The 54,760-nt window shown below is 63.4% G+C and carries 62 protein-coding genes (1 of these 62 cut by a window edge); 27 read left to right on the forward strand and 35 right to left on the reverse strand.

Translation table 11 applies throughout. The features are described from left to right. The first annotated feature begins 136 nt into the window (after positions 1-136). Positions 137-733 (forward strand): hypothetical protein, encoded by a 597-nt coding sequence (locus LB536_RS00005; protein ID WP_224589631.1) that lies wholly within the window; start codon positions 137-139, stop codon positions 731-733. Between the two features lie 35 nt (positions 734-768). On the opposite strand, the gene LB536_RS00010 is transcribed toward LB536_RS00005, so the two are convergent. Then, positions 769-1,590 (reverse strand): phytanoyl-CoA dioxygenase family protein, encoded by an 822-nt coding sequence (locus tag LB536_RS00010; protein ID WP_224589632.1) that lies wholly within the window; start codon positions 1,588-1,590, stop codon positions 769-771. Positions 1,591-1,679: 89 nt separating this feature from the next. Between LB536_RS00010 and LB536_RS00015 the strand changes: the two genes are divergently transcribed. Together LB536_RS00015 and ubiA are read left to right on the forward strand one after the other, a co-directional pair. After that, positions 1,680-2,591, forward strand: a complete 912-nt coding sequence (locus LB536_RS00015; protein ID WP_224589633.1) for a LysR family transcriptional regulator — start codon at positions 1,680-1,682, stop codon at positions 2,589-2,591. Between the two features lie 68 nt (positions 2,592-2,659). Then, positions 2,660-3,643 (forward strand): 4-hydroxybenzoate octaprenyltransferase, encoded by a 984-nt coding sequence (gene ubiA / locus LB536_RS00020; protein WP_181182958.1) that lies wholly within the window; start codon positions 2,660-2,662, stop codon positions 3,641-3,643. 80 nt (positions 3,644-3,723) lie between these two features. Here the strand turns inward: ubiA and LB536_RS00025 are convergent, their stop codons facing one another. The 3 genes from LB536_RS00025 to LB536_RS00035 all read right to left on the reverse strand — a co-directional run bounded on the left by LB536_RS00025 (position 3,724) and on the right by LB536_RS00035 (position 6,889). Continuing rightward, positions 3,724-4,290, reverse strand: coding sequence for a DUF6101 family protein (locus LB536_RS00025; protein ID WP_140760005.1), 567 nt, complete (start codon positions 4,288-4,290; stop codon positions 3,724-3,726). 184 nt (positions 4,291-4,474) lie between these two features. Continuing rightward, a complete protein-coding gene (locus tag LB536_RS00030; protein WP_224589634.1) occupies positions 4,475-5,905 on the reverse strand; it encodes an FAD-binding oxidoreductase in 1,431 nt (476 codons plus the stop codon). 9 nt (positions 5,906-5,914) lie between these two features. Continuing rightward, entirely contained in the window at positions 5,915-6,889 is a 975-nt protein-coding gene (locus LB536_RS00035; RefSeq protein WP_224589635.1) for an L-threonylcarbamoyladenylate synthase, read from the reverse strand. 167 nt (positions 6,890-7,056) lie between these two features. Here LB536_RS00035 and LB536_RS00040 point away from each other — a divergent pair, with 167 nt between their 5' ends. Beyond that, a complete protein-coding gene (locus LB536_RS00040) occupies positions 7,057-7,521 on the forward strand; it encodes a hypothetical protein (RefSeq protein WP_224590062.1) in 465 nt (154 codons plus the stop codon). 175 nt (positions 7,522-7,696) lie between these two features. Further along, positions 7,697-8,083, forward strand: coding sequence for a hypothetical protein (locus LB536_RS00045; protein ID WP_224589636.1), 387 nt, complete (start codon positions 7,697-7,699; stop codon positions 8,081-8,083). 78 nt (positions 8,084-8,161) lie between these two features. Here LB536_RS00045 and LB536_RS00050 read toward each other — a convergent pair whose 3' ends face one another. Continuing rightward, positions 8,162-8,452 (reverse strand): ATPase, encoded by a 291-nt coding sequence (locus tag LB536_RS00050; RefSeq protein ID WP_224589637.1) that lies wholly within the window; start codon positions 8,450-8,452, stop codon positions 8,162-8,164. A gap of 110 nt (positions 8,453-8,562) precedes the next feature. Beyond that, positions 8,563-10,941: a glycine--tRNA ligase subunit beta gene (gene glyS, locus LB536_RS00055; protein WP_224589638.1), complete on the reverse strand. Its 2,379-nt coding sequence runs from the start codon at positions 10,939-10,941 to the stop codon at positions 8,563-8,565. 313 nt (positions 10,942-11,254) lie between these two features. On the opposite strand from glyS, the gene LB536_RS00060 reads away from it, so the two are divergent. Then, positions 11,255-11,431 (forward strand): hypothetical protein, encoded by a 177-nt coding sequence (locus LB536_RS00060; protein ID WP_224589639.1) that lies wholly within the window; start codon positions 11,255-11,257, stop codon positions 11,429-11,431. Between the two features lie 3 nt (positions 11,432-11,434). Here the strand turns inward: LB536_RS00060 and LB536_RS00065 are convergent, their stop codons facing one another. Beyond that, the gene (locus LB536_RS00065) at positions 11,435-12,355 is read right to left on the reverse strand and encodes a glycine--tRNA ligase subunit alpha (protein WP_181182959.1); all 921 of its coding nucleotides are present in this window, start codon (positions 12,353-12,355) and stop codon (positions 11,435-11,437) included. A 227-nt stretch (positions 12,356-12,582) separates the two neighbouring features. Between LB536_RS00065 and LB536_RS00070 the strand changes: the two genes are divergently transcribed. After that, positions 12,583-13,044: a GNAT family N-acetyltransferase gene (locus LB536_RS00070; protein ID WP_224589640.1), complete on the forward strand. Its 462-nt coding sequence runs from the start codon at positions 12,583-12,585 to the stop codon at positions 13,042-13,044. Between the two features lie 96 nt (positions 13,045-13,140). Here the strand turns inward: LB536_RS00070 and LB536_RS00075 are convergent, their stop codons facing one another. The 5 genes from LB536_RS00075 to LB536_RS00095 all read right to left on the reverse strand — a co-directional run bounded on the left by LB536_RS00075 (position 13,141) and on the right by LB536_RS00095 (position 17,991). Then, positions 13,141-14,916 (reverse strand): tetratricopeptide repeat protein, encoded by a 1,776-nt coding sequence (locus LB536_RS00075; protein WP_224589641.1) that lies wholly within the window; start codon positions 14,914-14,916, stop codon positions 13,141-13,143. Positions 14,917-15,059: 143 nt separating this feature from the next. Further along, a complete protein-coding gene (locus LB536_RS00080; protein WP_224589642.1) occupies positions 15,060-15,509 on the reverse strand; it encodes a DUF1284 domain-containing protein in 450 nt (149 codons plus the stop codon). Beyond that, on the reverse strand, positions 15,506-16,099 hold the full coding sequence (locus tag LB536_RS00085) for a biotin transporter BioY (protein ID WP_224589643.1): 594 nt from the start codon (positions 16,097-16,099) through the stop codon (positions 15,506-15,508). Before LB536_RS00085 ends, LB536_RS00080 begins: the two co-directional genes overlap by 4 nt. A 105-nt stretch (positions 16,100-16,204) precedes the next feature. Then, positions 16,205-16,873 carry a GntR family transcriptional regulator gene (locus tag LB536_RS00090; protein ID WP_224589644.1) on the reverse strand — a complete coding sequence of 223 codons (669 nt, stop codon included), beginning with the start codon at positions 16,871-16,873 and terminating at the stop codon, positions 16,205-16,207. A 101-nt stretch (positions 16,874-16,974) separates the two neighbouring features. Further along, a complete protein-coding gene (locus LB536_RS00095) occupies positions 16,975-17,991 on the reverse strand; it encodes a polyprenyl synthetase family protein (RefSeq protein WP_224589645.1) in 1,017 nt (338 codons plus the stop codon). A 190-nt stretch (positions 17,992-18,181) separates the two neighbouring features. Between LB536_RS00095 and LB536_RS00100 the strand changes: the two genes are divergently transcribed. The 6 genes from LB536_RS00100 to moaB all read left to right on the forward strand — a co-directional run bounded on the left by LB536_RS00100 (position 18,182) and on the right by moaB (position 21,886). Then, complete coding sequence (locus tag LB536_RS00100; protein WP_140759977.1) at positions 18,182-18,406, forward strand: DUF2007 domain-containing protein; 225 nt, start codon at positions 18,182-18,184, stop codon at positions 18,404-18,406. Continuing rightward, complete coding sequence (locus LB536_RS00105; RefSeq protein WP_224589646.1) at positions 18,406-19,206, forward strand: tRNA1(Val) (adenine(37)-N6)-methyltransferase; 801 nt, start codon at positions 18,406-18,408, stop codon at positions 19,204-19,206. The genes LB536_RS00100 and LB536_RS00105 overlap by 1 nt, the downstream gene beginning before the upstream one ends. Positions 19,207-19,283: 77 nt before the next feature. Continuing rightward, positions 19,284-20,147 carry a S49 family peptidase gene (locus LB536_RS00110; RefSeq protein ID WP_224590063.1) on the forward strand — a complete coding sequence of 288 codons (864 nt, stop codon included), beginning with the start codon at positions 19,284-19,286 and terminating at the stop codon, positions 20,145-20,147. An 83-nt stretch (positions 20,148-20,230) separates the two neighbouring features. Next, the gene (locus LB536_RS00115; protein WP_140759972.1) at positions 20,231-20,416 is read left to right on the forward strand and encodes a hypothetical protein; all 186 of its coding nucleotides are present in this window, start codon (positions 20,231-20,233) and stop codon (positions 20,414-20,416) included. Positions 20,417-20,442: 26 nt separating this feature from the next. Then, positions 20,443-21,330: a 4-(cytidine 5'-diphospho)-2-C-methyl-D-erythritol kinase gene (locus tag LB536_RS00120; protein WP_224589647.1), complete on the forward strand. Its 888-nt coding sequence runs from the start codon at positions 20,443-20,445 to the stop codon at positions 21,328-21,330. A 1-nt stretch (position 21,331) separates the two neighbouring features. Continuing rightward, positions 21,332-21,886, forward strand: coding sequence for a molybdenum cofactor biosynthesis protein B (gene moaB, locus LB536_RS00125; protein WP_140759968.1), 555 nt, complete (start codon positions 21,332-21,334; stop codon positions 21,884-21,886). A 146-nt stretch (positions 21,887-22,032) separates the two neighbouring features. Here the strand turns inward: moaB and LB536_RS00130 are convergent, their stop codons facing one another. Further along, positions 22,033-23,007 (reverse strand): hypothetical protein, encoded by a 975-nt coding sequence (locus LB536_RS00130; RefSeq protein ID WP_224589648.1) that lies wholly within the window; start codon positions 23,005-23,007, stop codon positions 22,033-22,035. Between the two features lie 143 nt (positions 23,008-23,150). Further along, positions 23,151-23,678 (reverse strand): glycosyltransferase family 2 protein, encoded by a 528-nt coding sequence (locus tag LB536_RS00135; protein ID WP_224589649.1) that lies wholly within the window; start codon positions 23,676-23,678, stop codon positions 23,151-23,153. 150 nt (positions 23,679-23,828) lie between these two features. Here LB536_RS00135 and LB536_RS00140 point away from each other — a divergent pair, with 150 nt between their 5' ends. Further along, positions 23,829-24,983, forward strand: coding sequence for a PA0069 family radical SAM protein (locus LB536_RS00140; RefSeq protein ID WP_023771004.1), 1,155 nt, complete (start codon positions 23,829-23,831; stop codon positions 24,981-24,983). A gap of 152 nt (positions 24,984-25,135) precedes the next feature. After that, positions 25,136-25,834: a ribonuclease HII gene (locus tag LB536_RS00145; protein ID WP_224589650.1), complete on the forward strand. Its 699-nt coding sequence runs from the start codon at positions 25,136-25,138 to the stop codon at positions 25,832-25,834. 317 nt (positions 25,835-26,151) lie between these two features. Here the strand turns inward: LB536_RS00145 and LB536_RS00150 are convergent, their stop codons facing one another. From LB536_RS00150 to LB536_RS00185, 8 genes are all read right to left on the reverse strand, one after another. Continuing rightward, positions 26,152-26,643, reverse strand: a complete 492-nt coding sequence (locus LB536_RS00150; RefSeq protein WP_224589651.1) for a F0F1 ATP synthase subunit B — start codon at positions 26,641-26,643, stop codon at positions 26,152-26,154. 10 nt (positions 26,644-26,653) lie between these two features. Further along, positions 26,654-27,235, reverse strand: coding sequence for a F0F1 ATP synthase subunit B (locus LB536_RS00155; protein ID WP_140759957.1), 582 nt, complete (start codon positions 27,233-27,235; stop codon positions 26,654-26,656). A 62-nt stretch (positions 27,236-27,297) separates the two neighbouring features. Further along, a complete protein-coding gene (locus LB536_RS00160) occupies positions 27,298-27,522 on the reverse strand; it encodes a F0F1 ATP synthase subunit C (RefSeq protein ID WP_010914827.1) in 225 nt (74 codons plus the stop codon). Positions 27,523-27,602: 80 nt separating this feature from the next. Then, positions 27,603-28,361, reverse strand: a complete 759-nt coding sequence (locus LB536_RS00165; RefSeq protein WP_140759956.1) for a F0F1 ATP synthase subunit A — start codon at positions 28,359-28,361, stop codon at positions 27,603-27,605. Between the two features lie 81 nt (positions 28,362-28,442). Then, the gene (locus tag LB536_RS00170; protein ID WP_140759954.1) at positions 28,443-28,844 is read right to left on the reverse strand and encodes an AtpZ/AtpI family protein; all 402 of its coding nucleotides are present in this window, start codon (positions 28,842-28,844) and stop codon (positions 28,443-28,445) included. 257 nt (positions 28,845-29,101) lie between these two features. Next, complete coding sequence (locus LB536_RS00175; RefSeq protein ID WP_224589652.1) at positions 29,102-30,280, reverse strand: cell wall hydrolase; 1,179 nt, start codon at positions 30,278-30,280, stop codon at positions 29,102-29,104. 145 nt (positions 30,281-30,425) lie between these two features. Further along, positions 30,426-30,782 (reverse strand): hypothetical protein, encoded by a 357-nt coding sequence (locus tag LB536_RS00180; RefSeq protein WP_224589653.1) that lies wholly within the window; start codon positions 30,780-30,782, stop codon positions 30,426-30,428. After that, complete coding sequence (locus LB536_RS00185) at positions 30,767-31,711, reverse strand: MFS transporter (protein WP_224589654.1); 945 nt, start codon at positions 31,709-31,711, stop codon at positions 30,767-30,769. Before LB536_RS00185 ends, LB536_RS00180 begins: the two co-directional genes overlap by 16 nt. A gap of 116 nt (positions 31,712-31,827) precedes the next feature. Between LB536_RS00185 and LB536_RS00190 the strand changes: the two genes are divergently transcribed. Next, positions 31,828-32,748: a LysR substrate-binding domain-containing protein gene (locus LB536_RS00190; RefSeq protein ID WP_224589655.1), complete on the forward strand. Its 921-nt coding sequence runs from the start codon at positions 31,828-31,830 to the stop codon at positions 32,746-32,748. Positions 32,749-32,765: 17 nt separating this feature from the next. Here the strand turns inward: LB536_RS00190 and der are convergent, their stop codons facing one another. Together der and LB536_RS00200 are read right to left on the reverse strand one after the other, a co-directional pair. Beyond that, a complete protein-coding gene (der, locus tag LB536_RS00195) occupies positions 32,766-34,196 on the reverse strand; it encodes a ribosome biogenesis GTPase Der (protein WP_140759946.1) in 1,431 nt (476 codons plus the stop codon). Further along, positions 34,193-34,858: a tetratricopeptide repeat protein gene (locus LB536_RS00200; RefSeq protein ID WP_224589656.1), complete on the reverse strand. Its 666-nt coding sequence runs from the start codon at positions 34,856-34,858 to the stop codon at positions 34,193-34,195. The genes der and LB536_RS00200 overlap by 4 nt, the downstream gene beginning before the upstream one ends. 191 nt (positions 34,859-35,049) lie before the next feature. Between LB536_RS00200 and LB536_RS00205 the strand changes: the two genes are divergently transcribed. After that, entirely contained in the window at positions 35,050-36,057 is a 1,008-nt protein-coding gene (locus tag LB536_RS00205) for a polysaccharide deacetylase family protein (protein ID WP_224589657.1), read from the forward strand. A gap of 29 nt (positions 36,058-36,086) precedes the next feature. Here the strand turns inward: LB536_RS00205 and sbmA are convergent, their stop codons facing one another. The 3 genes from sbmA to LB536_RS00220 all read right to left on the reverse strand — a co-directional run bounded on the left by sbmA (position 36,087) and on the right by LB536_RS00220 (position 38,916). Beyond that, a complete protein-coding gene (gene sbmA, locus LB536_RS00210) occupies positions 36,087-37,346 on the reverse strand; it encodes a peptide antibiotic transporter SbmA (RefSeq protein ID WP_224589658.1) in 1,260 nt (419 codons plus the stop codon). 113 nt (positions 37,347-37,459) lie between these two features. Continuing rightward, on the reverse strand, positions 37,460-38,620 hold the full coding sequence (locus LB536_RS00215) for a YbfB/YjiJ family MFS transporter (protein WP_224589659.1): 1,161 nt from the start codon (positions 38,618-38,620) through the stop codon (positions 37,460-37,462). Positions 38,621-38,691: 71 nt separating this feature from the next. Next, positions 38,692-38,916, reverse strand: coding sequence for a hypothetical protein (locus tag LB536_RS00220; RefSeq protein ID WP_224589660.1), 225 nt, complete (start codon positions 38,914-38,916; stop codon positions 38,692-38,694). Positions 38,917-39,012: 96 nt separating this feature from the next. On the opposite strand from LB536_RS00220, the gene LB536_RS00225 reads away from it, so the two are divergent. Genes LB536_RS00225 through LB536_RS00235 form a run of 3 tightly spaced genes read left to right on the forward strand, consistent with a single transcriptional unit; the run spans position 39,013 to position 41,633 of the window. After that, positions 39,013-40,005 carry a LysR substrate-binding domain-containing protein gene (locus tag LB536_RS00225; RefSeq protein ID WP_224589661.1) on the forward strand — a complete coding sequence of 331 codons (993 nt, stop codon included), beginning with the start codon at positions 39,013-39,015 and terminating at the stop codon, positions 40,003-40,005. Further along, a complete protein-coding gene (locus tag LB536_RS00230) occupies positions 40,002-41,258 on the forward strand; it encodes an aminopeptidase (RefSeq protein ID WP_224589662.1) in 1,257 nt (418 codons plus the stop codon). Before LB536_RS00225 ends, LB536_RS00230 begins: the two co-directional genes overlap by 4 nt. An 18-nt stretch (positions 41,259-41,276) precedes the next feature. Continuing rightward, positions 41,277-41,633, forward strand: coding sequence for a DUF488 domain-containing protein (locus LB536_RS00235; protein ID WP_224589663.1), 357 nt, complete (start codon positions 41,277-41,279; stop codon positions 41,631-41,633). 44 nt (positions 41,634-41,677) lie between these two features. On the opposite strand, the gene LB536_RS00240 is transcribed toward LB536_RS00235, so the two are convergent. Both LB536_RS00240 and LB536_RS00245 read right to left on the reverse strand, forming a co-directional pair. Then, positions 41,678-42,031: an ArsC family reductase gene (locus LB536_RS00240; RefSeq protein WP_224589664.1), complete on the reverse strand. Its 354-nt coding sequence runs from the start codon at positions 42,029-42,031 to the stop codon at positions 41,678-41,680. Positions 42,032-42,143: 112 nt separating this feature from the next. Then, positions 42,144-42,497: a nuclear transport factor 2 family protein gene (locus LB536_RS00245; RefSeq protein ID WP_224589665.1), complete on the reverse strand. Its 354-nt coding sequence runs from the start codon at positions 42,495-42,497 to the stop codon at positions 42,144-42,146. 166 nt (positions 42,498-42,663) lie between these two features. Between LB536_RS00245 and LB536_RS00250 the strand changes: the two genes are divergently transcribed. Further along, positions 42,664-43,368, forward strand: coding sequence for an SOS response-associated peptidase (locus tag LB536_RS00250; RefSeq protein ID WP_224590064.1), 705 nt, complete (start codon positions 42,664-42,666; stop codon positions 43,366-43,368). A gap of 330 nt (positions 43,369-43,698) precedes the next feature. Here LB536_RS00250 and LB536_RS00255 read toward each other — a convergent pair whose 3' ends face one another. The 6 genes from LB536_RS00255 to LB536_RS00280 all read right to left on the reverse strand — a co-directional run bounded on the left by LB536_RS00255 (position 43,699) and on the right by LB536_RS00280 (position 49,555). Next, complete coding sequence (locus tag LB536_RS00255) at positions 43,699-44,784, reverse strand: ABC transporter ATP-binding protein (RefSeq protein ID WP_224589666.1); 1,086 nt, start codon at positions 44,782-44,784, stop codon at positions 43,699-43,701. Continuing rightward, positions 44,774-45,382: a cupin domain-containing protein gene (locus LB536_RS00260; protein ID WP_224589667.1), complete on the reverse strand. Its 609-nt coding sequence runs from the start codon at positions 45,380-45,382 to the stop codon at positions 44,774-44,776. The genes LB536_RS00255 and LB536_RS00260 overlap by 11 nt, the downstream gene beginning before the upstream one ends. A 210-nt stretch (positions 45,383-45,592) precedes the next feature. After that, positions 45,593-46,663 (reverse strand): ABC transporter substrate-binding protein, encoded by a 1,071-nt coding sequence (locus tag LB536_RS00265; protein WP_140759918.1) that lies wholly within the window; start codon positions 46,661-46,663, stop codon positions 45,593-45,595. A gap of 28 nt (positions 46,664-46,691) precedes the next feature. Beyond that, a complete protein-coding gene (locus tag LB536_RS00270; protein WP_224589668.1) occupies positions 46,692-47,513 on the reverse strand; it encodes an ABC transporter permease in 822 nt (273 codons plus the stop codon). Next, entirely contained in the window at positions 47,510-48,397 is an 888-nt protein-coding gene (locus LB536_RS00275; protein WP_224589669.1) for an ABC transporter permease, read from the reverse strand. Before LB536_RS00275 ends, LB536_RS00270 begins: the two co-directional genes overlap by 4 nt. Positions 48,398-48,655: 258 nt before the next feature. Next, positions 48,656-49,555, reverse strand: a complete 900-nt coding sequence (locus LB536_RS00280; RefSeq protein ID WP_224589670.1) for an SMP-30/gluconolactonase/LRE family protein — start codon at positions 49,553-49,555, stop codon at positions 48,656-48,658. A 117-nt stretch (positions 49,556-49,672) separates the two neighbouring features. Here LB536_RS00280 and LB536_RS00285 point away from each other — a divergent pair, with 117 nt between their 5' ends. The 6 genes from LB536_RS00285 to LB536_RS00310 form a co-directional block, all read left to right on the forward strand. Then, positions 49,673-50,380: a FadR/GntR family transcriptional regulator gene (locus LB536_RS00285; protein WP_224589671.1), complete on the forward strand. Its 708-nt coding sequence runs from the start codon at positions 49,673-49,675 to the stop codon at positions 50,378-50,380. Between the two features lies 1 nt (position 50,381). Then, complete coding sequence (locus tag LB536_RS00290) at positions 50,382-51,584, forward strand: mandelate racemase/muconate lactonizing enzyme family protein (protein ID WP_224589672.1); 1,203 nt, start codon at positions 50,382-50,384, stop codon at positions 51,582-51,584. Between the two features lie 23 nt (positions 51,585-51,607). Next, on the forward strand, positions 51,608-52,582 hold the full coding sequence (locus tag LB536_RS00295) for a sugar ABC transporter substrate-binding protein (protein WP_224589673.1): 975 nt from the start codon (positions 51,608-51,610) through the stop codon (positions 52,580-52,582). A gap of 77 nt (positions 52,583-52,659) precedes the next feature. Then, the gene (locus LB536_RS00300; protein WP_140760060.1) at positions 52,660-53,637 is read left to right on the forward strand and encodes an ABC transporter permease; all 978 of its coding nucleotides are present in this window, start codon (positions 52,660-52,662) and stop codon (positions 53,635-53,637) included. 3 nt (positions 53,638-53,640) lie between these two features. After that, entirely contained in the window at positions 53,641-54,372 is a 732-nt protein-coding gene (locus tag LB536_RS00305) for an ATP-binding cassette domain-containing protein (RefSeq protein WP_224589674.1), read from the forward strand. A gap of 12 nt (positions 54,373-54,384) precedes the next feature. Beyond that, positions 54,385-54,760, forward strand: partial view of an SDR family oxidoreductase gene (locus LB536_RS00310; RefSeq protein ID WP_224589675.1) — the beginning only. 380 nt of this gene lie beyond the right edge of the window; 376 of the gene's 756 nt are visible here — the first part of the coding sequence; its start codon is at positions 54,385-54,387; its stop codon lies beyond the right edge, outside the window.

Consider the following 54,760-nt stretch of genomic DNA (forward strand, 5'->3'; position numbering starts at 1 on the left):
ACATCACATTCGCCTACCACAACGGTGACGAGGCTATCCTCAAGGCCAAACGTGATCCTTCTTCAACAGCCTGCTAGCGCTGCTTGAGAGGTTCATACACATCAACTCCGGAGCTTCAATCTTCATTGGTGTAGTGATGTCGACCTTCTTGGCTATTCCTGCTCACATTGCCGTTTTGACGCAGCTTGACCCCGATCAGGTATCCGACTGGCTGAAGGAAAGACCCAAGGCATTCTTCAGGTTCGTAAGGCGTTGCCTGTTACTTGGCCTGCTCGGCGCGATAGCTCCCTTGGTGATTGCGATAGCCATGGTGATCGGCGGCGTCCGTCCGTCCTTCGCCATGTTAGCAGCTCTTCTTGTCTGGGTCTTCTCCGGCATCGCTGCTTTCGCAAAATGGGGTACGATGTTGCCTGCGGTCATTGCCGATGATGATCAAACGCTTGCCGTTGCCGGCCAACGCGGCTCCAAGGTGTTCGGATATGCATTCTCGCGTCTGCTCATCTCGTTCGGTTTGGTGACGGTGTTGTTCATAGCGATATTGATGTTGCTGTCCTCTCTGCTGGGTATTGATCCGAAAGACTCAGGTCCCGCGTCGCTAATGCTGACCGTCGCAGGGGCAATCATTGGTGCGTATCAAATCGTCATGACATCCGTCGTGTTGTCACGTTCCTATCTCAGAGCGCGACCGCCTGCACCGCCTGCACGCCGGATGGCATTTGCGTTCGGCAAATAAATTGCCCCCCATGCTTGCGGGCCTTCACGCCCAACTCAGCCCTGGTGGACCACCGGAAACCAATCCTCGCGCAGCTTCTGCCCCGGCTGCATACCATGGCCATGATAGGGTGGCGAGGTGCGGCCCGGTCGCTCGACATAATGGGCATCGTCGCCGACCCAGCGCAGCGACAGCGCCCGGCGCCGTGCCGCGGTCATATTGCCGCGCGCGCCGTGCGCCGTCCTGAAGTCGAACAGGATGGCGTCGCCCGGCTCCATCTCCCATTCGATAACTTTCATCGATGGATCGTTGTCGGGATCGGGCACCGGACGATAATCGCCTTCGGCGGCGTAGAAATTGCCGTCGTCCAGCCAGCGTACCGGCAGGATCATCTTGTCCCATTTGTGCGAGCCGGCGATCAGGCGCAGCGTCGCCTCCTTCACCGGATCGATGGGGATCCAGAAGCTCACCGTCTGCTGGCCATCGACAAAATAATAGGGAATGTCCTGGTGCCACGGCGTCGGCTTCTGCGTACCGGGTTCCTTGACCAGAACATGGTCGTGGAAGAACTGCGCGGTGCGCGACCGCATCACCGCGGCAGCCAGCCGCGCCGCAGGCGATTCGCGCACCAGCTTGACGAATTCGGGGATGCGCTCCCAGTTGCAGTAATCGTCGAAGAAACTGCCGCGGCCATTGGCGATGTCGGACGCCGTGCCGCTGCGGTTCTGCATGTTACGCTCGATGCCGGCGGCGATCGTCTCGACCCAGCCCTTGAAGGCGCCACGGATGCAGACCGCGCCGTCACGCTGGTAGTCGGCGATTGTCTGCGCATCGATGATTTCGGTGTCGATTGCCCGTGTAGCGGTTTGGGAAGCCATGATGTCCTCCTTCAGGATCGAGGCAACTATCGCAACGGCCGCTCATTCAGTAAAATAATAACTTCTCATCTGGCACATAGGTTTTGACTATGAGTCTGACGCTCACGCAATTGCGCTATCTCATCGCCGTCGCCCGCCATGGCAGTGTCACGGGCGCGGCCCGGGCGCTCAACATTTCGCAGCCGTCGATTTCGGTGGCGATCGACGCCATCGAAAAGGATTTCGACCAGAAACTGTTCGTGCGCCAGCGGGGAAGCGGTGTTTCGCTCACCTCCTTCGGTCGTGTCGCCGTGGCAAAGGCCAGACAGGTTCTTGCCGAGACGGACGAACTCCTGGGCCTGGGGAAGGTCAACTCGGCGATCGGCGGCGAACTGGTGCTCGGTTGCTTCGAGGATCTGGCGCCCTATTTCGCGCCGGGCCTCATCCGCGCCTTTTCCGAACGCCATCCAGCGGTTGCCGTCATCGTCCGCGACGAGACGTTCGAGACGCTCGGGCGACGCCTGGCGGACGCCGCCGTCGATCTCGGCCTCAGCTACGATCTCGGCCTGCCGTCGCATTTCGCCCGCATCCTGCTGCATGAGCTGCGGCCGCATGCGCTGTTGCCGGCGGGCCATGCACTGGCGGGCCGGCCCGAGGTCAGCCTGGCGGATCTGGCCGCCTACCCGCTGATCACGACCGACCAGCCGCATAGCTGGCAGCATATGCTCGACCTGTTTCGCAGCCGTGGCCTGTCGCCCGTCGCCGACATGCGTACAAGCTCCTTCGAACTCCAGCGCAGCATGGTGGCCAACGGCTTCGGCGTCGCGGTCAGCTATACCCGCCCGCATGGCGACCACAGCTATGACGGCTTGCGCCTCGTCTGCAAACCGCTGTCGGATCCGCTGCCCATGCAGCGCATCATCCTCACCCACGATACGCATCAGCGCGTGTCGAATGCGGCGCTGGCTTTCATCGAGGTGGCGAAACTCTGGTTTTCCACACGCGACATCTTCACCTCCTGACGGGTGGACGGACGCCGCTGCCCTGCTTGCCGCTTGACGGTTTCCGCCGCTGCTGCCACTCCATGTCAATGGAACCTGTCCAGTCGAAAGCGTCCCAGGGCCGCGTCGCCGATGCGCCCAACGGCCATTGGGTCTACCGCGTGCTGCCGCGCGCGATCTGGCCCTATGCGCAACTTGCGCGATGGGACAGGCCGATCGGCTGGCAGTTGCTTTTGTGGCCATGCTGGTGGTCGGCCGCACTGGCGGCGAGCGCCTATCCCCGGCCTGGCGACCCGCTGCTTTCGCTGCTGCCGGCGCCACTCTATCTCGTGCTGTTCCTGATTGGCGCCATCGCCATGCGCGGCGCCGGCTGCACCTATAACGACATTGTCGACGAAGACATCGACAACCAGGTCGAGCGCACCCGCTCACGCCCGCTGCCATCCGGTCAGACCACGCGCCGGCGAGCCTGGCTGTTTCTTGTGCTGCAGGCTCTGGTTGGTCTGGCGGTGCTCTTGCAGTTCAACAGCTTCGCCATTCTGCTCGGCGTCTGCTCGCTGGCGATCGTGGCCGTCTATCCATTCATGAAGCGGATAACCAACTGGCCGCAACTGTTTCTCGGCTTTGCCTTTTCCTGGGGCGCGCTGATGGGATGGGCGGTCGAGTTCGGTGATCTCGATGGCCCCGCCATCATGCTCTATATCGGTTCGATCCTGTGGGTGATCGGCTATGATACGATCTATGCGCACCAGGACAAGGAAGACGATGCCATTGTCGGCGTGCGCTCGACGGCACGGCTGTTCGGCGACAACACCAAGGCGTGGCTCGCGGGGCTTTATGGCGGCACGCTGATCTGCTTCGCCATCGCCTTCGCCTCGGCGCAGGCCCCGGTCGTGGCGCTGGCTGGATTGATCGCCGCCGGTGCCCATATGGCCCGGCAGATCGCTGTGCTGGATATCGACGATCCGGACCAGTGCCTGCGGCTGTTCCGGTCGAACAACCAGGTCGGCTGGCTGATCTTCCTCGGCCTGATCGGCGGCGCGCTGTGGGTGGCGCTGAAGCCGCTTGTGTAGAAGGCTTTTCCTTCTCCCTGTAATCGGGGAGAAGGTGGCTGTCATCAGCGGCTTCGCTACCCGTGGAAGCAGAACCCGGCCTACTCGCGCGCAATGATCTCCTGGCCGTCGATGACCAGCCTGAGGCCGAGGTCACCGGCCCTGCGGCGGGCAAGGAAGCGCGGGCGGCGCGTGGTCGAAACGCGGCCCTTGCGACGGTCCTGCGGCGGCAGTGTCTTGATGGCGGCGCCGAGCGATTCTTCCAGCGTGCGGGCGACGCCGTCGGATTCGATCAGCAGCATCGGCAGGCGGTAGGCATCGGCCCAGGCGCGCCAGTCGGCGGCAACGTCTTCGAGATCGTCGGCTACCAGCAGCGGCACCGACAGCATCGGATCGTTGTGCAGGAGTTCCAGGGTCACCGTGACATTACCTTCCGGATCCTCCATCGCACGGGCGGCGACGCCGCGAAATGCATTGGCGGGCAGCACGATGATCGCCGGCAGGCCGCTCATCTCGAGCAGGCGGCGGATCACGGCGCCACGCTGGTCGATGGTGAAGGTCACGTCGCCGTAATCGTCACGCGTCGCGTAGCTCACCACCTGCGGCAGGCGGAATGGGTCGAGGCGCATGTTGCGTCCCGCCCAGACTGGCTTCAGTCCAGTGTTCATAGAGTGCCTTCCTGTCTGTCTCCTGAGAGCCGGTGTCCGGTTCTCTCCGGGCCAGTTTTCCCGGCCTCGTTATGGGGAAACAGTAGCGCTGGCTCCTTACCGCCGCGCTTAAGAAAGTCGGTTAAATTTTGCTGATCTCAGGGATGGTTATCGGAATGCCACCAACCACAAGATGTTGAAAGGATCAGATAACCTTACCAGGATTCATGATGCCGGCCGGATCGAAGGCAGCCTTTACCCGGCGCATCAGATCGATGGCCATCGGCGGGGCGGTGGCGATCAGTTCGTCGCGCTTCAACTGACCGATGCCGTGCTCGGCCGAGATCGAACCGTGCAGGCTGCGCACCACGTCATGCACGGCCTTGTTCATGGCATGGTAGAGCGCCAGAAACGCCTCGTCGTCGCCGTCGAGGGGCCGCGAGATGTTATAGTGGAGGTTGCCGTCGCCCATATGCCCGAAACAGACCACGCGGGCGCCGGCGCTCACTGACGCCACCGCGCCGGCGGCCTCCGCGATGAAGCGCGGTATCGATGCGATCGGCACTGAAATGTCGTGTTTGATCGAAGCGCCTTCCGGCTTCTGTGCCTCGGGCAACAGCTCGCGGAAATTCCAGAAGGCGTCGCCCTGCCCGAGGCTGGCGGCGATGACGGCGTCGCCGACGAATTCCTGCTCGAGGCCTGCTGAGAGCACATCCTCGATCAGCGCCCGCGAATCCTCCGATGAGCGGCCGGACGATATCTGCATCAGCACATACCAGGGCCAATCCTCCATCAGCGGCCGCGTCACGCCCGGGGTATGCGCCAGCGTGAAATCGTATGGCCGCTTGCCGATGAGTTCAAAGGCGGTGAGCGCTGCCCCGGCGCGGTCCATGGCCAGGCTGAACAGGGAAAGAGCGGCCTCGGGCGACGACAGGCCGACGAAGGCGACGTCGCGCCCCTTGGGCTTCGGAAACAATTTGAGTACGGCGGCGGTGATGATACCGAGCGTGCCTTCGGCGCCGACGAACAGGTTCTTCAGGTCGTAGCCGGTGTTGTCCTTCTTCAGCTTGCGCAAATCGTCGAACACCTCGCCGGTAGGCAACACCACCTCGACGCCGAGGCAGAGCTCGCGCGCATTGCCATAGGCCAGCACGCCGGTGCCGCCGGCATTGGACGACAGGTTACCGCCGATCTGGCAGGAGCCTTGCGCGGCGAGCGACAGCGGGAACAGCCGGTCGGCGGCATCGGCTGCTTCCTGCAAGGTCTGCAGGATCACACCGGCCTCGACCGTGACCGTGTTCGACAGGACATCGATCTCGCGGATGCGGTTCAGCCGTGACAGCGACAGGACGATTTCACGGCCGGATTTGTCCGGCACCTGGGCGCCGACCAGCCCGGTGTTGCCGCTTTGCGGCACGATTGGCGTTCCGCTCTCCGTCGCCAGCCGCATGATTCGGCTGACCTCGTCGACGCTGCCCGGCCGCAGCACCAGGGACGTCGCGCCATGCCAGAGGCCGCGTCGCTCGATCAGATAAGGTGCGATGTCCTGCTGGTCGCGCAGCGCATATTTCTCGCCGACGATCGCCGCGAAACGATCGATGAGTGCGGGATCGAGTGTCTTTGCCGTTTCGGTCATGTGGGAAAACTACGTCGAGGGCTGTGCGTTGTCACGAGGAGCGGCGGCGCGGGAGAGCCGGTCGTTGATGGCCTCGCCCAGCCCGTCAAAGGGGATCGGCTCGACCGCGATGGTGCGCGCGCCGCTGCGGTCGAGTTCCTGCATGTAGGCGAAGAGATTGCTTGCCGCTTCCCGAAGATCGCCTGAGACCGAGAGGTTGAGGAAAGCGGTTGCGCCACGCCAGCCTTCCGCTCTCTGGCTGCCAAAGGCGAGCAGCGCTTCGCCCTCGCCGATCGCCCGCACATTGAGCCGCACCGCGGCACCCGGCGCGTAGTGCGAGGCAAGCATGCCTGGCGCCTCGACGCCGGCAATGCCGCCGCGCAGCAGATCCATGCCGATGGCCGCCTCGATTTCGCCTGCGGCAATGCCACCGGGCCTCAGCAGCCGCAATCTTTCGCCTTCGGCCTTGACGATGGTCGATTCCAGCCCGACTGGCGTGGCGCCGCCATCGACCACCAGCTTGATGCGCGCGCCTAAATCCGTCGCCACCGCTTGCGCCGTCGTCGCGCTGATCTTGCCGGATGAATTGGCGCTGGGCGCGGCAAGCGGTCGGCCGAGCCTGGCGATCAGCTCGCCGCCAAAACCCCTCGGCATGCGCAAGGCGACCGTGTCGAGCCCGGCGGTGACCAGCGGATGAATGCCGTTGCCGGGGCGCTGCGGCAGCACCAGCGTCAGGGGACCCGGCCAGAAGGCAAGCGCGAGCTTCGTCGACAGCGGATCGAACAGAGCGATGCGCTCGGCCATCGCCATGTCGGCGACATGGGCGATCAGCGGATTGAAACGCGGCCGACCCTTGGCTTCGAAAATGCGCGCCACGCCGATGCCGCTGGTGGCGTCGCCTGCCAGCCCATAGACGGTCTCGGTCGGAATGGCGACGACATCGCCGCCCTCAAGCAGCGCCAACGCCGGTTCCATCGCTTCGCCGACGGCAAGTATTTCAGCCACTCTCGTCACCTCGCGGATGCCGGCTGCGTAATACGACGGCGTCTCCGGGGCAAGCGGGCATTGGCAATTCATCAATTCCTAAAATGCTATGTTTCCATGAAAGCCGGTATCAATCGCCGGGCACTATCGTGCGGGCTTCTGGGCAATGGGGAGCTATGTCAGTGTCTATGCGTATCTGGGGAACGCTTGCTATCAGTCTGGCTGCCATGGCTGGCGAGGCTCAGGCCTCGTCGCTGGTCTTTCCCGGTGCGCCGGCCTCGACGCCCTCCATCCTTGCGCTGAAGGCGACCGACGGCAAGTCGAGCGACGTGGTGTCCGTCGTTGCGCTCGGTGAGCCCGACGTCACTTATGAAAAGGTGGCGGCAATCCCGGACAAGGCCGAGGCGAGGCAAGGCTTCCCGCAGAGCCCGATGATCATTCGCGGCGGGATCGTCGGCGGCGCCTTCTCGACACCAGTGCAAGCCAAGGCGCCGGCCGCCGCAACCGCCCCCGCTACGGCAACCTCCCCCGCCACGGCGACGGCCTCGGCAGCCCCCGCGCCGGCGGCGCACGGAAAAGCAGCGGCACCGGCGGCAGCCGTAACACCGCCGGCAGCCCAACAGCCTGCTTCAGGAGCCGGCAAGGTCAAATAGCGAGCTGCCAACTGGCCGATCAAAATGCTCGATGGCTTGACGGCAGTCTGGCGCGCTGCGCAACCATTATGAGGCGAATTTCGTCTCGACGATCTGGCTGGCGGCCCTGGGGCCTGAGTTTCGCCAAGCGGCTCCGGCGGACGGGATTGCATTGTTCTAGGCAAGGGGGTTGCTCATGAAAAAATCGAAGACCGTTACCGTGGCTGGGTTTCTGCTGATGTCATTGGTTGGCGGCGCGGCCCATGCGGATGACATGCTGGGGTCCTATGTCGCGCGCATTTCCGATCGCGATCACCAGGCAAGCGACGGCTATGCGCTGGATGGCGCCGCGCAAATGGTGCGGCAGGACCGCGCCAACTGGCACAAATTCCACCGCCGCGACAGCGACGACGAAGGTGATGCCTGGTTCAGGACCAACGACCAGCGTGCCGACCTGCAGCGCATGCTGGAACGCCCCGGCGCGATGAGTTCCTCGACCAAGCGCGCCATCGTCAATGGCGAGCCGCTGATCCAGGTCGACGTCTACGAAAACAGCGTGCGCGTCAGCATTCTGGAGAACTGATCAAATCAGTTTGAAAAGACAACAAAAAGGGCGGCGCCAAAGCGCCGCCCTTTCCTCGAGAAAACCTGTCACCTGAAATCAGGCCGCTTCTTCCTTGTCGTCTTCGTCGGACTCGCCGTCTTCGGATTCTTCATCGTCCTCGGCATCGTCGCCTTCGGCTTTCACGGCGTCATCGTTGTCATCTTCGTCAGACTCTTCGCCGTCTTCGTCGTCGCCTTCTTCGTCATCGCCATCCTCGTCTTCATCAGACAGATCGGCGGCTTCGGCCGTGGTGGCGGCATGATCGAGGGCGGTTTCGGAAGCGGATTCAAGCGCCTCGGCGGGGGCCGAGGTTTCTTCTGTCACTTCGATTTCGTGATCGGAATTCATGGAAGCCTCCGTTGGGTTGGGGAACATGTTCCTTTTGCCACGGAGAGGTCATCGTCATATGACTGTAAGCCGGCTCGAACGGCCGGCTGGAAGATATTTTTCCTCGCCTCTTAACCAGCGATTTTCGAGAAATCCGCGACCTGACCGGTAGCCGTGCGAATGCGCGTGAGCAGCGCAAGGCGGTTGGCGCGCACGGACAAGTCCTCATCATTCACGAGAACATGCTCAAAAAATGAATCAACAGGTTCACGCAAAGAGCTAAGCGCCAGCATCGCAGCGGAAAAGTCTTGGTTTTGAATCGCTTCGCCGGCTTGCTTCTCGGCCTGATTCACCGCCGCAAACAGCGACTTCTCGGCATCTTGCCGAAACAACGCCGGTTCGACGGTTTCGGCGACCGCCGTTTTCTTCTTCTCCTCGGCGGCCAGGATGTTGGCGGCACGCTTGGTGCCAGCGAGCAGGTTTTTGCCATCCTCGGTGTCGAGGAAGGAACCAAGCGCTTCGACGCGGCGCACGATCTGCAACAGGTCGTCGGACTGCGGCGTGATGACGGCATCGATGAGATCGTGCCGTGCGCCCTGGTCGCGGAGATGGACTTTCAGGCGGTCGCGGAAGAACGACAGGAGGTCGGCGATCAGCGGCGACAGCGATGCCTCAAGCTCCATCAGACGCTGGCCGTCAAAGAACTCTCGCTCCTGATCAGCGGAGCCAAAAGTATCCGAACCTGCCTTGGCCAGCCCGCCTTTCAACAAGTTGGAAATCACGCCTGCTTCCAGCAACAATCGGCTTGCACCCTTGTCGTCGCGAATGCGCGAATCGAGCATGGCGACGACACCGCGGCTCACAGCTCCTTCGCCTTTTTGTTCGTATGCAGCGAGTGCCGACGAGACCGCCGCCGCGATGGCGATGCCCACCGAAAGCTTGAGCTTGTTTTCCAGTATGACCCGCACCACGCCTAGCGCCGATCGACGCAGCGCGTACGGATCCTTCGATCCCGTCGGCTTTTCGTCGATGGCCCAGAAGCCGACCAGCGTGTCCAGCTTGTCGGCGAGCGCGACGGCGACCGACACCGCGTCGCTCGGCACATAATCGGACGGGCCCTGCGGCTTGTAGTGCTCTTCGATGGCCGCGGCCACGGATTGATGCTCGCCCTGAAGCAGCGCGTATTTGCGGCCCATGGCGCCTTGCAGTTCGGGAAACTCGCCGACCACTTCGGTGGTGAGATCGGCCTTGGCGAGAACAGCAGCACGACTTGCGAGCGCGGGATCGGCACCGACGATCGGCGCCAGTTCTTCCGCCAGCCGCGCAATCCGCTCCACCCGCTCGCCCTGCGTGCCGAGCTTGGCATGGAACGTGACATTGAGATGGTCGAGGCGGGCCATGCGCTGGTCGAGCGGCTTCTTCAGATCGAGCCCAAATTTTTCCGCAGATGCCCGGAGCTGCTCGAGATCGGGCAGATCCCCCTGGTCGGTCGTCCAGAAATAGAGCGCATCGGACAGGCGGGCGCGCACCACCTTGCCATTGCCGTGGGCGATCTCCCTGCCGCCGTCCTTCGCCTCGATGTTGGCGGTCAGGATGAAACGGTTGGAGAGCGCGTCGCTTTCTCCCTGCGGCCGCGTCACAAAACACTTCTGGTTGGCGCGGATGGTCAGGCGGATCACTTCCGCCGGAATGGCAAGGAAAGCCTGCTCGAATTCGCCCATCAGCACGACGGGCCACTCGACCAGCCCGGCCACTTCTTCAAGCAAGCCCTCGTCCTCGACAAGGTCGAGCCCGTTGGCGAAGGCGAGGTTGCGGGCGTCGGCAAGGATGATCTCCTTGCGGCGGTCGGCATCGAGCACGACCTTGGCCGCTTCCAGCTTCGACACGTGATCGTCGAAGCGGCGCACGGTGATTTCGCCAGGCGCGAGGAAACGGTGGCCGTAGGTGATGTTGCCCGAACGGATGCCGTCGATCTCGAAATCGACCACGACCGGCTCCTCGGTCTCGGGGCCGAAGGTGCACAGGATCGATTGCAGCGGGCGCACCCAGCGCAGCGAGCCCGGCTTGGCCGAGGCCGGCCCCCAGCGCATCGACTTCGGCCAGGGGAAATTGCGGATGATATCGGGCACCAGTCCGGCGATGATCTCTTCGGCCGCCCTGCCCGGCTTCGAAATATGGGCAACGTAGAAGTCGCCCTTCTTCGGGTCGGAATGGACATGCGCTTCGGAGATCGAAGACAACCCGGCCTTGCGCAGGAAGCCTTGGACGGCCTGTTCAGGCGCCGATGTCGACGGCCCCTTGATATCCTCGTGAATATCCTTCGAGCGTGCGTTGAGGCCACGGATATCGAGGGTAAGGCGCCGCGGCGTCCAGTACTCGCGCGCCGCCTCGTAGGTCAGACCCGCCTCGACCAGACCGTCGGTCAGCATCTTCCTCAGATCGCCCGCCGCCTTGCGCTGCATGCGGGCAGGGATTTCCTCGGAGCGAAGTTCGAGCAACAAATCCGGCATCAGCGTATCTCCGCCCGCATGCCATTTTCCTGTTTGCGCGTCCTCGCGCCTCCGGCGCTGCGGTCGCGCGGCTGGGCAGGAATCTCTTCCGAGCGAAGTTCTAGAAGCAGGTCAGGCATGGTTGGGGCTCACGCGGCAAAATGGTCCGCGCGGGGCATAGCAACTCGGCTGGCCGCTGTCACCCTTTCCAGAAATTTTGGCCACCCTGTCGGGACGAGCCGACCCCGCTCGTCCTTGGATCAAAGATTTCCATGAACCGAACGCAGCGCTGAAGCGACCCACGCTCAGGCAGGGAACTATTGGCTGAACGATCATGAAAACCGCATCCAGACTTCTTCAGATCCTCGCGCTCAGCGCCTGCTTCATCGCGCAGGCCCACGGCGCCTTCTCGATGCCGGGCGTGCGGCAGGCGCTGCGGACGATGTCTGGTCCGAGCGGCCAGATCCTGCCGCAGATCAACGCTTCCCTCGAAATGATCAACGGCGCTTGAGGCTCAGGCCGCCATTCCACCGGCCTGCGTCTTCAAGAACGCCTCGCCGCAGGCTTTCGCCAGATTGCGCACGCGCAGGATGTAGCTTTGCCGCTCGGTGACCGAGATCACACCACGCGCGTCGAGCAGGTTGAAGACATGGCTCGCCTTGATGCACTGGTCGTAGGCCGGGAAGACCATCTTGTGCATCGGCAAATTGTCGTTCGAGGCCGGCGCGCCGGCCTCGAGCAGCGCCTTGCACTCGGCCTCGGCATCCTCGAAATGCCGAAGCAGCATCGCGGTGTTGGCGTATTCGAAATTGTGGCGCGAATATTCCTGCTCGGCCTGCAGGAAGACATCGCCATAGGTCACCTTGTCGGCGCCCTCGCGGCCATTGAAGTTGAGGTCGTAGACATTGTCGACGCCCTGCACATACATGGCCAGGCGCTCCAGGCCGTAGGTGAGTTCGCCCGCCACCGGCGCGCATTCGATGCCGCAGACCTGCTGGAAGTAGGTGAACTGCGACACTTCCATGCCATCGCACCAGCATTCCCAGCCAAGACCCCAGGCGCCCAGCGTCGGGCTTTCCCAGTCGTCCTCGACGAAGCGAATGTCGTGCAGCAGGGGGTCGACGCCTATCGCCGCCAGCGAGCCGAGGTAAAGCTCCTGCAGGTTCGGCGGATTGGGCTTCAGGATCACCTGGTACTGGTAGTAGTGCTGCAGCCGGTTTGGGTTCTCGCCGTAACGGCCGTCCTTGGGACGGCGCGAAGGCTGGACGTAGGCGGCGTTCCAACGCCTGGGCCCGAGTGCGCGCAGCGTCGTTGCCGGATGAAACGTGCCGGCGCCGACCTCCATGTCATAGGGTTGGAGGATGACGCAGCCATAGGCCGCCCAGTAATTGTGCAAGGTCAGGATCAGCCCCTGGAACGAGCGGCTGGGATGCATATGGGCTGGGATTTCAATCGTCACGATGGCCTCGGCGACACAGGCTAGCTTGCGGCCACGTCCTAGAGACACGGCGGCAAAGCGTCAAGCAAGGCGTGTCCGATGCAGGCCGCCGTGAGCATGCCGGACGATGTTGAAAACTTTGCCAGCGACTGGCCCATTGCCCGCCGCCACGGTCCGCGATCCAATTCGACAAAGCGTCCGCTTCAAGCACAGCAGGTTCAGCCATGTCCAACCCGATCACCATCCGCCCGGTCACGCGCCAGGACTTCGACCGATGGTTGCCGGTGTGGGAAGGCTATAATGCGTTCTATGGCCGTTCGGGCGAGACGGCGCTGGCAAGCGAGATCACCGCGATGACGTGGTCGCGCTTCTTCGACGCCTACGAGCCGGTCCATGCGCTGGTCGCCGAGAGCGGGGGCCGGCTTCTTGGCCTCGTCCACTACCTGTTCCACCGCAGCACCACGGCGATCGCGCCGAACTGCTATCTGCAGGATCTTTTCACCAACGAGGCCTCGCGCGGCAAAGGCATCGGCCGGGCGTTGATCGAAGGCGTCTACGAGCGCGCCCAGGCGGCGGGTTCCGGCCGGGTGTACTGGCTGACGCATGAAACCAATCACACGGCGATGAAGCTCTATGACAAGATCGGCGAACGCTCGGGCTTCGTCGTCTATCGTAAGATGTTCTGATGACGTTCCAGCACGTCGGCATGCGTTTGAGCGGATGGACATCATAACGAAAACGGGGCTCTCAGAGCCCCGTTCGCATTCCAAAAAAGGCGATTTTCAGCCCTTAGGGGCGGGAACCGGCTCGGGCTTGACCTTCGGGGTCTCCTGCGCTGTGTTGGACTCGATCGGCGGCAGGCCCTTCATCAGCTTCTGCTGCAGGTTGGCCAGCACGTCGGGATCGGGCTTCAGGTCGCGGGCCTGGTTCCACTGGAAGGTGGCTTCCAGCTTGCGGCCGACGCGCCAATAGGCGTCGCCGAGATGGTCATTCAGAACCGGATCTTCCGGCTTCAGCGCGACCGCACGTTCCATTTCGCGCACGGCGTCATCGAACCGGCCGAGGCGGAAATAGGCCCACCCCAGGGAATCGACGATGTAGCCGTCGCTCGGCCTGAGATCGACGGCCTTCTGGATCATCTCCAGGCCTTCCTTCAGGTTGGTGTTCATGTCGACCCAGGAATAGCCGAGATAGTTCAGCACCTGCGGCTGGTCCGGCTGCAATTCCAGCGCCTTGCGGAAATTCGGCTCGGCCTTCGGCCATTCCTTCAGCCGCTCATAGGCGATGCCGCGCTGATAGAAGATGTTCCAGTTGGCGGCGGTCGGCGTCTTCAGCACCTCGACGGCCTTGTCGTAGAGATTGGCGGCGGAGCGGAAATCCTCCTTCGAGGAGTAGACGCCCCCAAGCGCCAGATAGGCGCGCATGTCGTTGGGATGGGCTTCGACGAAGGCCTTCAGATGCGTGATCGCCTCGTCATGGCGGTCGAGATCGGCAAGGTTGAGGCCAAGCTGCAGGTCCGAAATCTCCTTCAGCGGCGAAGAGTCGGGGATGCGCCGATAAAGCGCGATGGCGCCCTCGCCGTCCTTCAGCTGTTCGGCGACGGCGGCAAGTTGCACGAGCGCCGCGTCGCTGTCGGGCTTCAAAGCCAAGGCATATTGCAAATAGAGACGCACGAACGGCTCGCCGCCGCCGCGGTTGAGCGCGGTGGCAAGATCGAGCAGGATTTCGGAAGCACCGTCGGACGGACCGGAAACGAAGGGCGCGATCTTGTCGCCCTTGCTGATCTTGTCACGCAAGGCGACGATTTCCAGCTTGCCCGGCGAAAACGCCTCGGCCTGGTCGAGCACCGAGAGCGCCTTGGCCTTGTCGCCCTTGCGGGCCAGGAACGAGGCATAGGCCTGCGCGTTGCGCATCCAGGTTTCAGGCGCCGCACCGCCGGCGGCGGTGTCCTGCATCGTCGCAGCGTAGATCGCCTCGGCCTTTTCGGGCATGCCGGATGCATCGGCAATCAGGGCGCGGTGGAAGGACTTGAACAGGCCGAACCAGTCAGGTCCCTGCAGCTTGTCGATCGAAGCCATCGCTTCGCTGGCCTGGCCGGCACCTTGTTCGGCCCAGCCGGACATGACGCCGGAGATCAGCCGGTCGAGATCGGATTCCAGCGACAGCTTGAGCCAGTACTGTGCCTTGGTGAAATCCTTCTTGTGGAAGGAGTCGACCGCCAGCGCCAGGCGCGAGAAGCGCTCGACATCGGGCACTTCCTTGAGCTTGTCGGCATAGACCAGGGATTCGTCGAACCGCCCTTGAGCGATCAGCGACAGCATCAGGCTCTGCTGCAGTGCGGTGTCGCTCGGATTGAAAGCCAAGGCCTGCTTGTAGTATGCGATGGCGCTGTCGAGATCGTTGTCGCCTTCGGCGATCCGGGCAGCCAGATAGGCGCCCGAGAACGACGATATCTTGACCGGTTCGGTGGATTGCTTGGCATAGGCCGGCAAAGCCGAGATCGCCATGCCCGTCACAATTGCCAGCCTCGTCAGCCAGCGCGCACGTCCTTGCTGCATCATATCCCTTTCAGCCAGGCGCCATCTCCGCGTCAGCGGGATCGACCCAGACTCGATCTTTCCAGGCAAAGCATGGCCTTTTTGGGGTCGCGCTTCAATCCGCCCGAAATTCACAATCGGGTCACCCGATTAACAAACCATGGCTAAAAGGGACAGTTTTGCGTCTCAACGGGCCGTTGGAGCCGCGTATCGCGATAGCCGCCGCTTGCCACCGCGCTGCACAGATCGCTCCATTCGCAGCCCCCGCATGCCTTGCGCACGTGGCCGGCCGCAAACGCCAGCCGCAGCCGCAGCAGGATGGCGGCATCGAGATCGAGGCGGACGCCGTCCCGGATCGGCCGAGCCAGCAGCGCTTCCACGTCATCGCCGGCCTGCCGGTCGCGCCCGGCCGCGCTGTCACGCAGGCAGTGCGGTTCCGGCTCACCAAGCAACGGGGTGCAGATGTCGTCCGGGCCGGAAACGAGGAGGATGTCCTCGCCCCGGCTCAGGCGCTCCGCGATCCCGTCATAGTTGGCGGTGAAAGCGGGGCTGTATCCCTTGCCCACATAGGTGAGCAGGCAAAGGAGATGGTGGGCACGAAGCCTGATCGTCACGGCTTCGGCAAGTTCATCTTGCCGCGCGGGAGCGCCATCAGCGTCGCCGCGCCGAGCGCCGACTTCAGCAATCCGCCGACGATGAACGGCACGAAGCCGAAGGTGATGGCCTTCTCGGCGCCGATCATGACGGCAAGCCACGCCGTGCCGAGAGCCAAGCAAGCGAGGTTGCCAAGCAGCATGGACGCAAAGGCGAGCAAGACCCTGCTGCCGTTCCAGCCGCGTTCGGCCAGCCAGCCCACAAGCGCGCCGGTGATCGGGAAGGCAAAGAGATAGCCGCCCGTCGGGCCGACGAAATGCTGTATGCCGGCAGCGCCGCCGGCCAGGACCGGGAAGCCGACAGCACCTTCGAACAGCCAAGCGGCGATCGTCACCGCGCCAAGCCGCCAGCCATAGAGCGCGCCGATCAGCGTTACCGCGAAGGTCTGCATGGTCACGGGAACAGGCACCATCGGCACCTCGATGTAGGAGGACAGCGCCAGGAACAGCGTGCCGAGCACGACGGCACCGGCCTGCCAGGCGAGCGATCGCTGCTGCAGCCGCAGCGGGCTGAAAGACGGTCTGGCGGACGAGAATGCGAGGTTGGTCATAGGCTTCCCTTCGGTCGATCCAAATTATAGATAATTTGTGCTTTCGATCTATTATCGAATCCACATTTTTGGAGCGATAGCAAGCCCGGGCTCGAGAAAAGGCGCTTAACCCACGATCGCGAAGGCTTCGCGCGTGGCGCCGGACGCTGTCCTGACCGGCTTGCGGCCAATCCATTGGACATGCCGTCCCAGTGTCGCTGCGGCCGATTCGGTATTTCCCTGGCGCAAGGCGCTGAGGATCGCCCGGTGGTCCTGATCGGTGCGCGCCTCCCACTCCGAACGCCAGGCCGCGAACAGGAAGCGGGCGCTTGCCGCGTGCAGGTCGTCGATGGTGGCAAGCAGGCGCGGCATGCCGCATGGCGCCAGGATCAGCCGGTGAAAGGCGCGATTGGCCTCCTCCCACGACCTGACGTCGCGGGATTTGTCGCCGGCCTTGGTCGCCTCCTCGGCCTGATCGAGAATGGCCGAAGTCAGATGCGGCGCGGCGTGGCGCAGTGCCAGCACTTCGAGCGCCGCCCGCATTTCGGCGACCTCCTTGACCTCGCCCAGGTCGAAGGCCGCCACGCGCACGCCCCGGCGCGGCTCGCTGACGGCGAGCCCCTGCGCCTCGAGCCGGCGGAAGGCCTCGCGCACCGGAACATGGCTGGTGTTGAATTCCTCGGCGACATGATCCTGCCGCAGCCTCGCCCCCGGCTCGATCGCGCCGGAGATGATGCGATCCGCCAGCGCCTTGCTGATGCGCACCGCTATGGTGTCGTCCGTGCCCTTTGCCATGAGTTATAGATAATTTGCGGCAAGGCGGCTTGTCGAGACGGCAGGGGCGAATTCTCTTTCCACTGGCACAGCCTGGAGAACGTCCGTGAAAGCCGGTCTCCTCAGTTCACCCGGCTGATGCAGAAATCGATGACGTCGATCAGCGCCGATTTCTGCGGCGTCTCTTCCAGCGGCGCCAGCGCGTCGCGAGCGATCTCGCCGAAATGGCGGGCGCGTCCGATCGTGTCGGCAATGGCGCCGTGGCGGGTCATCAGGCCGATCGCCTTTTCCAGCCCGGCGTCATCGACGACATTGTCCTCGATGGCACGCTTCCAGAAGGCGCGTTCGGTCTTGCTGCCGCGCCGGTAGGCGAGGATGACCGGCAAGGTCACCTTGCCCTCGCGAAAATCGTCGCCGACATTCTTGCCGAGATCCTTGCTGGTGCCGCCATAATCCAGCGCATCGTCGATGAGCTGGAAGGCAAGACCGAGATTCATGCCATAGGAGCGCAGCGCGGCACGGTCGTTGCGGGTCGCCTGGGCGATGACCGGGCCAACCTCGGCGGCGGCCGAAAACAGCGCGGCGGTCTTGGCCTTGATGACGGCGAAGTGCTCGTCCTCGGTAGTCTCAAGGTTCTTGGCGGCGGCAAGCTGCATGACCTCACCCTCGGCGATGATCGAGGCGGCGCTCGACAGGATGTCGAGCGCTTCGAGCGAGCCGACATCGACCATCATGCGGAAGGCCTGGCCGAGCAGGAAGTCACCGACCAGCACGCTGGCCTGGTTTCCCCAGATCATGCGGGCGGTCTTCTTGCCACGCCGCATGCCGCTTTCGTCGACGACGTCGTCATGCAGGAGCGTGGCCGTATGCATGAACTCGACCGACGTAGCGAGCTTGACGTGGCCCTCGCCGGCATAGCCGAACATCTGCGCCGCGGCCAGCGTCAGCATTGGCCTGAGCCGCTTGCCGCCGGACGAAATCAGATGGTTGGCGACCTCGGGAATCATCTCGACGTCGGAGCCGGCCTTGGACAGGATCAGTTCGTTGACGCGCCCCATATCGGCGACCGTCAAATCGATCAAATCCTTGATGGAGGCGGGTTCCCGCTTCCCGTCTTCGATGTTGAGAACGACACCCACGACAATCACTCCCGTCTTGGTATAACGCGTGCGACGGCACCCTTAGTCCCGGCATGGACTCTAGGGCGGCGGACACGGCCACGGCAAGAGGCGAATTGGCGCGGCGGCGGCGACAGCGTGTCAACGTCGGGAAAATGCGGGTATGCGGCCGGACGTTTACAGGCACGCTGCAACCTGCGAGTTTCTCGCGATGATAGAGCTCATCCGCACCAACGACGCCGTCATCATCTCCTTTGTCGAATCGCTGATGCGCGATGCCGGCATCGGCTGCTTCGTCGCCGACCAGAACATGAGCGTGCTCGACGGCTCGCTCGGCATCCTGCCACGGCGCGTCATGATCGATGCCGACCAGGCCGACGCCGCGCGCCGCATCCTGACCGACGCCGGCATCGCCAACGAGATCCGGGGGAAATAATGTCGGCCGCGCCAGCCGCACTTGCCACCGATACGCCGGCCCACACGGTCGATGCCTTCCATCGCGGCCGGTTCTGGCTGGTGCAGCCCAAGCATGGCGGCCATCGCGCCGGGATGGATGCGATGATGCTGGCTGCATCCGTGCCATCCTCCTTTGGCGGAAGGCTCGCCGATTTCGGGGCCGGCGCCGGTGCTGCCGGTCTTGCGGTGCTGTCGCGCTGTCCGGGCGCCCAGGCAGTGCTGGTCGAACGCGCGCCCGAGATGGCCGCCTTCGCGGCGGCCACGCTTGCCCATCCCGGCAATGCGCATCTCAGCGATCGCGCGGCCGTGCTCGTCGCCGATGTCACCGTTTCGGGCCGGGCCCGGGCCGCCGCCGGGCTTGCCGACAATGATTTCGACTTCGTCATCATGAACCCGCCTTTCAACGCCGCACGGGACCGCGCCACATCGGACCGCCTGCGAAAGGAGGCCCATGTCATGGAGGATGGGCTGTTCGAAAGCTGGATCCGCAGCGCGGCGGCGGTTGTCAGGCCGCGCGGCGGGCTTGCCGTCATCGCCCGGCCCGAACAGCTCGGCGCCATTCTCGACGCGATTTCAGGCCGCTTCGGCGAAGCCGAGATGCTCGCCGTGCACCCTCGCCCGGACGCGGCGGCAATCCGCATCATCGTGCGGGCGGCTCTCGGGGCACGGGGAAAGCTTGCCATCCGCCCGCCCCTGATGCTTCACGCGCGATCGGGCAACGGCCCCGACGAGCGCAGCGAAATGATCACCAACGGGCTCGCCTCGCTGTTCGGAGACTGAGCTGTTCGCGGCCTGCACATTGCCGTTGGCTGGGAAATCCCTACATGCCTGCAACCATCGCCGGAGACCACGTCATCGTGAAACGTCTTTTCAACCGTCTGCTGCCGAAGTCCTGGCGCTCCACCGTCGTCACCATTCCGGTCATCCGGCTGCACGGCACCATCATGGCCGGCGGCGGTCTGTTCCGACCGAGCCTGTCGCTTGCGTCCACCGCCGGACTGATCGAAAAGGCGTTTTCCTTCGACGCACCCGCGGTCGCGATCTCGATCAACTCCCCCGGCGGCTCCCCGGTGCAGTCGCGACTGATCTTCAAGCGCATTCGCGACCTTGCGGTCGAGAAGAACAAAAAGGTGCTTGTCTTCGTCGAGGATGTCGCGGCGTCTGGCGGCTACATGATCGCGGTCGCGGGCGATGAGATCTTCGCCGATCCCTCCTCCATCGTCGGTTCGATCGGCGTGGTGTCGGCCTCGTTCGGTTTCCCGGAACTGATGAAGAAGATCGGCGTCGAGCGCCGTGTCCACACCGCCGGCCAGAACAAGGCGGTGCTCGATCCATTCAAGCCCGAGAAGAAGGAAGACGTCGAGCGGCTGAAGGTGCTGCAGCTCGAAGTGCACGAGACCTTCATCGACCTGGTCAAGGAGCGGCGCGGCACGAAGCTGGCGGACGATCCGGACCTGTTCACCGGGTTGTTCTGGACCGGCAAGAGAGGCCTGGAACTTGGCCTCGTCGATGCGCTTGGCGACATGCGTACGGTGCTAAAGACTCGCTTCGGTCCGAAGACCGAACTCAGGCTGATAACGGCGCCGCGTGGTTTGTTGGGCCGCTTCGGCCTGTTCGGCTCGAGCAGGGGCTTTTCAGCGCCCGATATCGCCGCCGCGGCGGCCAGTGGCGTCATCGATGCGGCGGAAGAGCGCGCATTGTGGGCGCGCTTCGGGCTTTGAAAAAGCCATGAAAGCGTCTAGCATGGTTGCCCGAAAGACCCGACCGGCCGCCCTTACCGGCCCAGCGTGGTAGGAGTTTGGACATGCCACAGCTCATTTTCTTCGCCGTCGTCGGCATCGCCGCCTATTTCGGCTATCGCACTTTCGTGCGCGAGGCCGAACGCGTGACGGCCAAGGTGCGGCGCACCGAAAAACAAGCGGCAAACGGCACGATGGGAACGCTGGTCAAGGATCCGAAGACCGGCGAATACCGGCTGGCCAAGGACTGACCCTCATTTCACTCGCGATCGAGACTGTGCAATCCGGTCCGCGTGTCCGGACATGGGCGGCACCCGCCAAGATAAACCTTGCCTTGCACGTCACCGGCAGGCGCCCCGACGGCTATCATCTCATCGAAAGCCTGGCCGTGTTCACGCGCTTTGGCGACAGGATCGAGATCGCGCCGGCCGAAGGCGACGATTTCAGCGTGTCCGGCCGCTACGCGCCGGACGTTCCGCTCGATGGCGACAATCTGGTGCTGAAGGCACGCGACGCGTTACGGCAGGCCGCTGGTCCTCGGAGCACGCCGCCCGTGACCATCAGGCTCGAAAAGAACCTTCCGGTCGCGTCCGGCGTGGGCGGAGGGTCGAGCGACGCGGCGGCCGTGCTGCGCGGGCTGGCCGACAGCTGGAGCCTGGACATCGATAACGCCGAGCTGGCTCGGATCGGTCTCTCACTCGGCGCCGATGTGCCGATGTGCCTGGCGGCAAAGCCGCTGCTGGCGCGCGGCATCGGTGAGGAGCTATCGATGGTGCCGGATTTTTCGGCGCTGGGTCTGGTGCTGGTCAATCCGGGCACACCGGTCTCGACGGCGGAAATCTTCGCTGCACTGTCCCGTCGCGACAATGAGCCACTGCCGCCGCTGCCGCGCAGCATCGAGTTTCACAGCCTGCGCAACTGGCTGGAGATCACCCGCAACGATCTCGAGCAGCCCGCCCTTGCGATGCAGCCCGCCATAGGCAGGGCGCTTTCATGGCTTGATAAGGCCGGATCAGGGTTTTCGCGAATGTCCGGATCGGGCGCGACATGCTTCGGCCTGTTCGAGACCGGCAATGTCGCCAAGCGCGCGGCGGCCGAGATCCGCAGCCGCCAGCCCGGCTGGTTCGTCGCGGCAACGCGCAGCATGGCATCGGAGGCTGAGTGAGATGGCCAGGATTGACGAGAGCCGTGCCTTCATTCCGGTGCGCATCGCGGTGCTGACGGTTTCCGACACACGCAGCCTCGCCGACGACAAATCCGGCCAGACGCTGGCCGATCGCATCACCGGGGCCGGCCACATCCTGGCCGGCCGCGACATCGTCACCGACGACCGCGAAAAAATCCGTGACACCGTTCTGGCGTGGTCGCGGGACAAGGCCATCGACGTCGTGATCACCACCGGCGGAACCGGTTTCACCGGACGCGATGTGACGCCCGAAGCGCTGGAGCCCATCTTCGAAAAGCGCATGGATGGCTTTTCGGAAGTGTTCCATCGCATCTCCTACGACAAGATCGGTACCTCGACGATCCAGAGCCGGGCGACCGGCGGCGTCGTCAACGCCACCTTCGTCTTCGTGCTGCCGGGCTCGCCCGGCGCCTGCAAGGATGCCTGGGACGGCATCATCGAGGCACAGCTCGACTACCGGCACATGCCCTGCAACTTCGTCGAGATCATGCCGCGCCTGGACGAACATCTGCGGCGCGGGAAGACCGCTCCATAAGAGTCGAGGCACGCACCATTTACAAGGTGGAACGGCACCGGCGTCTTCGAAAGGTCACTCCAAACCGGATGTTGGACGAAAGTACCTTCTCGTGAAACGGCCATATAGCTGTCACGACAAGAAAGACGGCCTCAGACAATCAGCTTTCAGCGAATGACCGGTTCGCCATGAAAGCGCCGACGCGAGGGACGCGAAACACCGAAGCCGACTTCCATCATCAGCCTCGGCGTGCGCGCCGGCACCGTGCCCATATGGAAACCGAAGGGATCCTCGACGAAGCCGAGACCCGCCTCCCCGGTCAGGGTGACCGGGCTTTGCTCGCCATAAACGTCCAGCACCTCCTTGGCGGGATGGCCGACGAGAAGGGTGAGCTGATGCTTTATGGCACGTTTGTTGTGGCTGCCCCTGACATAGACGTGCGGGCCAGTATCGATGTCGACGGGCTTGAGATAGAAGAAGAATTTCAGCATCCGCCAGTCGTCGAGGTCGAAATGATACTTGCCGAGCGAGGCAAGGTTCTTGTCGGCTTCCGAGGCCTGGCCAGTTGGAAAGCTCCACCAGACGCGCGTTGTGATCAGTCTGGCCTGAGCGCCGAGATAATGTGCGGCGATGTCGAGAAGCAGCGGATCGCGCTGTACGGCGAGTGCCGCCGGGCAGTCGAGGATGCGTTCGAAATAGTGCCCGCTGAGCAACGAGCGGCCCAATCGTCTCTCGGCTTCGGCATGCTCGCCCGGCATGAATTCGAGGCGGCGGTCGAAATTGCCGAAACAAGGCGTGCGCCCCGCGAAACGCGCGATCTCTTCATGGATCACAGCCGGCAGGACGAGGCCTGAAAACAGGCCTTGGGAGCGTAGCGCATCGACCACCGTGCTCCGCTCGACACCCGCAAACATCGTGTTTCCCGCATTGTCGACCGGACGAGCGCGTTTTGCGCCCAGCCAGTGCATGCGGCGCCCGGGCATGGTGCGCGCCAGCACGAACATCGGCAGCCAGGCAGGGTTTTCGCGCAGGTCCGCGAAATAGGTCGGAACGCGCACGGCGATGCGCCGCAGCAGGCTGCCATTGCGCGCGATGGCCTCGATACTGGCAGTGCCGGATTTGTCAGGAATCGAAAGCTTCATTGGATCCTCGGCTGTGACGGCGCCACCGATGCCGCACCGGCTACCGCGCGGCATGACCCGAACCCAACTCACCCACCTCGTCGTAAGGCTACCTCCGCGTCAGTCTTTGTGCAACGCACAATGGACAGAGCAGTTGCAAAAAATCATTTCGAGGCGCGATGCCCGTGCTTCGGCGGCGCCGCCCATATCTCGGCGTCGAGTTTCCTTGTCGCCAGGCCGCGCGCCAGCGCCTCGGCGCTGCCGGCACTTTTCGACAAGGAAGCGGCCTGGCGCTTGCTGATCACCAGCCCGTCGGCCAAAGCACGGTTGCCCGAAAAGACCCGGGCCATGAACGGCGGACGGCTGCCCCGCGCTCGCGAGAACCGGGCGGCCATGGTCTGCCTGGCCGTATGGGCGACGACCGCGTCGATCCAGCCCTCTGCCAGCCTCGCCCCAGGCTCCAGCAGCAACAACCAGTCACCCTTGGCCTGTCTTATGCCGGCGGCGATGCCGCCGCTCCCCACATAGTGGCAGCCGGCATGCTCGGCGACGCGATGCGTGTGGTCGGTGGAGCCGGTGTCGCAGACGACGACCTCGCGCACCACGCCCTCGACCGCGCCGCCAATCAGCGTCGCCAGCGTGCGGACGAGCCCCTCCTCGTCATTATGCGTTTCGATGAGAACACTAAGCATCGTGAGCCGAATAGCGGAAAGCGTTGACCGACGCCAGTTTTTGCAGCGCACCATAGAAAGTTCTTGCTTTGTTCTCATCGACAAAATAGGAATAATTTCATGAGCAGAGCGATTCGACACAACATGGACAGTCCCTGGGAGCGGGCGAAGATGGAACCGATCATGCGCGCCGACATTGCGGCCTTCGGAGCAGGACGAGCCGAGATGGCCAACGCGATGATCGAGCAGAGTGGCATGCGGGTCCGTCCGGACCGCAACCGTGGCCGGTCGGCGGGCATCAATCCGTCAGGCCGGTTCGAACCCGTCAGCCGGCATGTCTTCGACGACGGCTGGAGTTCGCTGGAGGAACTGCCTCCGTTCAAGACCGAGGTGCAGGTGGAGAAGCCGCGCACCATCATCACCCGCAACGAATCGCCCGACATCTCCTTCGACCGGTCGATCAATCCCTATCGCGGCTGCGAGCACGGTTGCGTCTATTGCTTCGCCCGGCCGACTCACTCGTTCATGGGCCTGTCTCCGGGCCTGGATTTCGAATCCAAGCTGTTCGCCAAGCCGGATGCGGCACGCCTGCTCGACAAGGAGTTGTCGAAAGACGGCTACCAGCCGCGCACCATCGCCATCGGTACCAACACCGATCCCTACCAGCCGATCGAGAAGCAGTACCGGATCATGCGCGAAATCCTCGAAGTGCTGGAGGCACGCGGTCATCCGGTCGGCATCGTCACCAAATCGGCCCTGGTGGTACGCGACATCGACATTCTGTCGCGCATGGCCGAGCGCGGGCTCGCCAAGGTGGCGCTGTCGGTGACGACGCTCGACCGCATGCTGGCAAGGACGATGGAACCCCGCGCCTCGACACCGACCAAGCGGCTGGAGGCGATCAGGCAGCTTTCGGATGCCGGTATACCCGCTTCGGTGATGGTGGCGCCAATCATTCCGGGCCTGACCGACCAGGAGATGGAACGCATCCTCGACTCGGCACACCATGCCGGTGCGCGCGAGGCTGGCTATGTGGTGCTGCGCCTGCCGCTGGAGGTCAGCCCGATCTTCAAGGACTGGCTGCTGCGCCACTATCCCGACCGCTATCGTCACGTCATGTCGCTGATCCGTTCGATGCGCGACGGCAAGGACTACGATTCGGAATGGGGCAAGCGCATGAAGGGCGCCGGACCCTATGCCTGGCAGATCGGCCGGCGCTTCGAGATCACCGCCAAGCGGCTCGGCCTCAATGCCGAACGACGCACGCTGCGGACCGACCAGTTCGTCGCCGCCGGCAAGGACCAGGAGCAGTTGATGCTGCTCTGAACCGACAATCGCCGCGGCTGTTTATTGCCGCCGTGGCGAAAAAATCCCGTCCGGCCTGCCCCGGCCTGCAGACGGTGCCCTCCCGGTCCGGCGCCCCACCCGACCCGGAGGGACTTGCGGAGAATCGGAGCCGATGCGAACCTCGCCGCAACATGGCTCGCGCGCGTTCTGATTCTCCGCTTCTCTTCGAAATCGTCGAGAAACCCGATTTCTCCTTCGAGACGAAGGCGATGGCCGACGGCCTGTGGCCGGTCGCGGGGATGGACGAGGCCGGCCGTGGCCCGTTGGCCGGACCGGTCGTCGCCGCGGCAGTGGTACTCGACCCCGCCAACATTCCCGAAGGGCTCGACGATTCCAAGCGGCTTAGCCATTTGCAGCGTGAAGCGCTGTTCCTGCGCATTCTTGGCTCCGCGCAGGCGGTCTCCATGGCCTCGATCAGCGCCGAGGGCATAGACGGCAGCAACATCCTCAAGGCGAGCCTGGAAGCAATGCGACGCGCCCTGGTCGGACTGTCGGTTCAACCGAAGCTCGCGCTCGCGGACGGGCGCGACGTGCCGCCAGGACTGCCGTGCGAGGGCCGCGCGCTGATCAAGGGCGACCAGCGCTCGCAATCGATCGCCGCAGCCTCGATCGTGGCCAAGGTCATGCGCGACCGCATGATGTGCGGCTGCGGCAATCATCACGACCGCTACGGCTTCGAAGTCCATATGGGCTACGCCACGGTCCGGCACCGCACGGCGATCGAGGCGCATGGGCCGGTGGCGCGGCTACACCGCACCTCGTTTGCGCCGCTCCGGCTGGGTGGCGCCGAGGTGATGGAAGAAGAAGAAAGCTTCGCCGGGCTGGACTGAGCGACGACGCTATTTCTTGGAGTTTGGCGAAAGCAGCGGTGTCGGCCGATCTCCCTCCTTGTGGGGGAGATGTCCGGCAGGACAGAGGGGGGCGCTGTCCCGCCAGCCTATCAATCGGTCAATCGGTCGCGCCCAGGTTCCTCGGTAAATTTCACTCTATGCGGCGGATGAAAATCAAACCGCTGGCGATCCTTTGCGCCCCCTCTGCCCTGCCGGGCATCTCCCCGACGAGCAGGTAGATTGCCCCGTTGACGCACCGCACAACAAAAAAGCCGCCAGGTTTCCCAGGCGGCTTTGATTTACTCGGAGTCGTCAGCTCAGTTCAGCTTGGCCTTCACATCCTGGAGCGCGGACTTGAACAGGTCGGCTCCGGCCTTGGCGTCAACCTTGGCGCCGAGCAATGCGCGTGCCGCCTCGACAGCGATGTCGACGGCCCTGGCGCGCACTTCGCCGATCGCTTCGCGCTCGGCCTGGCCGATCTTCTGTTCGGCAAGCGCGGTGCGCCTGGCAACGTAGTCCTCGGTCTTCTTGTGGGCATCGGCGGCCAGCAGTTCGGCCTCGCGCTTGGCGGCCGCGACAATGTCGGCAGCCTCCTGCTCGGCTTCCTTGCGCTTCTTCTTGTACTGGCCGAGCAGTTGCTGGGCTTCTTCCCGCAGCTTGCGTGCCTCGTCGAGCTCACTGCTGATCCTGGCGGCGCGGGCGTCGAGCGCCTTGGCGATCATGCCGGGCACCTTGATGTAGACGGCGATGGCCAGGAAGATGATCAGGGCAATCGTGGCCCAGAGCGTTGCGAGAGATGTAGCGTCCATGATGCGCTCCTCACCGGGCCACGGATTTGACCGCGGCCGCGATCTCGGCCTTGCTGGCCTTGCCGCCAACGAGTGCCTCGACGATCGCCGAAGCGGTGTCCTCGGCGATGCCGCCGACTTCCTTCATGGCATTGGCCTTGATGGAAGCAATGCGTGCCTCGGCCTCGCCAAGCTTGGCGTCGAGCGCGGCCTCGATCTTCTTACGCGCGGTCTCGGCTTCCGCCTTGGCCGCATCGCTGGCCTGCTGGCCGATCGAGTTCGCGTTCTTCTTGGCTTCCGCCAGTTCCTGCTCGTAAGCAGCAACTGCAGCATCGGCCTCGCCCTTCAATTTGGCTGCCTGGTCGAGATCCTGGCTGATGCGGTCGTTGCGAACATCGATGATGCCGCCGACGCGCGGCATCACCACCCTCTTCAGGAAGAGGTAGAACAGCCCGAAAGTGACCGCCAGCCACAGAAGCTGCGACGGAAACGTCGCCGGATCGAATGGCGGGAACGTGCCGTGCGCCTCGGCAGGCACGCCGGTGCCGGAGTGCGTGTCGCCTTCCGTCGCGGCGGGCGCGGTCTCTTGCGCAAAGGCAGATGTCACAAACATCTCATTCCCCTGTCCATAAGGTAAGGTCGCACTATGCGCCCCCCTTCGTCAGCCCGTGGTTCTTACTTGAACACCAGGAGAAGCGCGATCAGGAGCGAGAAGATGCCCAGGGCTTCGGTCACGGCGAAACCGAAGATCAGGCGGCCGAACTGACCATCGGCAGCCGACGGATTGCGCAGCGCGCCCGAGAGATAGCTGCCGAAGATGTTGCCGAGGCCAATGCCCGCGCCACCCATGCCCAGGCAAGCGATGCCGGCGCCGATTGCAGCTGCTGCATTTACTTCCATGTCAAACTCCTTGTGGTTCCGTTGTCGTTGCAGTTTGTAGTTGGCGTCACGCGCCGGTGAAATTTAGTGACTGGTGAAATTTAGTGACTGGGGTGCAGGGCGTCGTTCAGGTACATGCAGGTCAGCACCGCAAAGACGTAGGCCTGCAAGGCCGCCACCAGCAATTCGAGCGCCGTCAACGCCACCGCCATGGCCAGCGGCAGGATCGAACCCGCAATGCCAAGTGCGCCCAGCGCGCTGAGGCTCACGACAAACCCTGAAAACACCTTCAGCGTGATGTGGCCGGCGAGCATGTTCGCGAACAGACGAACCGAGAGGCTGACCGGGCGCGACACGAAGGAAATCACCTCGATCGGAACGACGAGCACCATCATCAAGAGGGGCACGCCTTTCGGCACGAAAAGCTTCAGGAAGCCAAGGCCGTGCTTCATGAAACCATAGACGATCACGGTGCCAATCACCATGATGGCCAAACCGAAGGTGACGATGATGTGGCTGGTGATGGTGAAGAAATAGGGGAACAGGCCGAGCAGATTGCCGACCAGCACGAACATGAACAGCGAGAATACGAAGGGGAAGAATTTCATGCCCTGCGTGCCGGCGGCATCGCGCAGCATATTGCCGACGAACTCGTAAGCCATCTCGGAAACCGACTGCAGCCGGCCGGGCACCAGGCTGCGGCTCGACGTCGTCAGAAGCAGGAATGCAGCGGCAACGACCACGGTCGCGACCATGAACAGGGCGGAATTGGTGAAAGACAGATCAAAGCCGCCGATCTCGATCGGAACCAGCTTGATGATATGGAACTGGTGGATCGGATCGACCTTGTCAGCTGCCACGTTCAAACCCCGTCAATGCCGCGTACGGCTAAATTACCATTGCCGCATGAGCGGCTATTTCCAAATGCCGCCTGAAGGCGGTCATTTGCTGTCGTCCCGGTCACGGCGCGGCTTCGCACCTTGTCCGAATTCCGCCACAACGCCAGCCGAACGCATGACATTGAGCACGCCGGCGCCAAAACCAAGCAGCAGGAAAACGATCAGACCCCACGGCGATGTCCCCGCCATACGGTCGATGATCCAGCCGATGCCGGCGCCCACCACCACCCCGGCGATAAACTCGCTGGATAGTTTGATCGCCTGACCGTATCCGGTCACTGGTTTCGCGTCGTCTTTCCCCTCGAGCCGGTTCGGCAGCCTTGTCGCAAGCGATGCTCCAAGTTCACGCCGACGGCGCTCAAGATCGTCGTCGCGGATTTCGGGGTCATGCTCTTTGCCGCGGCCGGTTTCTCCGGTTCCGTCTGGCCCTTTTTTTTCGGCCATCGCAACCCCCCTGCCCGGGCAGACCGTCACCGTCCGTCCGCTTCTAAAGTCGCCGGCAACATAGTTAGAGGGTTTGCGCCCGTCAAGCCACGGACGGAACTTCCACGTTGTGTATTTTAGATAGTAAAATCAATGGATTAGAAAGGTGCGACATCGTGCCCTTTGCGATCGGGCGGATGCGCCGCGCGAATCCCCCGGACAATGGCTCTCCGATCGACGGTGCGACCGGCCAAAAAGAGCGGTGACCAGCGGGCCGCTCAGCTCCAGCCGCCACCATAGGTCCGGTAAAAGATATGCAGGCCGATCTTGGTCATCTTCTGCATCGTGCGCGCCCAGCCCGGATGGACATAGTTGGCATAATAGTGGGTGGACGATCCTACTTCCGGAATGAATATCTTGCCGGCGGTGACGGCCATGCCGACATCCTGGGCGGTCTTGTAGGCGACAGGATTGTCGATGCGCTTCTTTCTGCCGTCGCAAGCGAATGAAAACTGACAGCGGTTGAACCAGCTGTCGTTCTGATAGACGACGCCGCAGATCGAATTGGGATAGGCGGGATTGCGGACCCGGTTGAGGATCACCTGGGCAACGGCGGCCTGACCGCGCACGGCTTCGCCGCGTGCCTCGAAATAGATGCCGTTGGCCAGGCATTTCTGCTCCGGCTTGGAGAAGACGCTGGCCGGAAGCGGATTCTGGATCCAGGCGTGATCGCCCTTGGCCATCGGCGGAATGAAGCGGCCGCTGTTGGGCTGCTCGTCCTGGAGCAGGGCTTCAAAGGGGGAGGCCTTGGCATAGTCCGGCGCGGATTGCGCATAGGCGGTCGCAAGCACATCGGGATGGTCGTTGTTGACCAAGGCGGCAAGCATGGCCGGTACGCCGGGATCCGGCTTCTTGTCCTCACGCGCGTGGAATGCGGCGGCGATCTGGATTTCCTTGCCTTTGATCTGAGGCTTGGCGAAGGCCATTTTCAGGTCGCTGTCCATGCTCGGCCGCATCAGCGAGGAGGTCCGCTGGAAGATCGAGCCGGCATTGAAGTTCTTCGGCGGCGCCACCGGAGAGACCTGGACGATGCGGCCCTTCTTGTCGGCGCGCACGACGCGATCCTCGTCGGGCGACCCGCTGACCTTGCCGCCCTTGCCACGGAACGAGACGGAGCCGATACCGGGAAGGCGAACGCCGGAACCCGAGATCGAGCCGGTGATGTCGGAATCGACGAACGGCATCTCGGCCGCGTGGACCGAACCGGCGACCGATTTCTCGACATAGGAGTTCCAGCGCGTCGGCGCTTCGAGGCCGGAAACGAGGCTTGTCATGTCCTGGTAGGCGGCGACGGTCGGGAAGCCGATCCAGATGCCGAGGCCGATGATGAACGGAGACACAAGGCTGCGTTTCTCACCGGCGGCGGCCATCAGCCGCTTCAACACACGTCGATGCACGGAACTCTCTCCAGGAACGCAACTGACCCCACTGGAGAGCAAAATGATGCATTAACCTTGATGGGACGTTAACGGGATCGGTCGGGTTTTCCCATTCGGTTGGAGGTCGTGGCTTCGAAGTCGGGCGGTTTTGCGGCGAGAGCGCTCAGGTCCGCCTCAGGAAGATCGGCCAGGCGACCAGGGCGCAGGCGGCGGCCGACAGCCAGACGCCGGGCCATGACCAGAGGTGCAACAGCCCTGGAATGGCCACCGGAACCAGGAAGAAGCCGACGAAGACAAAGCTGTTGGCAAGGCTGAGTGCCGTTCCGACATGGCCGGCACCGGCCAGCGTGGCAAGCTCGGTATAGGCAACGCCGTGCCAGGCGGAGACCGAGATGCCGGCGACGACGAGCACCAGGGGCAGGACTGCGATCAGGAGGGATTGGCTGCCAGGCATTGCGGGAACGGCCAGAACCAGCACCCAGAGCATCACGAAGGCCAGCGCGCTCAGCGCACTGCACAAGCGAAGAAACTGACGACGGTGCCGTGGCGGTCGGTAAAGCGGCCACTCCAGACGCGCATGACCATGGCGCCGACCTGGACCGCGGCGAGGCTGGCGCTGATCGCCGTCGTGCCAAGTCCGGCGAAGTCGTGCAGGAATACCGACGCGAAAGTGAGGACCGCCACCTGCGGAAAGCAGAGCAGGCCGATCGCGGTCGAGATGCGCCAGACCTCGACGTTGCGCAACGGCGCCGGTCCATCAGACAAGACAGCGTGGCCTTCACCCGCTGTCGGCGGTTCGTGCAGCCAACGCCAGGCAAACAGTGCCGAGAGAGCGGATGCCGCCGCCAGAAGCCCGAACACCGCGGCAAAACCAAAAGCCAGGGCAAGCGAAGGCAGGACAAGCGCGCCGAGGCCGCCGCCGAGCGGCACCGCCGTCTGCCTGATGCTCATGGCAAAGCCGCGCTCATTCTCCCGGAACCAGGCCATGATGGCGCGGCCGCTCGAGCCGTTGACACTGCCGCCGAGCAGTCCCGTGACGAGCAGGCTTGCCGCCAGCAGTGTGACATCGGGAATGCCTGACCTTGTCGGCACGACGAGCATCGCCATCGCAAGCAGCCACGCCGCCGTCGCGCCAAGCCCGATCAGAAGCACGCGGCGATCCCCCCAGCGGTCGGTGAGCAGACCCCACGGCAGTTCGCTGAGCGCAACGCCCAGCCCGAGCAGGCCAAGCGCCAGGCCGAGTTCGGCATTGCTCAAATGATAGCCCTGGCGAAGCACGACCGCCGTTGCCGGTATGCCCGAGAAAGTGGCCGAAAACCCGGCATTCGCGGCAACCCCGATGCCCAGGACCTTCCAGCGATGGCTAGGCCCGAAGGTCCGGCCGGCCGCGGTGATGGCGGCGCCTCGTCCGGATGGCTGGCAATCGTTGCGAATGACGGTGGCAGACATAGTTCCATTCCCGTGACGCCGGTCGAGCGACCTTGACGGGAGGGATGTAGCGCCATAGCTTCATCCATAAAATCAGGAAGTTTTTGATCAATAATCCTGTAAATAAGGACGATACCATGCGACGCGTCACATTCGATCTCGACGTGCTGAGGACTTTCGTCACCGGCATGGAGCTCGGGAGTTTCGCCAGGGCAGCCGAACGGCTTGGCCGCTCAACCTCCGCCGTCAGCGCACAGCTGAAGAAACTGGAGGAGCAGGCCGACACGCCGATCTTCCGCAAGGCGGGTCGCGGCCTGTCACTGACCGAAGCCGGCGAGACGATGCTCGGCTACGCGCGGCGCCTGATCGAGATCAATGACGAGGCAGTCTTGGCCATCCGCGATGTCGAACTGGAGGGCTGGGTGCGGCTCGGCCTGCAGGAGGATTTCGGCGAGGCCGTGTTGCCGGACGTGCTCGGGCGCTTCGCCCGCGCCCATCCCAAGGTTCGGATCGAAGCACGGATCGGGCGCAGCCACGAATTGGCCGAGCGTGTTCTTTCCGGCAACCTCGATATCGCGCTCGCCTGGCATGATGGCACGACGCTGCCCTACAGCCGGCATGTCGCCGACGTGCAGGCGCGCTGGATCGGCCCGGCAAAACCGATGGAGGCAGGCCCCCACACCGACGAGGCGCTGCAACTGGTTGTGTTCGAGGCGCCTTGCCTGCTGCGCACCGTGGCGACCGAGACGCTGGATCGTGCCGGGCGCCCCTGGCGCATGGCGTTCTCCAGCCCCAGCCTTGGCGGCATATGGGCGGCGGTGGCGGCAGGCCTCGGGCTGACGATCCGCACCGATATCGGCCTGCCCGCGAATGTCAGGGCGCTCGCGCCCGGAGTGCTCGGACTGCCGCCGCTGCCGAAGATGGCGCTGCACCTGCATCAGAAGGATGCCGAGCTCGATCCGGTCGCGGCGCGGCTGGCCGACATCCTGGTGCAATCGGCGTTCGAGGCGTTGCCCGAGGGCGCCGACACGAAAGAGAACCGGCTGAAAGTCGCTTAAGCGTTGCCGCCCGAGCCTCAGCGCTTCTTCGCCCGGCCGGCGAAGGGGTTGTCGGACGTCCTCAACGCGATGCGGATCGGCACGCCCGGCATGTCGAAGGCTTCGCGCAGGCTGTTCGAGAGATAACGGACATAGCTTTGCGGCATCGCATCCGGCCGCGAACACTGGACCACGAAGCCCGGCGGCCGCGTCTTGGCCTGGGTGACATATTTGACCTTCAACCGGCGCCCGGCGACAGCGGGCGGCGGATGATGCGTCAGTATGGCTTCGAGCCAGCGGTTGAGCTTGCCGGTCGAAACACGGCTGTTCCAGACCTTGTGCGTCTTCAGCACCGCATCCATCAGCTTGTCGAGGCCGCGTCCGGTCTCGGCCGAGACCGGCACGGCCTGGATGCCGCGCGCCTGCGGCAAGAGCCGCTCGGTCTTCTCACGCAATTCGGCCAACAGCTCCTGCGGGTTGTCGATGAGGTCCCATTTGTTGAAGGCGATCACCGGCGCCCGGCCCTCGCGGATGATCAGGTCGGCGATCTGCAGATCCTGCTTCTCGAAGGGAATGGTGGCATCGAGCACGATGATGACGATCTCGGCGAAGCGGATGGCGCGCAAGCCATCCTGCACCGACATCACTTCCAGCTTCTCGTGGATCCTGGCCTTGCGGCGCATGCCGGCCGTGTCGAACAGTTTTATGCGGCGGCCGCGCCAGTCCCAGTCGACGGAGATGGAATCGCGGGTGATGCCCGCCTCCGGTCCGGTCAGCAGCCGTTCCTCGCCGATCAGTGCGTTGATCAGCGTCGATTTGCCGGCGTTCGGCCGGCCGACGACGGCGATGCGCATCGGCTTGGTGTCGTCATAGGCCGGCTCGGCATCCGGATCGGCGATGTCCTCGCCGATCAGCACTTCGCTGGCGGCGGCTTCTTCGTCGTCGCCGTCTTCATCCTCGCCGAAAGCCCGAGCCTCGCCCAGGGCTTCGATGACTGCGTCGCGAAGGTCGGGCATGCCTTGGCCGTGCTCGGCCGAAACCGGGATCGGCTCGCCAAGCCCGAGCTCCCAGGCTTCCAGCATGCCGCCCTGCGCGCCCTTTGCCTCGGCCTTGTTGGCGACCAGCACGACAGGCCTGCCGGATTTGCGCACGATCTCGGCAAAGGTCCTGTCATCCGGCAGCAGGCCGGATTTGGCGTCGACCGTGAAGAAGATCAGATCCGCCTCGCGGATGGCGATTTCGGTCTGCGCGCGCATGCGACCCGGCAGGGTCGAGGCGCCGGCATCCTCGAAGCCCGCGGTGTCGATGACATCGAAATGCAGATCGTAAAGCTTGGCGGCATGGACACGGCGGTCACGGGTGACGCCCGGCGTGTCGTCGACAAGCGCCAGCTTCCTTCCGACCAGCCGATTGAAAAGCGTCGATTTGCCGACGTTAGGCCTGCCGATGATGGCGACTTTGAAGGTCACGACGCACTGCCCGACCCGCGGATCAGTTCGGACATCAAGGTCGCCCGCTCGCGCGCGTTGCGCGGGGCGCCGTCATCGGAGGCGATCTGGTCGAACAGTTTCAGCGCGTCCTGGGTCTTGCCTTCCTTCCAGGCGGCAAGCCCGAGCGCCTCGCGCGCGCTGTGGCGCAGCGCGTTGGTGTCCGATGTCAGCGCCTCGACGCGGCTCGACACGTCGGCGAAGGTGCCGTGATCGACGAGCAGGAGCGCCGCCCTCAGCCGCGCCATGTCGCGCAGGCCCTGGGGGATGGCGGTGTCGGCGGCGACATCGTCGAAATCCTTGACGGCGGCATCGACGTCGCCCTTGTTGGCCTTGACGGTCGCGGCGCGCATGCGGGCGAGCAGCGGATAGGCGCCGTAGCCATCCTTCTCCAGTTGATCGAGCGCGGCCAGCGCGTCATCGCTCTTGCCATCATTGGCAAGCTTCAACGCCTGCGAGAAAGCATCGCCGGAGCGGTTGGCGCGCGTCTCGTCCCAATAGCGATAGCCAACGAAGGCGGCGGTGCCGAGCACCACCAGGACGGCAATCACGAGCAAGGCCGGGCCAAAACGGTCCCACAGCTTCTGCGCCTGTTCGCGACGCATCTCGTCATTGACTTCACGGATAAAACTGTCGTCGGACATCAATCAAACCATTCCTGCCCCGGGCCGGGGCGGTTCATGAGCCCGCGTTTTAGCGAAATTTTGTCGGCATGGAAGGGGTTCGAGCGGAAAATCGGCTATTGCCGGGGCAAACCCACGAAAACCCCAATCGCACCGGCGCCACATTTGCGCGATAGCGGCCTGCCGATCACCCGGAGAGCTTGAATTTGCCGATGCCTTGTTTGTCCCGCGTTGCTGCGTTCTCGTTTGCCTCGCTCGCCGCTGCCGGCGCGGCCCTGGCCGATCCGCCCGCGCCACCAGCACCGGCAAGGCCGAAGCAGGTCGTCATCATCTCCTTCGACAGCGCGCGCGACATCTCGCAGTGGAAGCGCAGCCGGGCGCTGGCCCAGCGCACCGGCGCGCATTTCACCTATTTCGTGTCATGCGTCTTCCTGCTGTCGCCCGAGACACGCGGCCAATACACTCCGCCGGGCAAGAGCGCGGGCAAATCCAACATCGGCTTTGCCGCCTCCAGGCAGGAAGTGGCCGAGAGGCTGGAACAGATCGGCCTCGCCGCCCATGAAGGTCACGACATCGCCAGCCACGCCTGCGGCCATTTCGACGGCAAGGACTGGACCAAGGCCGACTGGCTGAAAGAGTTCGCCTCATTCGAGCACATTCTCGAGCACGCCTATGCGATCAACGGCATTGCGCCCGAACCCGAGGGCTGGCGTGATTTCGCGCGGCATACGGTGGTGGGTTTCCGGGCGCCGTATCTGTCGACAAGCAAGGCGCTTTACGAGGCACTGCCGACTGCCGGCTATCAGTTCGATGCCAGCGGTGTTTCAAAGGGCCCTGCCCTGCCGCCGACCGTCGGCGGCATCACCCGTTTTTCCCTGCCGCAAATCCCGGAGGGACCGACATCGCGGCCGGTGATCGCCATGGACTACAATCTCTATGTCAGGCATTCCGGCGGCTTCGAGCGGCCGAGCAAGGCCGGCGAGTTCGCCGACCGGACCTATCAGGCGTTTCGCGCTGCCTTCGACACGCAATATCAGGGCAGGCGCATTCCGCTGGAACTCGGCTTCCACTTCACGCTGATGAATGACGGCGCCTACTGGAATGCGCTGGAGCGCTTTGCCGGCGAGGCCTGCGTCAAATCAGATGTCGAATGCATCAGTTTTCGCGACTATCTTTCGCGGCAGGATGGCGTCCAGAAGCAGGCCTCGGTTGGCGGCTGAGCCGCCAACCCCGTTTCGTCAGAGCATTCTCAAGCCGGATCCTCGGCGCCCTGCCTTGCCAGATAGCGCTGATCGATATCAGGCAACGGCTCGCCCAGCAGCGTCGCCTCGAAGGCGCGCAGACGTTTGTGCACCGACTGCAGTTCGACAATTGTCGACCAGGAGGTCAACAGGAATTGCAGCGAACCTGTCACCTTGCCGAACGCGTTGGAGATCTGGTTCAGCGCACCGAACGTTATCTTATGCGCGACCAGCGACGGCCCCAGGATCAACAGCGAGAAAATGTTGTCGGCCTGCAGGTAGGTGTACCGGACGACGTTGAAATAGATGTAGTGGAAATACAGCCTGAAATAGTTGTGCCGGACATTGGCGAACAGCTCGGCGGTGGTGGCGGGTTGCGCCCTGTCCACATGGTCCTCGCCATAGACCAGTTCCTTGCGGTAGGCGGCTTCGACGCGTTGGTTGCGGAACTGCAGCCCCGGAAGCTTCATGCCGGCAACCATCACCGAGATGGTGCCGAACAGACACCAGGCAAGTGCCGCGACCACCAATGGCTGCGGGATCGCGCCGATGATCGGCAGTTCGCTGATATGGGCCTGCAGCTGGATCATGACCGGCAGGAAGGCGATCAGTGTCATGATCGACTGGACGAAGCTGGAACCGAGATCCTCCATGATCTGCGAGAACCGCATCGTGTCTTCCTGGATACGCTGCGACGCGCCCTCGATATGGCGCAGCCTGGTCCAGTTCTCGATAAAGTAATTGTTCATGGCCGTGCGCCAGCGGAAGATCCAGTGGCTGACGATGAAGGCATTGACCACCTGCACGTTCATGCCGACCAGCGCCAGCCATGAGAAGTCGGCCAATCCGGTGTAGAACTCGGCATTCGTCGACTTTCCGGTCCCCGACATCAACCCCTGTACATAGTCAAAGAACGGGCCGTACCAGGCGTTGACGGCGACGCTGACCTGCACGTTGAAATAGATGAAGAACAGGATGACCGCCGTCATCAGGATCGACCAGCGCTGCCATGGGTGCGGAGAATACCAGCTCCAGAACGCATAGAAGATGGCCACGCACAGCACGAAGTAGATGTAGAACCAGAGGAACGGTTTCGACACCAGCACGGCGATGCCGATGATGGGCGCCGCACCGGCGGCTGCCGGCGGCATGCCGAAAACCGCCCCCAATTGCTCCCCGCCGAAAAACCAGAACAGGATTGCCGCAAGGCTCCAGATGGCGGCCGAAGAGAAGAAGAGCTTCGGCTGCGGGAAGAAGGATACGAACACTGTGGCGAATTCCTCGATCTATGCGCAAATCAGGTGACTTAGGCGGGCATAAGGTCACACATTAGGGGGAAAGAAAATGCCTGCCCGATCTCAGGCGCAGAGCAAGACCACAATCATGGCGATTTTGGCGCGGCCGACCATGTGACGGCGCCGGAGACGACCAGGACGGCCGCGGCGACGATGGAGGCTAGGAAGAAATCGCCCGACGCCTGAGCCAAAAGTCCGGCCGCGATCGGGCCGATGATCTGGCCAAGGCCGAAGGAGGCGGTCATCAGGGCAAAGATGCGCCGGGGCGACCCTGGCGCCTGCCGCCGCGCCGCCTGCAGGCCAAGTGCCGTGATGGCAATGAAGGTGCCGCCGAGCAGCACGCCCCCAAGCAGCGGCCCCGTGCGCCCGCCGGTGGCGACGCTCGCGGTAACGCCGACAACTTCGACGAAGCATCCCAAGGCATAGGCGGCATAGAGCCCGATCCGCGCCGCTATCTTCTGCCACAGCCAGACCGAAGGAAAACCGGCAAGGCCGGCAGCCATCCACACCACGGCCTCGAAGACGCGGCTGCCGCCGCCTTGCCTGACGATTGCGACGAGGAAGGTCGCCGTCACCACATAGCCGAAACCGAACAGGCCATAGGCGACGATCACCTTGATCAGCGACCGGTCTTTCGGCAGCCCCGGTTCAGGGAGGGCTTCGCCATTGGTGAGCGGACCCTGGTTCGCCAGCAACGCCACGGCGACGAAGCCGCAAGCCGAAATCGCGCCCGACCACAGCCAGCCCTGCGCCCACCCGGCGTGTTCGGTGACCAGCACGGCCATCATCGCCGCCGATATCGCGATGCCGAGGCCAACGCCGCCGAAATGCCAGGCCTGCAGATCGCCGCGCCCGGCCTCAGCGATATGGCTGAAAACGATGCTGGCCATGAACACCATGACGAAAGCGCTGGCCAGGCCGGCCAGAAAACGGATGGCGAGAAAGACGGCCATGGCGTCGGTCAGCCCCATCAAGGCGGCCAGAACGGCGCTGGCACCGAGGGCGGCCAGCATCAGCAAACGCTCGCGTCCATGCGCCCAGTTGCCCGCCGCCACCAACGCGCCGACGAGGTAGCCGAGATAGTTGGCCGAGGCGATCCAGCCGGCATCGGCCGGCGACAGATGCAGTTCCTCCATCATGCCGGGCAGGATCGGCGTATAGACGAAGCGGCCGATGCCCATGGCCACGGCCATGGCGATCATGCCGGCGAAGGCGTAACGCAGCGCTGTCGATGCGGCCGATGTCATTGCAGTGCACAATAAATGTGCGGGCGGGTGAAACAATCCGCCTTGTGTTGGGCCAGTGCCGGATTGCGCGCTCAGCAGCGCCCGCCGCAACCGGCATTCAGTGAAACGATCTCATGCACGGTCCGACGCGCCGTCAAGTGGAACGGCACGTCGCCGAGCTCGCGCTCCGACATCGCATCCAGCGCGGGATGGGCAAGCGGATCGGTCAGCCAGCTCAGCGTATCGATGTCGCAGCGCGCGTCATCCGACGAAGTGGTGGCGAACAGGACCTTCAGCGACGACAACATGCTCAGCATTTCCGGCTCCATGGGGCCTGTCTCCATCGATAAAGTCCGCCGTTTCTATATCTCTTTCAATTGAGATTTCGGCCGGATCGGTTTAGAAAATCTCAAATGGCCATGCTCAACCGCGTTCATCTCAACGGCCTTCGCGCCGTGGAAACCGTCGCCCGTCTCGGCTCGCTCGCGGCGGCCGCCAGCGAACTCAACGTTTCCGTCAGCGCCGTCAGCCAGCAGATCAGCCGCACCGAAAAACAGCTCGGCCAGGCACTGTTCGAGCGCACGACAAGCGGTCTCGTCCTGACCGAATTCGGCGCCATCTTCGCGGCCCGCCTCGGCGCTGGATTTCGCGAGCTTGCCCAGGCCGTGGCGCTGGCCGACGAGGCGACCCAATGCACGTTGGTCGTTTCGGCAGCACCGGCCTTTGCCTCCAAATGGCTGCTGCCACGGCTGTCGCGGCACTTCGACCGGCATCCCAACGTGCTGTTGCGTATCGATGCGTCGGTGCGACTGGCCAATCTCGATCACTCGGACATCGACATTGCCATCCGGCTTGGCGACGGCAAATGGCCGGGTGGAAAGGCGGAGCTGCTTCTGGCGCAGGAAGTCTTCCCGGTCTGCGCACCTGACATTGCAAGAAAACTGAAGTCGATCGGCGACCTTGCGCGGACCTGCGCCATCACCGACGAGCGGGCGATGATCAGCTGGGAGAGCTGGTTCGCGGCCGCCGGCGTTCAAGCCGTCACCTTCCAGAAAGGCGCGCGCTTCACCGACCCGATGCTGTGCCTGGAATCGGCGATCGCGGGCCATGGCGTGATGCTGGGTTGGCAATTGCTGACAGCGGACGCGCTGGCCGATGGGCGGCTGGTGGCGCCGTTCCGAATCCGCGCCCAGAGCGGACTCGGCTACTGGCTGGTGACGTCCACCACCAAGGCCGAAAGCCGCAAGGTCCGGGACTTCAAAATCTGGATCAAGGAAGAGATCGCGGCGACGATGGCACGGTTCGGATCGTCGGTCGCGGAGCCCAGCGGCGCGATCGCGGTGGAAAGCACCGCGGCACCGTTCTATGTTCAATCAGACATCCCACGACGACAGGCAGGATCATGACCACACATTCGCGCCGCGTTTCCGCAACGATCGACCCGGTGAAGCTCGACAGGCTAGCGGAGGTCGCCATCAAGATCGGGCTTCAATTGCAGCCCGGACAGGACCTGGTACTGACCTCCTCGATCGCGGCGCTGCCGCTGACAAGGCGCATCGTCGAGCATGCCTACAAGGCCGGCGCCGGACTGGTGACGCCGATCTTCAACGACGACGAGATGACGCTGGCGCGTTACCGTTTTGGCGCCGACGCCGGCTTCGACCGCGCCGCCGGCTGGCTCTATGAAGGCATGGCGAAGGCCTTTTCCAACAATGCGGCGAGGCTCGCCGTGCGCGGCGAGGATCCCTCGCTGCTGTCGGCGCAGGATCCGGCGAAGGTGGCGCGCGCCAACAAGGCCAATTCGATGGCCTACCAGCCGGCGCTGGAGAAGATCACCGGCTTCGACATCAACTGGAACATCGTCGCCTATCCGGATCTGGCCTGGGCAAAACAGGTGTTTCCGGGCGAGCCCGACGATGTCGCCGTGGCGAAGCTGGCGGACGCCATCTTCTCCGCTTCGCGCGTCGACGTCGAGGATCCGATCGCCAACTGGAAGGCGCACAATGCGGCATTGCGCGGCCGCACCGAATGGCTCAACGGCCACAATTTCCATGCGCTGCACTTCACCGGACCGGGCACCGACCTGACGGTCGGGCTGGCCGATGGCCATGAGTGGATGGGCGGCGCCTCGACCGCCAAGAACGGCATCACCTGCAACCCCAACATCCCGACCGAGGAGGTCTTCACCACGCCGCATGCGAGGCGCGTCGAGGGGCATGTCTCCTCGACCAAGCCGCTGTCCTACCAGGGCACGCTGATCGACGACATCTCGGTGCGTTTCGAGGAAGGCAGGATCGTCGAAGCCAAGGCATCGAAAGGCGAGGACGTGCTGAAGAAAGTGCTCGACACCGACGAAGGCGCGCGTCGCCTCGGCGAAGTGGCGCTGGTGCCGCATTCCTCGCCGATCTCGGCCAGCTGCCTGTTGTTCTTCAACACGCTGTTCGATGAAAACGCCGCCTGCCACATCGCACTCGGCCAGTGCTATTCGAAGTGCTTCGTCGACGGCGCCTCGCTCAGCCAGGACGAAATCGCGGCGCGCGGCGGCAACAAGAGTTTCATCCATATCGACTGGATGATCGGGTCGGACAAGATCGACATTGACGGCGTCGCGAAGGATGGCAGCCGCGTGCCAGTGATGCGCAAGGGCGAGTGGGCCTGAGAGGCCAGTTGAGGTGTGATGGCCTTCGATATCGCGGTCAAGCGCGTCTACGAAGCACCCGGCAACGACGATGGCCAGCGGGTACTGGTGGATCGGATATGGCCGCGTGGCGTCGCCAAGAAGGATGCGGCGCTAACGCTGTGGCTCAAGGAGATCGCGCCGAGCGACGAACTGCGGAAGTGGTTCGGACACCAGACGGCGCGCTGGGCGGAGTTTCAGAAGCGGTACCGTGGCGAGCTGGACGGGAATGAAAAGGCGGTGGCGCAACTTCGCGCCCTGCTCGGCGACGGCAAGGTGACGCTGCTCTATGGCGCCCACGACGAAGCGCATAACAACGCCGTGGCACTGGCGGGGTATTTGCGAGCCAACGCGTAACATCGAGACGCCGGCGAAGGATCGCGGCGCGGGTGAGAGTCGGTCTACTTCCCGCCCACCGCCCCCTCATAGACATCCGGTTTGAACCCGACCAGGATGCTGTCTCCTATCTCCAGCACCGGACGCTTGATCATCGTCGGCTTAGCCAGCATCAGCGCTTTCGCCTTCTTCTCGTCGAGACCTTGCCTATCCGTCTCCGGCAGTTCGCGAAATGTCGTGCTGCCCTTGTTGAGCAGCTTTTCCCAGCCGACCTTGCCGACCCAGCCATCCAGCCTGGCTGCCTCGATTCCTTCGGCGCGATAGTCGTGGAAACGATAGGCAACCTCGTGGCTCTCCAGCCAGACGCGCGCCTTCCTGATCGTGTCGCAGGTGGTGATGCCGTACATGGTGATCGTCAAAGCGTGGTCCTCTGGCTGACAGTCGAATCCGCCCACAGCCTAAAACCGCTCTTCCCGCTTTGCCAGCAAATCGGCGAAGTGGGCCGGAAGCCGATCGCTCCGGCCCGGTAGCTCAATAATAGAAGCGCTCCTCGGCGATCTTGCCGTCCTTGACCGTGTACAGGCCCACCTCGTCCATGGTGACACGCTGGCCGGTGGCCTTGGGTGTTATGTCAAAGGTGAAGCGCACCGCGAACTGGTCGCCGTTTACGTAGGGACCCTCGACCGAGCCGCCATGAACTTCGTTGTTGTCTTGCCACCACTGGCCCTTCTGCTTGACGGCCGCCTTGCCACTGCAGACGGCCATCGGCCCCTCCATGGCTTCGTAGCTGACGATATCGTCGGCATTGTACTTCTCGGCAGCGCCTTCGTTGTCACCCTGCTTGAGGCGTTCGGTGAAATCCTTGGCAATTTCCGCGTTGGTCATGTGTGTTGCTCCTGTTCGACGCATTGGAAATAGGGAACCGCCTGCTGGCCGACCACTGCCGGACCGCTCGATAGCTGACATGGCGCTGTCAGGATGGATGCCTGCCATCCTCATCGGCAGGCCGACTTCTGTTGCAGACACAAGCCGATTCCGCAATTCTAGGCTCATGTGTAACCTCTACAATATCACCACGACGCAAGAGGCGATCCGCCAATGGACGCGCGCACTGCGCGACGTCATTGGCAACCTTGAACCTTCCGTCGACATCTATCCCAATCAACCCGGCCCAGTCGTTCGTAACTCATCAGACGGAAAGCGTGAGCTGGCAAAACTGCTTTGGGGTTTGCCAACGCCTCCGGAGCGTATGAAAGGCAAGGCCGACTACGGCACCACCAACGTTCGCAATCCGCAATATTCGCACTGGCAACGGTATGTCGGCATCGAACACAGGTGCGTCGTGCCAGTGACCAGCTTTGCCGAACCCAGCCCTACCTCGAACGACAAGGACCCAGAAACAGGCATTCAGCGAAACTACTGGTTTGCCCGTGACGAAAGCCGGTCTTTATTCTTCTTCGCTGGGTTCTGGACTCGCTGGCAGGGCGTGCGAAAAGTCAAGGATGGGCCAGGCGACTTTGAACTATACGCTTTTATGACAACCAAGCCCAACGCCCTCATCGCGCCGATCCATGAGAAGGCCATGCCTGTGATCCTGACCACACTGGACGAGACGGAGACCTGGCTGACAGCGCCGTGGACGGAAGCCCGGCATTTGCAGCGGACGGCTCCCGACGACGCGTTGGTGATCGTTGAGAAGCCACCCACACAGATTAAGCTCCCGCAGCAGGCGCCAGCCCAAGGGTCTCTTTTCTAGGGCCCAGGATCAGCTTCGCATCGCATGTGCCGTTCAACGTCCCAGAAGGGGATGTCACCGACCAGCTTCGCTAGGTCGCCCGGCAGATAGTGCCGAGTGATGTTACAGTTCCTGCATCGGACACGGATTAGCTGCCCGACTTCGTGGGCCAAGCAAAGGGTTTGCACATTTCGGCGCGGCCGGCTGCTGGGTTCGGGCATCCGCCAAAATCGGAATTCATTCCTCGGCGAGTCAATTCCTACTTAATTCCATTGTTTTTTTGTTTCCCCGGCGTTGACCACATAGAACCGGATTGCTGAAAGGAATCCGTCCCATGGCGGCGTCCAACAACTACCTGGGCAGCATCGGGCAGTTGGCGCCACGGCGAAGGCTGATATGCGCCACGTCGCCGGCGCTGAATTGAAAGCCCTCGGCCTGGCGCGGCGCGTCTATGACAACGGGCATGCCTTGCCCCAGTTCCGCGTGAAGCCGCAACGTGCGGCCATGGAAGACGATGCTGTTGACCCGCGCCGGCGCCGTGCCGGGCGTGGCCTCGGTGGCCGCCAGCAAATCCTCCGGGCGCACACCTATGGTGCGCATCTCGCCCTCGCGGGGCCGCTCGCCGCTGTCGGGGACAGCTTCCAGCGGCAAGGCGCCAGCGGTGAAACGCAGGCGATCGCCATCGCTGCCGACAAAGCGCGATTGCAGGAGGTTCATGGTGCCGATGAAACTTGCCACAAACTTGGTGGCGGGGCGGTCATAAAGCGTCGCCGGCGGTGCGGTCTGCTCGATACGGCCCTTGTTCATGACGACGATGCGGTCGGAGATCGACAGCGCTTCGGTCTGGTCATGCGTGACCATGACGAAGGTGGTGCCGAGCCGCGACTGCAGCCGCTTCAATTCGACCTGCATCTGTTCGCGCAAATGCGCGTCCAGCGCCGACAGCGGCTCGTCGAGCAAGAGCACGCGGGGCTCGCAGACAATGGCACGCGCAAGCGCCACACGCTGGCGCTGGCCGCCCGACAATTCGGAGACGCGGGCGCGAAGCTTGTCGGCAAGGCCGACCATGTCGAGAGCCTCGGCAACGCGTCTTGCCTGTTCGCCGCGGGCCAGTTTGCGCAGCGACAGGCCGAAGCCGACATTTTCGGCGACGTTCATATGGGGAAACAGCGCATAGTCCTGGAACACGGTGTTGACCGGCCGGTCGAAGGGCCGCAGCGCGGTGATGTCGCGGCCATCGAGCAACACCTTGCCGCTCGATGGACTTTCGAAACCGGCGATGACGCGCAAGCTGGTGGTCTTGCCGCAGCCGGACGGGCCAAGAAGGGTCAGGAATTCGCCACCGACGATGTCGAGATCGACGGTATCGAGCCCGACGATGCCGCCCGGAAATAGCTTCGACACCGCCTGCAGCCGCACAAGGGGATCAAGCGCCATCGCGAACCTCGGAGGGCTTGGTCGTGTTGACCCAGAGTATCCGGCATTGCTCGCCGCCGGGATTGCGGAACGCGTGCAGAAGCGTGCTTTTGAAGGCAAAACTGTCGCCGGTCTTCAGCAAATATTTCGTCGAATCCACCACCAGTTCGACTTCGCCCGCGAGTACACAGCCGAACTCATGGCCGGCATGCGCATAGGCTTCCGCCGTGCCGCCGCCGGCTTCCACCGTCACCAGCATGCCGGTCAGCGTGGCGCCGGGCGGCGACAACAGCGCCTTGGCGATGCCCTCCGACTTCACGGGGATCGAACGCCGCTTGTCGGCCCGCACGCAATAGAGATCATTGACGGCATCGCCGTCGTCTGCGATCAGCGCGGACGGCTCGATGTCGAGGGCGGCGGCAAGCGGCCAGATCACCTTGACGCGCAGCGATGACATGCCGCGCTCGATCTGGCTGAGCGCGCCGATCGATATGCCGGTTTTTGCCGCCAGTTCTGCCAGTGACAAACGGCGCTCGAGTCGCAACGCCCGCACGCGGCGGCCGACGCGAACGTCGGCTTCGTCCTTCGGCTTTGAAGCGGCTTCGTCCAGTATGTCCATGCATTCGTCCTCGTCGTAGTCCCTGCTGTTGGCGCGGCGCAACGGCGATAAGCTCCTCCTTCTCCCCTTGTGGGAGAAGGTGTCGCCGAAGGTGACGGATGAGGGGTGTTCCAGCTTGGCGAGGACGGCGATCCGTCACGCACCCCTCAACCGTCTCGGCGCTACGCGCCGATCCACCTTCTCCCACAAGGGGAGAAGGAGGGGCAGCGCTCAACCGCCAGCCTTCACCTTTTCGAACATCTTGGCGACATCGTCATTCTGTTTCATCGGCCCGGTGAAGATCGTGCTCTTCAGCATCACTTCCGGATCGGACGGCAGTTGCAGTTTTTCCAGTTCGTCCTTCGGCACGCCGGCGAAGGCAGTGCTCAGCGAACTGCCATAGCCGTAGGACTGGATCAGGAATTTGCCGGAGTCGGCGTCCAGCCGGCTGTTGATGAAGTCATAGGCGAGATCGACATTCTTGGCGTCCTTCAGCATGACGAAGCCGCAGGCCCAGGTCAGCATGCCCTCCTTCGGTTTCATGAACTCGACCGGCACGCCCTGCTTCTTGAGCGAGGTGGCCGACGCATTCCAGGTCATGGCGGCGACCAGTTGGCCGCTGGCAAGCGCCTGCTCGACCGAGGTCATGTCGGTCGTGTAGCTCGACAGCAGCGGGCGCTGTTCGCGCAATTTCGCCGCGACTTTGTCCATCTGCTCCGCCGTCATGTCGAAGGGGTTTACGCCGGCCAGGAGTGCGGCGACGATCGGCGTGTCGTGGACAGCATCGATGGTCGCCATACGGCCGGCATATTGCTTGTCCCACAGAAGGTTCCAGCTCGCTTCAGGGTTCTTCACCAGATCGGTGCGATAGAGGATCGAGGTGTTGCCCCAGTCCCATGGCACCATCCAGACCTTGCCGTCGCCAGCCTGCAGATCGGGCAGGTTCTTGAACACCGGGAAGATCGAATCCCAGTTCTTGATGCGCTTGGTGTCGATCGGCTGCAGGAGGCCTTCCTTGTTCCAGCGGGCAACCTTGTCGTAGCAGGGGTGCGCGATATCAGGCCGGAAGCCGGCCTTGACCTTGGTGAAGGCATCGTCGTCGTCGCCGAAGATCGAGGCCTCGACGCCATCGGGGTGCGCGGCAAGGAAGCTCTTGTTGAAATCGGGCAGCTCATAGCCCGACCAGGTGAAGTACTGCAGCTTCTCGGCGGCGAGCGCCACGGTCGACGACAGTGCGAGTGCAAGTGCTGCGAGGCCGGCCCGGGCCTTGTGTCCCGATATCGATTTCAGGTGGACTATCATTTTCGTTCTCCTCTCTTGTTGTTGTGCTTCAGGCTGGATTGCGGCGTGCGGCGCCAAGCCCGCGATGGCGCAGGATTTCGGCGGTTCCGGCGATGATGAAGGACACGGCCAGGATCACTGTTCCGAGCGCCATGACGGTCGGCAGCGAGCGCGGAAAGCGCAGCTGGCTCCAGATGTAGAGCGGCAGCGTCGGCTCAGTGCCGGCGAGGAAGAAGACGACGATGAATTCGTCGAAGGAGATCAGGAAAGCCAGCATGAAGGCCGACAGCACGGCAGGCAGGCTGAGCGGCAGCATGACGCGCCGGAACGTCGTCCAGTCGGAAGCCCCGAGGTCGAGCGCCGCCTCGCGAACCGTCCTGGGGATGGCGGCGAAACGGCTGCGCATGATCACCACGGTGGTCGGTAACGCGACCAGGATATGGCCGAGTACGATGGCGACGCGCGACGGTCCGAGGGCGATGAGGTTGACCAGGATCAGCAGCGATATGCCGACGATGACGCCGGGAATGAGGATCGGCAGCCGCGCGACGGCACTGATCGTGGCGGCCAGCGGCGAGCGTCCATAGAGGTCCATATAGGACACGGTGATGCCGCACAGCGTGGCGCCGGAGGCGGCGACGGCGCCGATGACGAGGCTGTTGGCGAGCGCACCCGACAATGCCGGATTGCCGTAGAGGCTCGCATACCATTGCAGCGTGAAACCCTGCAGGGGAAACGCGGCCTGGATGGAATCGTTGAAGGAAAACAGCGGGATCAGCAGGACCGGCAGATAAAGGAAGACCAGATAGGCAAGCACATAGAGGCCGAGCCAGCGGCCGTCCCGTTTCATGCCGGCGCGCGCTGCTTTCATGTGCGGCTGCCAAACCGGCGGTCGGCGCCACGCGCGACCAACACCACGAGCAGGATGACCAGCATGACGCAGACCGAAAGCGCGGCGCCAAATGGCCAGTCATTGGCCTTGCCGAACTGCGACTGGATCAGCGAGCCGATCATGGTGCTGGCCGGCCCGCCGACCATGGCCGGCGTGACATAGTCGCCGACGGTCGGCACGAAAACGACGAGGGCCGCCGCCAGGACGCCCGGCATCGAATTGGGCAAGATGACACGGCGGAACGAGGTGAATGGCCTTGCACCAAGATCGGAAGCGGCTTCGAGCAGCGATTTCGGAATGGTATCCAGCGCCACATAGATCGGCAGTATGGCGAAAGGCGTGTAGGCATGGGCGAGCGTGACCACGACAGCGGCCGGCGTGTTGAGGAAGGCCAATGTCGGCTCGGACCAGATGCCACTTTCGATCAGCGCCGAATTCAACACGCCATTGTAGGCCAGAACGATCTTCCAGGCGAAGACGCGCAGGAGATAGCTGGTCCAGAATGGCAGCGTTACCAGGAACAGCAGCAGCCCGCGCCTGCGACCGGCATGGAAGGCCAGATAGTAAGCGACGGGATAGGCTGTGACGACGGTCGCCATGGTTACCAGGCCGGCGATGACCAGCGAGCGCAGCGTCACCGTCCAATAGAGTGGGTCCGAGACCACGGTGATGAAATTCGACAGACTGAAACCGGCGCCGAGCAATGAGCCGTCATTGCCGCGTAAGGCAAGGAAAAGCACGAGGCCAAGGGCGAACAGTATCAGCAGGAAGGTGACCAATGCACCGGGCAGCAACATGGTGAGGCGGAACACCGGAGAAGAGCGGAATTCCGGCAACGGCTGATTTGCTGCAAGGGTCGACATCGACCTGCCTGTAAGATTATGAAATCGCCTTAGCCTTTTTCATATTCATGAAACTGTCAAGTTGAATCACGACCTCCCGCCTGATCGGCGCCGCTAGAAGCCCATGCTCCGGTTCACGGATGTGCGGCAGATGATCCAGCGTCATCGCTACGCGGCCGAACATGCGCGATCAGCCATTCCAGATCGTATTTCGACCAGGGATGACCTAGCCGGCATTGAAGCTCGAGACGCCCGCCCGGCCGCCACGGGTCGTTGAACTTATCCAAACCTGTTGGCTGGAGCGCCCTGGACATCCGGACGCAGTGCGAACAGGCCGCCTTCTTGCGGGTTCGCCTCAAGATGATCCGAGCTCATGGTAAATCGGGCTGAAGTTACAAACAGCGTGTCAAGATTCTCGCCACCGAAAGCGCAGCTCGTTGGCCAACTGCAAGGCAGTTCCGCGATGCGGTCCAGCCTGCCGTCGAGCGCGATGCGGGCAAGGCAGCTTCCTCCCACCACCCGGCAGTTCCAGACATAGCCTTCGGCGTCCAGGCAGGAGCCGTCCGGCAGGCCGCGCCCGAAATCGACGAAGAAGGGCCGTGGTTTGCCAAGCCGCGACGCACTCTTGTCCCAGGCATAGCTGTAAAGTGCGTTCTTCGTCGTATCGGCCGTGATGAAGCGGCCGTCAGTTGCCCACACCATCGTGTTGGTGATGCCGAACCGGTCCTCGCTCAGGCTCGTCACCTCGCCATCCGGACCGATGCGATAGAGCCGGCCTTCATCCCGCGCAATGGCGACCGGCGTGTCGTCCGGTCCAATATTGTTGGCCATTGTGCCGACCCAGAACGAACCGTCCGGCGCCACGGCGCCTTCGTTGAGCCGCGTCGCTGGCCGATCCGGCTCGATCGTGGCGATCGTTCGGAATGCTCCATCGAAATCCCACAACGCGACCTCCTTGCGCAGGCCGACGATCGCGCCGCCGTCCCTGCGCAGACCGATGGAGGTGACCAGATCCGGCGTCGGCCAACTTTCATAGTCTCCGGTCGACGGATCGAGCCCGTGTATCCGACGACCGATTATGTCGACCCAGAGCAGCCTGCCTCGGCGATCGTCCCAGACGAGGCTTTCGCCGACCATGTCGCGCGCTTCGACGATCAAGGCAGCTTGCGTTTCGCTCATGAGGTCCTCCAGTCAGGTCATCTAGAAATCGACTTGACATATATCTTCTAGCTGACATATGAGCAATTGGACAATAACCTGTCATACAGGTTTTGAGGGAGTGAGATGCAGGATCCGATGGACACAGCGGGTGAGCCGAGTCCCGGCCTGGTGAGCACGGCGATCCAGGCGATTACCCGGCATATCCGCTCCGAAGGTCTTGCGCCGGGTGATCCGCTGCCCAGCGAAGCCGCCATGACGCGCCAGCTCAACGTCTCCCGCACCGTCGTGCGCGAGGCCTTCCGCTCGCTTTCGGCGATGCGCCTGATCGACATGAGCGCCGGGCGCCGGGCCACGGTCGCCAAGCTGGACACCGGCGCGATGTCGATGGTGATCGAGCACGGCATCACCACGCAGCAGATCAGCGTTCACCAGGTCTATGACGTCAGGCGCACGATCGAGATGCGCACGGTAGCGCTTGCGGCACTCCGGCGCACCGATGCGGAAGCCGCCGCGATCGCGCAATCCGCCCGGTCGATGCGCGAGAATTTCCTGAACCCCGAAATTGTCATGGAGCATGACATCGCTTTCCACGAGGCGATTGCGGCTGCCTCGCACAACCCGGTCTTCTCGCTGATCGTCACCGCCTTTAGCGGCGTGACACGCAACACCTGGGTGATCGGCTGGCGAACCCGCTCGTCGAAAGACGACCAGCTCAAGATGATCAAGGGGCACGAGGACATAGCCGAAGCCATCCTCAAGGGAGATCCGCGGCTCGCCACCGAGCATATGGCGCAACATTTCGACAAGAGCGTCAAGGCGCTCCTCGACGCGGGAATTGCCTGACATGAAGATCGCTGCAATCGAAACCATCCGCATCGAGGAACGGCCCAACCTGCTCTGGGTCGAGGTCCATACCGACGAAGGCATCAACGGACTCGGCGAGACCTTCTTCCTGTCGCGCACCGTCGAGGAATACCTGCACGAATATGTCGCGCCGCGCGTCATAGGCCGCGATCCGCTGCAGATCGATCTCCTGGCCGCCGACCTGGTCGGCTATCTCGGGTTCCGCTCCAGCGGCGCCGAGGTGCGTGGCAACTCCGCTTTCGACATCGCGCTGTGGGACATTTTTGGCAAGGCCACCGGCCAGCCGGTCGCGCAACTGCTCGGCGGCTTCAGCCGCCAGTCGATCCGTACCTACAACACCTGCGCCGGCACCGAATACATAAAGGACGCGAAGGGCCAGACAACCGCCAATTACGGCATCGGCGCCAGGCGGGACTATGATGATCTCAACGGTTTCCTCACGCGCGCCGGCGAACTGGCGCGGGAGCTGCTCGAGGACGGCATCACCGCCATGAAGATCTGGCCGTTCGACCACGCGGCCGAAAAGACCCGCGGCAACGACATTTCGGCGACAGACCTCAAGGCCGCGCTCGAACCTTTTGAAAAGATACGCAACGCCGTCGGCGACAAGATCGACATCATGGTCGAGTTCCATTCGATGTGGCAGCTCCTGCCCGCCATGAAGATAGCTCGTGCGCTGACGCCCTTCGGCACCTACTGGCACGAAGATCCCATCCGCATGGACAGCCTCGGCGACCTCAAGCGCTACGAGGCGGCCAGTCCCGCGCCCATCTCGGCGTCCGAGACGCTTGGCAGCCGCTGGGCCTTCCGCGATTTGCTGGAAACCGGAGCTGCCGGCATCGTCATGCTCGATATTTCGTGGTGCGGCGGGCTGTCCGAGGCCCGCAAGATCGCCTCGATGGCCGAGGCTTGGCGGCTGCCGGTGGCGCCGCATGACTGCACCGGTCCCGTCGTGCTCACCGCTTCGACTCACCTGTCGCTCAACGCCCCCAACGCGCTCGTCCAAGAGAGCGTGCGCGCCTTCTACCGCACCTGGTACCGCGACCTGGTGACCGCGCTGCCGGAGGTCAAGGACGGCATGATCACCGTGCCGCCGGGACCGGGGCTGGGGCTGGCGCTTAATCCGGACCTCAGTCGCGTCTACACCGTCCATCGCCGCGTCACCGACAAGGCGGACATCTGAGAAATCCAAAGGGAGGAATAGAAATGAAAAAACTGACCGCAATGCTTCTGCTTGGCGCCGCTCTTGTCGGCGCGCAATCCGCCCGCGCGGACGGGCTCAACATCGTCTTCACGCATCATTCGTCCGCATCGAACACCTTCTGGCAGGCCGTCAAGAAAGGCTATGACGACGCTTGCGCCAAGGTCGAGGCGACCTGCAACATGGTCTTCACCCAGACCGAGGGCTCGGTCGAGCAGCAGGTCGCCAACATGCGCGCCGCGCTCGCCGCCAAGCCCGACGCGCTTTTGACCTCCATCGTCGACGACCATGCCTTCGACGACGTCATCAAGGAGGCGCGCGATGCCGGCGTGCTGGTGATCGCCGTCAATGTCGACGACACCGAAGGCGCCAAGGGCAATGCCCGGCAGGCCTTCGTCGGCCAAGGCTTCAAGCCCGCCGGCTATTCGCTCGCCAAGGCCATTTCCGAGAGCTTCCCGAAGGACGGCCCGATCAAGGTGCTGGTCGGCATTTCCGCTCCCGGCCAGAACTGGTCGGAAAGCCGTGGCGCCGGCGTGATGCAATTCCTCGAGGAATACAAGGCCGCCCATTCAGACCGCCAGGTGTCGTGGGAGCGCATCGACAGCGGCACCGACCTCGCCATTACCTCCGACCGTGTCGGCGCCTATCTCAACGCCCATCCCGACACGACAGCCTATTTCGACACCGGCTTCTGGTGTGCCGGCGTCGCACGCGTGCTGGCCGATCGCGGCGTGGCGCCGGGCAAGGTCTTGCTCGGCGGCTTCGACCTGGTGCCCGAGGTGCTGCAGCAGATGCAGAAAGGCTATGTTCAGGCGCTGGTCGACCAGCAGCCTTACATGCAGGGCTTCATGCCGGTGATGGAGGCTTATCTCAACAAGAAGATCGGTCTTGCCCCATCGGACATCGACACCGGTCAGGGCATCGTGCGGCCAAAGGAGGCCGATGGGATCATGGCGCTCTCCGCTCAGGGTCTGCGCTGAGCTCCAGCTTCGAACCGTTGGATCGGCGGCGCCCGCCGCCGCCGATCAGCTGAAATCCCAAAATGCCGGAGCCCAAGTTGAAGCGCCTGTTCAAGACCTATCTCGAAAAACCGGAACTGGCGGGCCTCATCCTGCTGGTGCTGCTCATCGTCCTGTTCCAGATCCGCTCGCAAGGCGTGTTCCTCAACCAGGATAACCTGCGCGGCATCCTCGGCATCCTGCCGGAGGCCGGCCTCGTCGCCATCGGCGTTACCATCCTGATGATCAGCGGCGAGTTCGACCTGTCCGTCGGCTCGGTCTTCGCGCTGATGCCGATGACGATGGCGGTCCTGATGGTGCATGGTTGGCCGTTCCCGCTGGCGCTGCTTGCCGGGCTGCTCGTCTCGGCGGCGATCGGCTTCATCAACGGCTACGTCACCATCCGCTTTGCCATACCGAGCTTCATCACCACGCTCGGCATGCTGTTCATGGCGCGCTCGCTCACCGTTGTCGTCTCGGGCGGCTTCCCGCCGCTGCTGCCCGCGGACCTGCCGACATGGCTGTTCACCTCCTTCGTTGGCCCGGGCAACATGTTCCGCATGTCGTTCGTCTGGTTTGCCGGCATTGCCCTTTTGACCTCGTTGATGCTGTCGCACACCAATTTCGGCAACTGGATCAAGGCCACAGGCGGCTTCCTGCCCGCGGCCGCTTCGATGGGTATCCCGACCGCCAGGGTCAAGCTCGCCTGCTTCATGCTCTGTTCGATGCTCGCCGGCTTTGCCGGCATGCTGCAGGTGCTGCGGCTGGGCTCGCCCCTGCCCTCGATCGGCGAGGGAATGGAGCTTCAGGCGGTGGCCTCCGCCGTCATCGGCGGTGCTTCGCTCGCCGGCGGCATCGGCACCGTCATGGGCGGCATCATCGGCACCACGCTCATCCGGGTCATCGACAATGGCCTCGTGCTCAGCCATGTCGATGCCAACTGGTTCAAGTTCGCCATCGGCTTCCTGACCATATTCGCCGTCGTCGCCAATGCCTGGATGCGCAAGCGCGCCAAGGCCATCAAGATGGAGGGCTGAACGATGACCGACGCGATCATCTCGGTCCGCAACCTCCACAAATGGTATTCCGGCGTCCATGCGCTGAAGGGCGTGACGCTCGACTTCACACGTGGCGAGGCTCTTGGACTGGTCGGCGACAATGGCGCCGGCAAATCCACCCTCATCAACATCCTCTCCGGGGTCCACACGGCGGATCAGGGCGAGATCCAGGTCGAAGGCAGGCCAGTCAGCATCACCAAGCCGCGCGATGCGATGGATCTCGGTATCGAGACGATATACCAGTACAATTCCATGGTTCCGACCATGTCGATCGCCAGGAACCTGTTCATCGGACGCGAACCGATCCGGTTCTCGATCCTTGGCGTTGGCCTGCTCGACCAGAAGAAGATGGCAAGCGAAAGCATCCACGCCATCGCCAATGTCGACCTGCATCTGCGCTCGCCCGACGCGCTTGTCGGCGAACTTTCCGGCGGACAACGGCAAGGCGTCGCCATCGCGCGTGCCATGCATTTCAAGTCGAAGGTGATGATCCTCGACGAGCCGACCAACCATCTCTCGGTCAAGGAGACGAAGAAGGTGATCGGGTTCGTACGCAGCCTGAAGGAACAGGGCGTCACCGGCGTCTTCATCAGCCACAACATGCATCATGTGTTCGAATGCTGCGACCGCGTGGTGGCGATGGCGCGCGGCGAGGTCGTGCTGGACAAACGGATCGAGGATACCTCGATCGATGAAGTCCACGGCGTTTTGTAAGGAGTGGCGGCAATGAAGGTTCTTGCCGATCGGGTCGTGCTTCTGACCGGCGGCCTTGGCTCCCTCGGCCAGGCCCAGGCCGTCACGCTGGCGCGGGCCGGTGCGCGTGTGCTGGTGCTCGACCGGCCCGATATCGAAGACGGGCCGGAGACCGCGGCGACGCTCGCCGGGCAGGCCGAAGGCGACATTGCCTTCGTCGGCTGCGATCTCAACAAGCTTGCCGGGGCGGAAGAGGTTGTCGCGGCTTTGGCGGCAAAGGAAGGGGGGATCGATATCCTGATCAACAATGCGGCCCTGATCATCAACCGGCCGTTCGAGGAATTCTCGCTGTCAGAATACGAGGATCAGATCAGGGTCAATTCCTCGGCCGCCTTTGCGCTTGTGCGCG

It is taken from the genome of Mesorhizobium sp. ES1-3 (assembly GCF_020164795.1).
Classification (GTDB): Bacteria; Pseudomonadota; Alphaproteobacteria; order Rhizobiales; family Rhizobiaceae; genus Mesorhizobium.

What these genes read in the sequence shown, in the direction of transcription:
- LB536_RS00005 (WP_224589631.1), top strand. Translation starts at nt 137, where the DNA reads ATGTCGACCTTCTTGGCTATTCCTGCTCACATTGCCGTTTTGACGCAG.
- LB536_RS00010 (WP_224589632.1), bottom strand. Translation starts at nt 1,590, where the DNA reads ATGGCTTCCCAAACCGCTACACGGGCAATCGACACCGAAATCATCGAT.
- LB536_RS00015 (WP_224589633.1), top strand. Translation starts at nt 1,680, where the DNA reads ATGAGTCTGACGCTCACGCAATTGCGCTATCTCATCGCCGTCGCCCGC.
- ubiA (WP_181182958.1), top strand. Translation starts at nt 2,660, where the DNA reads ATGGAACCTGTCCAGTCGAAAGCGTCCCAGGGCCGCGTCGCCGATGCG.
- LB536_RS00025 (WP_140760005.1), bottom strand. Translation starts at nt 4,290, where the DNA reads ATGAACACTGGACTGAAGCCAGTCTGGGCGGGACGCAACATGCGCCTC.
- LB536_RS00030 (WP_224589634.1), bottom strand. Translation starts at nt 5,905, where the DNA reads ATGACCGAAACGGCAAAGACACTCGATCCCGCACTCATCGATCGTTTC.
- LB536_RS00040 (WP_224590062.1), top strand. Translation starts at nt 7,057, where the DNA reads ATGCGTATCTGGGGAACGCTTGCTATCAGTCTGGCTGCCATGGCTGGC.
- LB536_RS00045 (WP_224589636.1), top strand. Translation starts at nt 7,697, where the DNA reads ATGAAAAAATCGAAGACCGTTACCGTGGCTGGGTTTCTGCTGATGTCA.
- LB536_RS00050 (WP_224589637.1), bottom strand. Translation starts at nt 8,452, where the DNA reads ATGAATTCCGATCACGAAATCGAAGTGACAGAAGAAACCTCGGCCCCC.
- glyS (WP_224589638.1), bottom strand. Translation starts at nt 10,941, where the DNA reads ATGCCGGATTTGTTGCTCGAACTTCGCTCCGAGGAAATCCCTGCCCGC.
- LB536_RS00060 (WP_224589639.1), top strand. Translation starts at nt 11,255, where the DNA reads ATGAAAACCGCATCCAGACTTCTTCAGATCCTCGCGCTCAGCGCCTGC.
- LB536_RS00065 (WP_181182959.1), bottom strand. Translation starts at nt 12,355, where the DNA reads ATGCATCCCAGCCGCTCGTTCCAGGGGCTGATCCTGACCTTGCACAAT.
- LB536_RS00070 (WP_224589640.1), top strand. Translation starts at nt 12,583, where the DNA reads ATGTCCAACCCGATCACCATCCGCCCGGTCACGCGCCAGGACTTCGAC.
- LB536_RS00075 (WP_224589641.1), bottom strand. Translation starts at nt 14,916, where the DNA reads ATGCAGCAAGGACGTGCGCGCTGGCTGACGAGGCTGGCAATTGTGACG.
- LB536_RS00085 (WP_224589643.1), bottom strand. Translation starts at nt 16,099, where the DNA reads ATGACCAACCTCGCATTCTCGTCCGCCAGACCGTCTTTCAGCCCGCTG.
- LB536_RS00090 (WP_224589644.1), bottom strand. Translation starts at nt 16,873, where the DNA reads ATGGCAAAGGGCACGGACGACACCATAGCGGTGCGCATCAGCAAGGCG.
- LB536_RS00100 (WP_140759977.1), top strand. Translation starts at nt 18,182, where the DNA reads ATGATAGAGCTCATCCGCACCAACGACGCCGTCATCATCTCCTTTGTC.
- LB536_RS00105 (WP_224589646.1), top strand. Translation starts at nt 18,406, where the DNA reads ATGTCGGCCGCGCCAGCCGCACTTGCCACCGATACGCCGGCCCACACG.
- LB536_RS00115 (WP_140759972.1), top strand. Translation starts at nt 20,231, where the DNA reads ATGCCACAGCTCATTTTCTTCGCCGTCGTCGGCATCGCCGCCTATTTC.
- moaB (WP_140759968.1), top strand. Translation starts at nt 21,332, where the DNA reads ATGGCCAGGATTGACGAGAGCCGTGCCTTCATTCCGGTGCGCATCGCG.
- LB536_RS00130 (WP_224589648.1), bottom strand. Translation starts at nt 23,007, where the DNA reads ATGAAGCTTTCGATTCCTGACAAATCCGGCACTGCCAGTATCGAGGCC.
- LB536_RS00135 (WP_224589649.1), bottom strand. Translation starts at nt 23,678, where the DNA reads ATGCTTAGTGTTCTCATCGAAACGCATAATGACGAGGAGGGGCTCGTC.
- LB536_RS00140 (WP_023771004.1), top strand. Translation starts at nt 23,829, where the DNA reads ATGGAACCGATCATGCGCGCCGACATTGCGGCCTTCGGAGCAGGACGA.
- LB536_RS00145 (WP_224589650.1), top strand. Translation starts at nt 25,136, where the DNA reads ATGGCTCGCGCGCGTTCTGATTCTCCGCTTCTCTTCGAAATCGTCGAG.
- LB536_RS00150 (WP_224589651.1), bottom strand. Translation starts at nt 26,643, where the DNA reads ATGGACGCTACATCTCTCGCAACGCTCTGGGCCACGATTGCCCTGATC.
- LB536_RS00155 (WP_140759957.1), bottom strand. Translation starts at nt 27,235, where the DNA reads ATGTTTGTGACATCTGCCTTTGCGCAAGAGACCGCGCCCGCCGCGACG.
- LB536_RS00160 (WP_010914827.1), bottom strand. Translation starts at nt 27,522, where the DNA reads ATGGAAGTAAATGCAGCAGCTGCAATCGGCGCCGGCATCGCTTGCCTG.
- LB536_RS00170 (WP_140759954.1), bottom strand. Translation starts at nt 28,844, where the DNA reads ATGGCCGAAAAAAAAGGGCCAGACGGAACCGGAGAAACCGGCCGCGGC.
- LB536_RS00185 (WP_224589654.1), bottom strand. Translation starts at nt 31,711, where the DNA reads ATGTCTGCCACCGTCATTCGCAACGATTGCCAGCCATCCGGACGAGGC.
- LB536_RS00190 (WP_224589655.1), top strand. Translation starts at nt 31,828, where the DNA reads ATGCGACGCGTCACATTCGATCTCGACGTGCTGAGGACTTTCGTCACC.
- LB536_RS00200 (WP_224589656.1), bottom strand. Translation starts at nt 34,858, where the DNA reads ATGTCCGACGACAGTTTTATCCGTGAAGTCAATGACGAGATGCGTCGC.
- LB536_RS00205 (WP_224589657.1), top strand. Translation starts at nt 35,050, where the DNA reads ATGCCTTGTTTGTCCCGCGTTGCTGCGTTCTCGTTTGCCTCGCTCGCC.
- LB536_RS00215 (WP_224589659.1), bottom strand. Translation starts at nt 38,620, where the DNA reads ATGACATCGGCCGCATCGACAGCGCTGCGTTACGCCTTCGCCGGCATG.
- LB536_RS00220 (WP_224589660.1), bottom strand. Translation starts at nt 38,916, where the DNA reads ATGCTGAGCATGTTGTCGTCGCTGAAGGTCCTGTTCGCCACCACTTCG.
- LB536_RS00225 (WP_224589661.1), top strand. Translation starts at nt 39,013, where the DNA reads ATGGCCATGCTCAACCGCGTTCATCTCAACGGCCTTCGCGCCGTGGAA.
- LB536_RS00230 (WP_224589662.1), top strand. Translation starts at nt 40,002, where the DNA reads ATGACCACACATTCGCGCCGCGTTTCCGCAACGATCGACCCGGTGAAG.
- LB536_RS00235 (WP_224589663.1), top strand. Translation starts at nt 41,277, where the DNA reads ATGGCCTTCGATATCGCGGTCAAGCGCGTCTACGAAGCACCCGGCAAC.
- LB536_RS00245 (WP_224589665.1), bottom strand. Translation starts at nt 42,497, where the DNA reads ATGACCAACGCGGAAATTGCCAAGGATTTCACCGAACGCCTCAAGCAG.
- LB536_RS00250 (WP_224590064.1), top strand. Translation starts at nt 42,664, where the DNA reads ATGTGTAACCTCTACAATATCACCACGACGCAAGAGGCGATCCGCCAA.
- LB536_RS00255 (WP_224589666.1), bottom strand. Translation starts at nt 44,784, where the DNA reads ATGGCGCTTGATCCCCTTGTGCGGCTGCAGGCGGTGTCGAAGCTATTT.
- LB536_RS00260 (WP_224589667.1), bottom strand. Translation starts at nt 45,382, where the DNA reads ATGGACATACTGGACGAAGCCGCTTCAAAGCCGAAGGACGAAGCCGAC.
- LB536_RS00265 (WP_140759918.1), bottom strand. Translation starts at nt 46,663, where the DNA reads ATGATAGTCCACCTGAAATCGATATCGGGACACAAGGCCCGGGCCGGC.
- LB536_RS00270 (WP_224589668.1), bottom strand. Translation starts at nt 47,513, where the DNA reads ATGAAAGCAGCGCGCGCCGGCATGAAACGGGACGGCCGCTGGCTCGGC.
- LB536_RS00275 (WP_224589669.1), bottom strand. Translation starts at nt 48,397, where the DNA reads ATGTCGACCCTTGCAGCAAATCAGCCGTTGCCGGAATTCCGCTCTTCT.
- LB536_RS00280 (WP_224589670.1), bottom strand. Translation starts at nt 49,555, where the DNA reads ATGAGCGAAACGCAAGCTGCCTTGATCGTCGAAGCGCGCGACATGGTC.
- LB536_RS00285 (WP_224589671.1), top strand. Translation starts at nt 49,673, where the DNA reads ATGGACACAGCGGGTGAGCCGAGTCCCGGCCTGGTGAGCACGGCGATC.
- LB536_RS00290 (WP_224589672.1), top strand. Translation starts at nt 50,382, where the DNA reads ATGAAGATCGCTGCAATCGAAACCATCCGCATCGAGGAACGGCCCAAC.
- LB536_RS00295 (WP_224589673.1), top strand. Translation starts at nt 51,608, where the DNA reads ATGAAAAAACTGACCGCAATGCTTCTGCTTGGCGCCGCTCTTGTCGGC.
- LB536_RS00305 (WP_224589674.1), top strand. Translation starts at nt 53,641, where the DNA reads ATGACCGACGCGATCATCTCGGTCCGCAACCTCCACAAATGGTATTCC.